This window comes from Pseudomonas sp. SK2, assembly GCF_016772395.1.
Lineage (GTDB): Bacteria > Pseudomonadota > Gammaproteobacteria > Pseudomonadales > Pseudomonadaceae > Aquipseudomonas > Aquipseudomonas taiwanensis.
In genome coordinates this window covers 1,208,006-1,263,428 of record NZ_CP061944.1, presented here as the reverse complement: position 1 = coordinate 1,263,428, position 55,423 = coordinate 1,208,006, and the positions used below count along the sequence as shown (strand labels likewise).

55 protein-coding genes and 1 pseudogene (2 of these 56 cut by a window edge) are annotated in these 55,423 nt (G+C 62.0%); 35 read left to right on the top strand and 21 right to left on the bottom strand.

Annotated features, from left to right (window positions below; translation table 11 throughout):
* A protein-coding gene (locus IF103_RS05610; protein ID WP_023379077.1) for a COG3650 family protein crosses the window boundary here: on the top strand, positions 1-283 show its 3' portion. 392 nt of this gene lie to the left of the window's left edge; the window shows 283 of its 675 coding nt (coding positions 393-675); its start codon lies off the left edge, out of view; its stop codon occupies positions 281-283.
* A 102-nt stretch (positions 284-385) separates the two neighbouring features.
* Positions 386-1,993 carry an NAD(P)/FAD-dependent oxidoreductase gene (locus tag IF103_RS05605; RefSeq protein WP_202675925.1) on the top strand — a complete coding sequence of 536 codons (1,608 nt, stop codon included), beginning with the start codon at positions 386-388 and terminating at the stop codon, positions 1,991-1,993.
* Positions 1,994-2,085: 92 nt separating this feature from the next.
* Here the strand turns inward: IF103_RS05605 and IF103_RS05600 are convergent, their stop codons facing one another.
* Positions 2,086-2,550: an outer membrane lipoprotein gene (locus IF103_RS05600; protein ID WP_023379073.1), complete on the bottom strand. Its 465-nt coding sequence runs from the start codon at positions 2,548-2,550 to the stop codon at positions 2,086-2,088.
* A gap of 148 nt (positions 2,551-2,698) precedes the next feature.
* Between IF103_RS05600 and IF103_RS05595 the strand changes: the two genes are divergently transcribed.
* On the top strand, positions 2,699-2,935 hold the full coding sequence (locus IF103_RS05595; protein ID WP_023379072.1) for a hypothetical protein: 237 nt from the start codon (positions 2,699-2,701) through the stop codon (positions 2,933-2,935).
* A gap of 99 nt (positions 2,936-3,034) precedes the next feature.
* Here IF103_RS05595 and pdxH read toward each other — a convergent pair whose 3' ends face one another.
* The 5 genes from pdxH to dinG all read right to left on the bottom strand — a co-directional run bounded on the left by pdxH (position 3,035) and on the right by dinG (position 10,487).
* Positions 3,035-3,682, bottom strand: coding sequence for a pyridoxamine 5'-phosphate oxidase (pdxH, locus tag IF103_RS05590; RefSeq protein WP_023379070.1), 648 nt, complete (start codon positions 3,680-3,682; stop codon positions 3,035-3,037).
* Between the two features lie 19 nt (positions 3,683-3,701).
* A complete protein-coding gene (locus IF103_RS05585; protein WP_202675924.1) occupies positions 3,702-4,691 on the bottom strand; it encodes an OmpA family protein in 990 nt (329 codons plus the stop codon).
* A 99-nt stretch (positions 4,692-4,790) separates the two neighbouring features.
* Complete coding sequence (locus IF103_RS05580) at positions 4,791-5,936, bottom strand: EstA family serine hydrolase (protein WP_023379067.1); 1,146 nt, start codon at positions 5,934-5,936, stop codon at positions 4,791-4,793.
* 72 nt (positions 5,937-6,008) lie between these two features.
* A complete protein-coding gene (locus tag IF103_RS05575) occupies positions 6,009-8,261 on the bottom strand; it encodes a beta-galactosidase (RefSeq protein WP_027907485.1) in 2,253 nt (750 codons plus the stop codon).
* A gap of 81 nt (positions 8,262-8,342) precedes the next feature.
* Positions 8,343-10,487 (bottom strand): ATP-dependent DNA helicase DinG, encoded by a 2,145-nt coding sequence (gene dinG, locus IF103_RS05570; protein WP_023379064.1) that lies wholly within the window; start codon positions 10,485-10,487, stop codon positions 8,343-8,345.
* Positions 10,488-10,585: 98 nt separating this feature from the next.
* Here dinG and IF103_RS05565 point away from each other — a divergent pair, with 98 nt between their 5' ends.
* Positions 10,586-11,050, top strand: a complete 465-nt coding sequence (locus IF103_RS05565) for a CopD family protein (protein ID WP_023379063.1) — start codon at positions 10,586-10,588, stop codon at positions 11,048-11,050.
* 59 nt (positions 11,051-11,109) lie between these two features.
* Here the strand turns inward: IF103_RS05565 and IF103_RS05560 are convergent, their stop codons facing one another.
* From IF103_RS05560 to IF103_RS05545, 4 genes are all read right to left on the bottom strand, one after another.
* Complete coding sequence (locus IF103_RS05560) at positions 11,110-11,868, bottom strand: hypothetical protein (RefSeq protein ID WP_023379062.1); 759 nt, start codon at positions 11,866-11,868, stop codon at positions 11,110-11,112.
* Complete coding sequence (locus IF103_RS05555; RefSeq protein ID WP_023379061.1) at positions 11,861-12,136, bottom strand: DUF1145 domain-containing protein; 276 nt, start codon at positions 12,134-12,136, stop codon at positions 11,861-11,863. The genes IF103_RS05560 and IF103_RS05555 overlap by 8 nt, the downstream gene beginning before the upstream one ends.
* 97 nt (positions 12,137-12,233) lie before the next feature.
* On the bottom strand, positions 12,234-12,953 hold the full coding sequence (locus IF103_RS05550) for a PA1041 family peptidoglycan-binding anchor lipoprotein (RefSeq protein ID WP_041925440.1): 720 nt from the start codon (positions 12,951-12,953) through the stop codon (positions 12,234-12,236).
* Positions 12,954-13,041: 88 nt separating this feature from the next.
* Positions 13,042-13,734, bottom strand: coding sequence for a PA1041 family peptidoglycan-binding anchor lipoprotein (locus tag IF103_RS05545; protein WP_023379059.1), 693 nt, complete (start codon positions 13,732-13,734; stop codon positions 13,042-13,044).
* Positions 13,735-13,893: 159 nt separating this feature from the next.
* On the opposite strand from IF103_RS05545, the gene IF103_RS05540 reads away from it, so the two are divergent.
* The 6 genes from IF103_RS05540 to IF103_RS05515 all read left to right on the top strand — a co-directional run bounded on the left by IF103_RS05540 (position 13,894) and on the right by IF103_RS05515 (position 19,450).
* Positions 13,894-14,388 (top strand): DUF6231 family protein, encoded by a 495-nt coding sequence (locus IF103_RS05540; RefSeq protein WP_027907482.1) that lies wholly within the window; start codon positions 13,894-13,896, stop codon positions 14,386-14,388.
* Between the two features lie 2 nt (positions 14,389-14,390).
* On the top strand, positions 14,391-14,867 hold the full coding sequence (locus IF103_RS05535; RefSeq protein ID WP_027907481.1) for a YchJ family protein: 477 nt from the start codon (positions 14,391-14,393) through the stop codon (positions 14,865-14,867).
* A 2-nt stretch (positions 14,868-14,869) separates the two neighbouring features.
* Complete coding sequence (locus tag IF103_RS05530) at positions 14,870-15,346, top strand: LEA/WHy family protein (protein ID WP_023379047.1); 477 nt, start codon at positions 14,870-14,872, stop codon at positions 15,344-15,346.
* Between the two features lie 7 nt (positions 15,347-15,353).
* A complete protein-coding gene (locus IF103_RS05525) occupies positions 15,354-15,554 on the top strand; it encodes an SEC-C metal-binding domain-containing protein (RefSeq protein ID WP_023379046.1) in 201 nt (66 codons plus the stop codon).
* Between the two features lie 231 nt (positions 15,555-15,785).
* Positions 15,786-18,227, top strand: a complete 2,442-nt coding sequence (locus IF103_RS05520; RefSeq protein WP_202675923.1) for a penicillin acylase family protein — start codon at positions 15,786-15,788, stop codon at positions 18,225-18,227.
* Between the two features lie 107 nt (positions 18,228-18,334).
* A complete protein-coding gene (locus IF103_RS05515) occupies positions 18,335-19,450 on the top strand; it encodes a succinylglutamate desuccinylase/aspartoacylase family protein (RefSeq protein ID WP_202675922.1) in 1,116 nt (371 codons plus the stop codon).
* Positions 19,451-19,471: 21 nt separating this feature from the next.
* On the opposite strand, the gene IF103_RS05510 is transcribed toward IF103_RS05515, so the two are convergent.
* Positions 19,472-19,699, bottom strand: coding sequence for a hypothetical protein (locus IF103_RS05510; protein ID WP_023379042.1), 228 nt, complete (start codon positions 19,697-19,699; stop codon positions 19,472-19,474).
* A gap of 97 nt (positions 19,700-19,796) precedes the next feature.
* Positions 19,797-20,363, bottom strand: coding sequence for a dCTP deaminase (gene dcd / locus IF103_RS05505; protein ID WP_008096785.1), 567 nt, complete (start codon positions 20,361-20,363; stop codon positions 19,797-19,799).
* 329 nt (positions 20,364-20,692) lie between these two features.
* Between dcd and IF103_RS05500 the strand changes: the two genes are divergently transcribed.
* Positions 20,693-20,902, top strand: a complete 210-nt coding sequence (locus IF103_RS05500; protein ID WP_003254922.1) for a cold-shock protein — start codon at positions 20,693-20,695, stop codon at positions 20,900-20,902.
* A 189-nt stretch (positions 20,903-21,091) separates the two neighbouring features.
* On the opposite strand, the gene apbC is transcribed toward IF103_RS05500, so the two are convergent.
* On the bottom strand, positions 21,092-22,186 hold the full coding sequence (gene apbC / locus IF103_RS05495) for an iron-sulfur cluster carrier protein ApbC (RefSeq protein ID WP_023379041.1): 1,095 nt from the start codon (positions 22,184-22,186) through the stop codon (positions 21,092-21,094).
* A gap of 155 nt (positions 22,187-22,341) precedes the next feature.
* On the opposite strand from apbC, the gene metG reads away from it, so the two are divergent.
* From metG to IF103_RS05455, 8 genes and pseudogenes are all read left to right on the top strand, one after another.
* Positions 22,342-24,381 (top strand): methionine--tRNA ligase, encoded by a 2,040-nt coding sequence (gene metG / locus IF103_RS05490; protein WP_027907478.1) that lies wholly within the window; start codon positions 22,342-22,344, stop codon positions 24,379-24,381.
* Between the two features lie 70 nt (positions 24,382-24,451).
* Positions 24,452-25,000, top strand: coding sequence for an Rnf-Nqr domain containing protein (locus IF103_RS05485; RefSeq protein WP_027907477.1), 549 nt, complete (start codon positions 24,452-24,454; stop codon positions 24,998-25,000).
* Positions 24,997-25,818: pseudogene (gene rsxB / locus IF103_RS05480) on the top strand (electron transport complex subunit RsxB); the annotation flags it as partial. The gene IF103_RS05485 and the pseudogene rsxB, both read left to right, overlap by 4 nt.
* A 10-nt stretch (positions 25,819-25,828) precedes the next feature.
* Positions 25,829-26,797 carry an RnfABCDGE type electron transport complex subunit D gene (locus tag IF103_RS05475; RefSeq protein ID WP_202675921.1) on the top strand — a complete coding sequence of 323 codons (969 nt, stop codon included), beginning with the start codon at positions 25,829-25,831 and terminating at the stop codon, positions 26,795-26,797.
* Positions 26,794-27,396, top strand: coding sequence for an RnfABCDGE type electron transport complex subunit G (locus IF103_RS05470; RefSeq protein WP_027907475.1), 603 nt, complete (start codon positions 26,794-26,796; stop codon positions 27,394-27,396). Before IF103_RS05475 ends, IF103_RS05470 begins: the two co-directional genes overlap by 4 nt.
* Entirely contained in the window at positions 27,389-27,916 is a 528-nt protein-coding gene (locus IF103_RS05465; protein WP_023379035.1) for an Rnf-Nqr domain containing protein, read from the top strand. The genes IF103_RS05470 and IF103_RS05465 overlap by 8 nt, the downstream gene beginning before the upstream one ends.
* On the top strand, positions 27,913-28,551 hold the full coding sequence (gene nth, locus IF103_RS05460) for an endonuclease III (protein ID WP_023379034.1): 639 nt from the start codon (positions 27,913-27,915) through the stop codon (positions 28,549-28,551). Before IF103_RS05465 ends, nth begins: the two co-directional genes overlap by 4 nt.
* A gap of 105 nt (positions 28,552-28,656) precedes the next feature.
* The gene (locus IF103_RS05455) at positions 28,657-28,836 is read left to right on the top strand and encodes a PA3496 family putative envelope integrity protein (RefSeq protein ID WP_023379033.1); all 180 of its coding nucleotides are present in this window, start codon (positions 28,657-28,659) and stop codon (positions 28,834-28,836) included.
* A 45-nt stretch (positions 28,837-28,881) separates the two neighbouring features.
* Here the strand turns inward: IF103_RS05455 and IF103_RS05450 are convergent, their stop codons facing one another.
* A complete protein-coding gene (locus tag IF103_RS05450; protein ID WP_023379032.1) occupies positions 28,882-29,508 on the bottom strand; it encodes a response regulator transcription factor in 627 nt (208 codons plus the stop codon).
* A 355-nt stretch (positions 29,509-29,863) separates the two neighbouring features.
* Between IF103_RS05450 and IF103_RS05445 the strand changes: the two genes are divergently transcribed.
* Positions 29,864-30,322 carry a hypothetical protein gene (locus tag IF103_RS05445; protein ID WP_023379031.1) on the top strand — a complete coding sequence of 153 codons (459 nt, stop codon included), beginning with the start codon at positions 29,864-29,866 and terminating at the stop codon, positions 30,320-30,322.
* Positions 30,323-30,394: 72 nt separating this feature from the next.
* Here IF103_RS05445 and IF103_RS05440 read toward each other — a convergent pair whose 3' ends face one another.
* Positions 30,395-31,612: an argininosuccinate synthase gene (locus IF103_RS05440; RefSeq protein ID WP_023379030.1), complete on the bottom strand. Its 1,218-nt coding sequence runs from the start codon at positions 31,610-31,612 to the stop codon at positions 30,395-30,397.
* A 132-nt stretch (positions 31,613-31,744) separates the two neighbouring features.
* Positions 31,745-32,710, bottom strand: coding sequence for a flagellar protein MotY (locus IF103_RS05435; RefSeq protein WP_027907473.1), 966 nt, complete (start codon positions 32,708-32,710; stop codon positions 31,745-31,747).
* A gap of 130 nt (positions 32,711-32,840) precedes the next feature.
* Here IF103_RS05435 and pyrC point away from each other — a divergent pair, with 130 nt between their 5' ends.
* Positions 32,841-33,887, top strand: coding sequence for a dihydroorotase (gene pyrC, locus IF103_RS05430; RefSeq protein WP_027907472.1), 1,047 nt, complete (start codon positions 32,841-32,843; stop codon positions 33,885-33,887).
* A gap of 59 nt (positions 33,888-33,946) precedes the next feature.
* Complete coding sequence (gene rnt / locus IF103_RS05425) at positions 33,947-34,558, top strand: ribonuclease T (protein WP_238346502.1); 612 nt, start codon at positions 33,947-33,949, stop codon at positions 34,556-34,558.
* A gap of 126 nt (positions 34,559-34,684) precedes the next feature.
* Here rnt and IF103_RS05420 read toward each other — a convergent pair whose 3' ends face one another.
* Entirely contained in the window at positions 34,685-35,287 is a 603-nt protein-coding gene (locus tag IF103_RS05420; RefSeq protein WP_023379026.1) for a peroxiredoxin, read from the bottom strand.
* Between the two features lie 214 nt (positions 35,288-35,501).
* On the opposite strand from IF103_RS05420, the gene IF103_RS05415 reads away from it, so the two are divergent.
* Together IF103_RS05415 and bfr are read left to right on the top strand one after the other, a co-directional pair.
* Entirely contained in the window at positions 35,502-35,723 is a 222-nt protein-coding gene (locus IF103_RS05415; protein WP_023379025.1) for a bacterioferritin-associated ferredoxin, read from the top strand.
* Positions 35,724-35,924: 201 nt separating this feature from the next.
* Positions 35,925-36,398 carry a bacterioferritin gene (gene bfr, locus IF103_RS05410; RefSeq protein WP_023379024.1) on the top strand — a complete coding sequence of 158 codons (474 nt, stop codon included), beginning with the start codon at positions 35,925-35,927 and terminating at the stop codon, positions 36,396-36,398.
* Between the two features lie 57 nt (positions 36,399-36,455).
* On the opposite strand, the gene grxD is transcribed toward bfr, so the two are convergent.
* A complete protein-coding gene (grxD, locus tag IF103_RS05405; protein ID WP_010952251.1) occupies positions 36,456-36,791 on the bottom strand; it encodes a Grx4 family monothiol glutaredoxin in 336 nt (111 codons plus the stop codon).
* A gap of 91 nt (positions 36,792-36,882) precedes the next feature.
* Positions 36,883-38,991, bottom strand: a complete 2,109-nt coding sequence (locus IF103_RS05400; RefSeq protein WP_202675920.1) for a molybdopterin oxidoreductase family protein — start codon at positions 38,989-38,991, stop codon at positions 36,883-36,885.
* Positions 38,992-39,353: 362 nt separating this feature from the next.
* Between IF103_RS05400 and argF the strand changes: the two genes are divergently transcribed.
* Together argF and IF103_RS05390 are read left to right on the top strand one after the other, a co-directional pair.
* On the top strand, positions 39,354-40,274 hold the full coding sequence (gene argF, locus IF103_RS05395; protein WP_023379022.1) for an ornithine carbamoyltransferase: 921 nt from the start codon (positions 39,354-39,356) through the stop codon (positions 40,272-40,274).
* Positions 40,271-41,380: an ABC transporter ATP-binding protein gene (locus IF103_RS05390; protein ID WP_104882106.1), complete on the top strand. Its 1,110-nt coding sequence runs from the start codon at positions 40,271-40,273 to the stop codon at positions 41,378-41,380. Before argF ends, IF103_RS05390 begins: the two co-directional genes overlap by 4 nt.
* Positions 41,381-41,476: 96 nt before the next feature.
* On the opposite strand, the gene ybaK is transcribed toward IF103_RS05390, so the two are convergent.
* Positions 41,477-41,947, bottom strand: a complete 471-nt coding sequence (gene ybaK, locus IF103_RS05385) for a Cys-tRNA(Pro) deacylase (protein WP_023379020.1) — start codon at positions 41,945-41,947, stop codon at positions 41,477-41,479.
* A gap of 303 nt (positions 41,948-42,250) precedes the next feature.
* Between ybaK and IF103_RS05380 the strand changes: the two genes are divergently transcribed.
* The 4 genes from IF103_RS05380 (at position 42,251) to glpD (ending at position 47,307) form a co-directional block, all read left to right on the top strand.
* On the top strand, positions 42,251-43,102 hold the full coding sequence (locus IF103_RS05380; protein WP_023379019.1) for an MIP/aquaporin family protein: 852 nt from the start codon (positions 42,251-42,253) through the stop codon (positions 43,100-43,102).
* A gap of 64 nt (positions 43,103-43,166) precedes the next feature.
* Positions 43,167-44,666, top strand: a complete 1,500-nt coding sequence (glpK, locus tag IF103_RS05375; RefSeq protein WP_023379018.1) for a glycerol kinase GlpK — start codon at positions 43,167-43,169, stop codon at positions 44,664-44,666.
* Between the two features lie 177 nt (positions 44,667-44,843).
* Positions 44,844-45,599 (top strand): DNA-binding transcriptional repressor GlpR, encoded by a 756-nt coding sequence (glpR, locus tag IF103_RS05370; RefSeq protein ID WP_023379017.1) that lies wholly within the window; start codon positions 44,844-44,846, stop codon positions 45,597-45,599.
* Positions 45,600-45,771: 172 nt separating this feature from the next.
* Positions 45,772-47,307 carry a glycerol-3-phosphate dehydrogenase gene (gene glpD / locus IF103_RS05365; RefSeq protein WP_023379015.1) on the top strand — a complete coding sequence of 512 codons (1,536 nt, stop codon included), beginning with the start codon at positions 45,772-45,774 and terminating at the stop codon, positions 47,305-47,307.
* Positions 47,308-47,361: 54 nt separating this feature from the next.
* Here the strand turns inward: glpD and IF103_RS05360 are convergent, their stop codons facing one another.
* On the bottom strand, positions 47,362-51,753 hold the full coding sequence (locus IF103_RS05360) for an NEL-type E3 ubiquitin ligase domain-containing protein (protein ID WP_202675919.1): 4,392 nt from the start codon (positions 51,751-51,753) through the stop codon (positions 47,362-47,364).
* Positions 51,754-52,088: 335 nt separating this feature from the next.
* Here IF103_RS05360 and IF103_RS05355 point away from each other — a divergent pair, with 335 nt between their 5' ends.
* The 5 genes from IF103_RS05355 to aauS all read left to right on the top strand — a co-directional run.
* A complete protein-coding gene (locus IF103_RS05355; RefSeq protein WP_023379012.1) occupies positions 52,089-53,006 on the top strand; it encodes a glutamate/aspartate ABC transporter substrate-binding protein in 918 nt (305 codons plus the stop codon).
* Between the two features lie 132 nt (positions 53,007-53,138).
* A complete protein-coding gene (locus IF103_RS05350) occupies positions 53,139-53,885 on the top strand; it encodes an amino acid ABC transporter permease (RefSeq protein ID WP_023379010.1) in 747 nt (248 codons plus the stop codon).
* Positions 53,886-54,557, top strand: a complete 672-nt coding sequence (locus IF103_RS05345) for an amino acid ABC transporter permease (protein WP_023379008.1) — start codon at positions 53,886-53,888, stop codon at positions 54,555-54,557.
* On the top strand, positions 54,554-55,288 hold the full coding sequence (locus IF103_RS05340; protein WP_023379007.1) for an amino acid ABC transporter ATP-binding protein: 735 nt from the start codon (positions 54,554-54,556) through the stop codon (positions 55,286-55,288). Before IF103_RS05345 ends, IF103_RS05340 begins: the two co-directional genes overlap by 4 nt.
* A gap of 72 nt (positions 55,289-55,360) precedes the next feature.
* On the top strand, positions 55,361-55,423 hold the start of the coding sequence (gene aauS / locus IF103_RS05335; protein WP_023379006.1) for a two-component sensor histidine kinase AauS. 1,842 nt of this gene lie beyond the right edge of the window; the window shows 63 of its 1,905 coding nt (coding positions 1-63); its start codon is at positions 55,361-55,363; its stop codon lies off the right edge, out of view.

Here is a 55,423-nt window from a genome sequence, read left to right as displayed (position 1 = left end):
CGGCCACGAGCCGGGCTGGGACATCAAAGCCAGCGGCAAGGGCATGGTGCTCAACCGTGTCGGCCAGGACCCACTGCCACTGCCTTTCCTTGAAGAGGAAGTGCCCGGCGGCGGCCTGACCCTGACCAGCGAAGCCAACGGCAAGCACGTCGAGTTGTGGGTTGCCCCACAGCGCTGCGTCGATACGGCCACCGGCGCCGTGCAGCACTTGCGCGCCGAATTGCACATCGACGGCCAGACCCTCAAAGGCTGCGGCTACTATGGCGGTGCACGGGACAACTGATCGCCGGGCACTTTTATCCTGCCAGTCAGGGCGGCTAACAGCTTATACTTGGCGGTTTGTGTAAAGCCGCCGGCCGCCATGGCCGGGATACTGGACCCTGCCATGCTACGAATCACCGAACTTAAGCTGCCCCTGGACCACCCCGACGAAGCCCTGCGCGAGGCCATCGTCCAGCGCCTGGGCATCGAGGACGAGCAACTGCTCGGTTTCACCCTGTTCAAACGCAGCTACGATGCGCGCAAGAAGAACAGCGAAATGCTGTTCATCTACACCATCGACCTGGAAACCAGCAACGAAGCCGAACTGCTCAGCAAGTTCGCCGACGACCACAACATCGGCGTAGCCCCCGACGTTACCTACAAGTTCGTCGGCCAGGCCCCGACCGGCCTCCAGGAGCGCCCCATCGTGGTCGGTTTCGGCCCGTGCGGTATCTTTGCCGGCCTGCTGCTGGCGCAGATGGGCTTCAAGCCGATCATCCTCGAACGCGGCAAGGAAGTACGTCAGCGTACCAAGGACACCTGGGGCCTGTGGCGCAAAAGCGTGCTCAACCCAGAGTCCAATGTGCAGTTCGGCGAAGGCGGCGCCGGCACCTTCTCCGACGGCAAGCTGTACAGCCAGATCAAGGACCCGAACCACCACGGCCGCAAGGTGCTGGAAGAGTTCGTCAAGGCTGGCGCACCGGAAGAGATCCTCTACATCAACAAGCCACACATCGGTACCTTCCGCCTGACCGGCATGGTCGAGCAGATGCGCCAGGACATGATCGCCCTGGGTGCCGAGGTGCGTTTCCAGCAGAAAGTCACCGACCTGCTGATCGAGGATGGCCAACTGACAGGTGTGGTGCTGGAAAACGGCGAACAGCTGCACTCACGGCATGTGGTGCTGGCACTGGGACACAGTGCCCGCGACACCTTCCGGATGCTGCACGCCAAGGGCGTGTACATGGAGGCCAAGCCATTCTCCATTGGTTTCCGCATCGAGCACCCGCAGACGCTGATCGACAAAGCGCGGCTGGGCAAGTACGCCGGCCACCCGAAACTGGGCGCAGCCGACTACAAGCTGGTGCACCACGCCAAGAACGGTCGCTCGGTCTACAGCTTCTGCATGTGCCCGGGCGGCACCGTGGTTGCCGCGACCAGCGAACCGGGACGTGTGGTCACCAACGGCATGAGCCAGTACTCGCGTAACGAGCGCAACGCCAACTCCGGCATTGTCGTCGGCATTGACCCGGAGCGCGACTATCCGGGCGGCCCGCTGGCGGGTATCGAGTTGCAAGAACGCCTGGAAGCCCATGCCTACGTGATGGGCGGCAGCAATTACCAGGCCCCGGCACAGCTGGTGGGCGACTTCGTTGCAGGGCGTCCTTCCACTGCGCTGGGCAGCGTCGAGCCATCCTACAAGCCGGGTGTCACCCTCGGCGATCTGGCCCCTAGCCTGCCAGAATTCGCCATCGAGGCCATCCGCGAAGCCCTGCCCGCGTTCGACCGCCAGATCAAGGGGTACAACCTGCACGATGCAGTGCTGACCGGTATCGAGACCCGCACCTCGTCGCCATTGCGCATCACGCGTGGCGCGGATTACCAGAGCCTGAACCTAAAGGGGCTGTTCCCGGCAGGCGAAGGTGCCGGCTACGCGGGGGGCATCCTGTCGGCGGGTGTCGATGGCATTCGCATCGCCGAGGCAGTGGCCCGGGACATGCTCGGCCTGTAAGAGCCGGCTTGCCGGCGATAGCGCTAGCGCCGCCCAACAAAAAACCCCGAACCGGCCATGCCCGTTCGGGGTTTTTCGTGTCGCGTCTACGATCAGTGGGTGACGCGGCTGGTACCGTCGACGGTCATGATGCGCACGCGATCACCGACGCGGAAGATTTCGTTCTGTTGCACGGCCTGGACATAAGCACGCATGCTGCCGTCGTCCTCGCGTACGGTGATTTCCACACCTTGGGTACGGGTGAGGCCTTCTTCAGCGGCCGAACCTGCCAAACCACCAGCGACCGCACCGATGACGGCAGCGACGATGCTGCCACGGCCACCACCAACGGCACTACCGGCGACACCACCGACGATGGCGCCAGCGCCGCCGCCGATCGGGGTCTTGGTGCCTTCGATTTTCACCGGACGCAGGGATTCGATGGTACCCATGCGCACGGTCTGCACGCGACGGGCTTCATCACGGGAATAGCTGTCGCCTGTCAGGCTCGAGGCACAGCCACCGAGCAACAGCGACATGGTGGTGAAGGTCGCCACCAGCAAAACAGATTTACGCATGGGTACAGTCTCCATAAGTCAGGTGTCCATTAGACGCTGTGCCTTGACGGCTGTCACGATACATAGGTAACAAAATTGCTTTTATTCAGCTCTGGTACAGCCACAACCGGCTGTTTTGCAGGCTTTTGAAGTCAGACCAAGGATAGCCATGGATTACTTCATCGTCGTTGTAACCACGCTCGCGGGGCTGTACTTCCACGGCTGGCTGTATGTACGCATGCACCGCTGGATGGACCGGGACCTGGCGTTGGCACTGGCGGGAACGGACCCAAAAAAGCGTGAATTCATGCTGCGGAGCCTCGAACGGGCCCAGGCGCAGAAGCTCAAGGGCAAGGCGTTGGCGGCCTGGTTGGCGCGCGAGGCGCAAGAATATCGAGGGAACTGACTGGCATCGTCGCCGGCAAGCCAGCCCCCACACGATCTGCAGGGTACATGCAGGAGCAGCCTCGTGACGCGAAAGGGCCGTGCAGCGGCCCCTACGCTATCAGGGAGCCAGGCGCTCGCGCAGCCACTGGCCATCGACCAGACGGTAGTTCAGGCGATCGTGCAACCGGCTCGCACGGCCCTGCCAGAATTCAATGCGCTCCGGCAACAGGCGATACCCCCCCCAGTGCTCCGGGCAATGTGGCTGGGTGTCGGAGAACCGTGCCTCGGTCGCCTTGACCAGGCCCTCCAACTCTTCACGCCCGGCAATCACCCGACTCTGCGGGGAAGCCCACGCTCCCAGGCGGCTGCCCAGCGGACGCACTTGGAAGTAGTCGTCCGACTCCTTGGCCGTGACCTTCTCGACCCGACCTTCGATGCGCACCTGACGCTCCAGCGCCGGCCAGAAGAACGTCATGGCGGCGAAGGGATTGGCCAGCAGTTGCTGGCCCTTGGCGCTGTCGTAGTTGGTGAAGAAGGTGAAACCGCGCTCATCGAGGCCCTTGAGCAGCAAAACGCGGCAATGAGGCCGCCCCTCGCCATCGACGGTGGCCAGAGTCAGGGCATTGGCCTCCACTGGCGGTTGCTCGGTCTTCACCGCGTCGGCAAACCACTGGTGGAACAGGGCGAACGGCTCAGCCGGTGCCTGGGCTTCGGCCAGGCCATCACGGGTGTAGTCGCGACGCATATCGGCCAGGGATTGGGTCATGGCTGCGTTTCCTTGACGATCAGTTGGTCTTCGCAGGGCTGTTGGCGGCGACTTTCTTGTCGACCGTGGTTTTCTTGGCGACGGGCTTGGCCGGCGCGACTTTCTTCTTGGCAGTAGCCTTGGCGGGTGCCTTTGCAGGTGCCTTGGCCTTGGCCGCCGGCTTTTTCGCCGCGGTCTTGGCAGCAGGTTTGGTGTCAGTGGCCTTGGCAGCGGCTGGCTTGGCGTCCTGCACAGCGACCAGGGACGCCGGGCTCTGTGCCGGGGCGGCTTGCTGGTACTTGGCCAACAGCGCAACCATGGTGTTCTGTGGCGTCAGCAGCATTTCCACACGGCGGTTGAGGGCGCGGCCTTCGGCACTGTCGTTGGCGGCGCGCGGCATGACCGACCCCATGCCCTTGAGGGTCAGGCGGTCACGCTGCAGGCCGCTGAGGCGGAAGATCGCCGACACCGAGGCAGCGCGCTCCAGGCTGAGCTTCTGGTTGGCAGCGGCTGCACCACTGTTGTCGGCATGACCCAGTACCAGCACGGCCGACTTGGTATCGCCCTCGACCGTCTTGGCCACCCGGGTGATAGGGCCCAAGGTGATTGGCAGCAACATGTTAGGTCGGTCAGGGTTGTAGGAACCATCCACCGGAATGGTCACAGCCAGCACATCCTCACGGCGCTCCAGTTCCAGCTTGCTACCCTTGATCGCTTCACGCACCTTCGGCTCGTACTCGTCCAGCCAGGCCTGGGTAGCCTTCTGATCGATCTTCGGTACGGCGGACGCCTTGGCTTGCTTGTCGTCACCACCGAATGGCCACCACCAGCGGCTGGCACTTTCGGACTTGGCGTCGGCCTTGGCCACTTTATCGGTGACGGCTGCCTTCACTTCCTGCTCGGCCACCTTGTCTGAACCGAAGGGCCACCAGCTATGGCCACTGTCCTTCGAGGCGTCCTGGGAATGGCTGGCACAGCCCGTGACAGCGGTCAGGCACAGGGCGAGTGCTAAGGTTTTATGTGAAGACATCAGCGATACACCATGAAATTAAAAGAAATTTTGCTCACGCGTTTCAGGCGTTGGCATTCAGGATAGTCAAAGGGACCGTGCAATACCCGCACAACCCGATCAAAGGCAACTGCCGAGCACCCTGACCAACTTCTGCGCACGGGGGTCCATCAGCACGTATGGACCCAGGGTATTGACCACGAAACCGAACGCAACGTCATGTTCCGGGTCGGCAAATCCGACGGAACCGCCGGCTCCCGGGTGCCCAAAAGCACGCGCCCCGAGCCCGAAGGTGGCATTGGCAACGTCGGGCTGGTCGAGCATGCAGCCAAGGCCGAACCGCGTCTGGGTCAACAGGGTGCGATCCTGGCCGAAACTGTGTTCGCGGGTCAGCTCATCGAGCAGTTCGGATTCGAGCAGGCTGCCGTCCAGCAGGCCGGCATAGAAACCCGCCAGGCTCCGTGCATTGCCATGGCCATTGGCCGCAGGCTGCTGCATGCGCCGCCATTCGGGCTTGTTGGTGCTGGTGAGGATCGCAGGCGGGTTGGTGAATGCGCGGGTGCTCAGCGCTTCTGGTTCACGCAGGGTGACCTGCAGCAAGCGTTGGGCGGCGGCGTCACCGGCGTTGCCTTTGCCACGGGCAATATGCGCCACGCGATGAAACTCTTCGTCGGCCAGGCCGACATGGAAATCAAGCCCCAGCGGCCGGGCGGTGCGGGCAACGATCGACTCGCCTGGACCACGGCCGTCGGCCCGACGAATGAGCTCGCCGATCAGCCAACCAAAGGTAATGGCGGCGTAACCATGCTCGGTGCCCGGTGTCCACCAGGGTGCCTCTGCTGCCAGGGCATCCACCATGGTTTGCCAGTCGTACAGGGCCTCGGCAGGCAGCAGCTCGCGGATGGCCGGCAAACCAGCACGGTGGCTGAGCAACTGACGCAGGGTGACGGATTCCTTGCCCGCCTGGGCGAATTCAGGCCAATAACGGCAAACCGGAGCATCCAGGGCAAGCTTGCCCTCCCCCACCAACTGCAATGCGGTGACCGCGGTGAAGGTCTTGGTGCAGGAGAACAGGTTGGCAATGGTGTCGCTATGCCAGGCCTGCTGGCCGTCCTTGTCGGCGCTGCCCGCCCACAGGTCGACCACGGTTTCCCCGCCCACCTGGATGCACAGCGCAGCGCCGCGCTCCTGGGGATCATCGAACAACGCGGCGAATGCTTCCCGCACTGCCTCGAACTTCAGCTCATAGTGACCCTGGATCTGCACCCGCCTGTTCTCCGTACGACCTTGCTGTCAAAGGCGTGCATTGTTTCAGTAGTTGGAGGTTTTGCAAACTGGCTATGGCCCGGTGGTCGCCGATACAGGCTTCTCCAGCCCGCTGCGAAACTGCCCAAGAACCTGCCAATTGCTCTGGCGCACCGACTCGACGAACGACAAATAAGGCACGTCGGTGATCGCGACCAGCCCCAGATGCCCGTTCTCGCCATCGAGCAGTCGACCACTGGCCGGCTGGTCGAGGTACTGGAACCAATGCGCACCGACGATCATCGGTTGTGCCATCGCCGCCTTGAGGAAGGTGCCATAGGCCGGTCCACGGTCCTCTTCACGCGCCACTTCCACCGGCCCCGGCCAGAAGGGGCCGCGGTCGCGGGAGCCGAACTGGAACTCAGATACCAGCACAGGCTTGTCCAATTCGGCCAGGCGGGCGAAGTCATAGCCATCTTCAGGCTTGAGGGTATAGAAGTTGAAGCTCAGCACATCGCAGAACTCGACGCATGCCTTGACTGCCTCTGGCGTGCTCACGGCATAGCGCCCGCCCAGCAGCAGGTGATTGGGCGCGTGCCATTTCAAGGCATCGGAAATGGTCTTGAAGTAGGTATCGGCGAATACCTGCTGGAAGTGCTGGTAATCGCGCTCGATTTCAGGGTACTCAGGGCTGGGCAATGGCGCCTCGAAACCTGGGTCTTCCATCAGCTCCCAGGCTTGCAAGTCAATGCCCCAGGCCTTTGACAGCCCTTCCTGGTTGCGGTACTTGTCCCGCAATTGCTTGAGGAAAGCACGCTTGGCCGGCACGTCGGTGGTCAGCCGCAGGGTACCGTAGGCCAGACCGTAACGGGCTTTGGGATCGTCTCCCGGGGCAGCCCAGGCGAGCTCGTTATCGGCGAAATAGCCAATCAGCCAAGGGTCGTCACGATGGTCTCGGGCGGCAATGGCCACGGCGCGCTCGGTGGCCATGGCAAAGCGCGGGTCGAAGGGGTCGGGCATGCGCCCCCACCAGTCCATGCCGGTACTGATGCTGGCGTAGTCGCCGATGATCGACAGCGGCAGGGTGTAAGGCATGCGCTTGACCTGGGCCAGCGCAGGGTCGCTCCAGTTGCCCAGCGTGTTGAAACCCCAGGCCTGCAACCGGTCCAGCGTATGGGCCTGCCAGCGCGCGGCATCCAGCACTGGCTGCGGGCAGCCCACCGGGGGCTGGTCGGCTGCACCGGCACCGCACGGCTGGCCGTAGGTGCGCTGCAGATTGGCGGCATAGAAGTCGAACCAGCGCCCCTTCTTGAAGCCGCGACCTTGCGACGAGGCATTGCCATCGTCATTGTTCCCTTCGCCATAAAAAGCCGCCAGGGGCTCGCCCTCGGCCGGTAATGCCTTGAACATGGTTTCGCGCCCCGCGACATAGGTGCGCCCGCCATCGGCAGCCACCGTATTGACGCCCAGCGAGAAGAACGGGTGGCCATCGGGAGTCACCAGGTACCAGCGTCCGGCTCGTTTCTCGGTGCGGAAGAACCCCTTGGCTTCGAAGGCCGGACCGGCCAGCAAACCGCCGTAGTTGTCCAATGGCTGCTTCTGGCGCTCGGCCAGCCACCCTTTGAGCTGCTGCCGCTCCCGCTGATCGGCCACCTTGAGCTGTTCGTCATCGACGATTTTCTCCGGCCAGCGAGCCCGGGTGGATTGGCCATACGCATCGATCAGCTCGCGATAAGCGGCCTGGTACGCCTTGTCGTCATCCTGCAGGCCGACTTTCTCGATCAGCAAGTTCTGCGCAACCTTGGGGCCGGGAATGCTCAGGCTGACCGACACCACCTGCTTGAGGTCGACTTCCCCGGCACTGCTGGCCAGCAGCAGACGCTGCCCTTCATGGGTCCAAGGCATTGGCGGGCCGGCACGCATACCCTGGTTCAGGGGCGAGCTCGCCTTCAGCGGCATCATGACGGTCTGCGCCGGCCCGGCAGGCAGGTCGATACGGCTGGTCAACGTGCGGCCATCAGCGCCCTGTACGGTGACATCCACGGTCAGCGCCCAGTCCATTGCGCTTTGCAGGCGCAGGGTCAGGAACCGACCGGCGGACCAGTCCCAGACACCGCTTTGTGGGCTCAGGCGCAGCGTCGGGCGCGCCACCGGGTTGAACACCACCCGCCGCAAGACTTCGCCTTCGGCCGTTTGCTCCGCGTTGTACTGGGGCATGCTGGCATCGTCGGTCACCACGTTGACCACCGAGGCCGGGCGCACGAAGCTGAAAAGCGTCTGTTGTCCGGCCAGCAGCGGCGTGCTGAACAACAGGGTGAGAATGGCGGGCAGGGTGTGGCGGATCATAGGGCTGGGGCTCTCCTTCAGGGCCCTCATGAGCCCACGTCCGGGTAATGGACAACGAGCCGGTGCATCGTGCTCCGGCCGTTACGAAATCTCCCGCCGGAATGGCGGCAGCGCATTGAGAATAGCCTTGCCGTAGCGCTGGGTGACCAGACGCCGGTCAAGCAAGGTGATGACGCCGCGATCCTGCTCTGTACGCAACAAGCGACCGCAGGCCTGGATGAGGCGCAATGAAGCATCGGGCACGGCGATTTCCATGAAGGGATTACCGCCACGGGCTTCGATCCACTCGGCCAATGCCGCCTCGACCGGATCGTCGGGCACCGCGAAGGGGATCTTGGCGATAACCACATGCTCGCAGTAGGCACCGGGCAGGTCGACGCCCTCGGCGAAACTGGCGAGGCCGAAGAGCACGCTGTGCTGGCCATCGTCGACCCGCGCCTTGTGTTTGTTGAGGGTTTCCTGCTTGGACAAGTTGCCCTGGATCAGCACCAGCTTGCGCCAGTCACGGTCCAGGCCATCGAATACGTCTTGCATCTGCTTGCGCGAGGAGAACAACACCAGGGCGCCGCGGGCATCCTCGACGATGCCCGGCAGTTCGCGGATGATCGCCGCCGTGTGTGCCGTGGCGTCACGCGGGTCGGCGCCCAGGTCCGGCACCCGCAGCAAGCCGGCATCACCGTGCACGAACGGGCTGGGCACGACGCAGGTCACGGCATCGCGGGGCAACCCCGAGCGCATGCGGAAGCGGTCGAACTTGCCAAGGGCCGTGAGGGTTGCGGAGGTCACCAGGGCGCCGTGGGCCACGTTCCAAAGGCTGCGGCGCAGCATCTCGGCGGCCAGGATGGGGCTGGCATTGACCTCGATGTCGAATAGCGCACCACTTTCGGCCAAGGTCAGCCAGCGGGCCATCGGCGGGCTGTCTTCAGGGTCTTCGGCGGTAAAGGCGGTCCACAGCTCCCAGTTGCCTTGGGCGCGGGTCACCAGGCTGCCGAACAAGGGGTACCACTCTTCGGCCTGATGGCTGGCGATACCGATGTTGACCTCGCCGTCCATGCCTTCCTTGAGCAAGTCGGCCAGGCGTGTGAACAGGTCGTTGAGGCGGGCGAACCCTTTTTTCAGCTCGATTCCCGCTTCGCGGATCGCCTCGGGAACCACGCCACCTTCGAACCGATAACGTGGGCGTTCGCGGCCCTCCGTGTCCTCGCTGGGACGGAAGTCGGCGACCTGCTCGCACAGGGTGAACATGAACTGCTGTTGCGTGCGGATTTCCCGCGCCAGCTCTGGCACCTGCTCGATCAGCTTACCCAGATCGCCCGGCAGCGGGTGTTGAGCCAGCAGCTTGGTCAGGTTCTTGGCCGTCTGCTCCAGCCAGTCGGCGGTCGAGCGCAACCGCGAATAATGGGCGAAGTGGCCGATGGCCTTGTCCGGAAGATGGTGGCCTTCATCGAAGACGTAGACGGTGTCGCGAGGGTCGGGCAACACCGCACCGCCGCCCAAAGCCAGGTCAGCCAGGACCATGTCGTGGTTGGTGACGATGACATCGACCTTGCCCATGCCTTCCCGCGCCTTGTAGAACACGCACTGCTGGAAGTTCGGACAATGACGACCGGTGCACTGGCTGTGATCGGTGGTCAGGCGGGCCCAGTCCTGGTCCTCCAGTGCCTCGGGCCAACTGTCGCGATCGCCGTCCCAGCGGTTGCCGGCGAGCTTTTCGATCATGCTGTTGAACAGCTTCTGGCTACGCTCGTCGACCTCGATATGAAAACCCTCCTCCTCGAACAACTGGGCAGTGGCCGATTGCGCATGGCCCTCCTGCAGCAGTACATCGAGCTTGGACAGGCACAGGTAGCGGCCTCGCCCCTTGGCCAGGGCGAAGCTGAAGTTCAGGCCGCTGCTGCGCATCAGGTCGGGCAGGTCCTTGAACACGATCTGCTCCTGCAGTGCAACCGTTGCGGTGGCGATCACCAGGCGTTTGCCGGCCGCCTTGGCTGCCGGAATCGCCGCCAGGCTGTAGGCCACCGTCTTGCCAGTACCGGTACCGGCCTCCACCGCCACCACGGCAGGCTCGCCCGCCCGACGGCCTTCGTCGTCGCAGGCGATATCGCCGAGCACTTTGGCCACTTCGGCAATCATCAGACGCTGGCCATAGCGCGGCTTCAGGCTCTTGGCTTCGAGAAAACGCGAGTAGGCGCCCTGGATGGTGGCTTTGAGTTCGTTGCTGATCATGGTCTGCAAGCGCCCGGAGGGCTGGATATATTTTCAGTGTTTCGCATGGGGCGGCTATCATACCCCGCTATTGCCCTTTGTGCCGCATGGAGATCCGGATGCTAGCCTTTGCCTTGCCCTACACACTGCACGTTCTAGCGGCCCTGGTCTGGGTCGGTGGCATGTTCTTCGCCTGGCTGGTGCTCCGCCCGGCCACGGTTGCGACCCTTGAAGGGCCTGCCCGCCTGCGCTTGTGGGTGGAAGTTTTCCGACGTTTCTTCGGATGGGTCTGGCTGGCCGTAGCCATTTTGGCGATAAGTGGTATCGGCATGTTGCACATGCGCTTCAACGGTTTCGAAACCGCACCGCGCTACGTGCATGTGATGATCGGCGGTGGCATTGCCATGTTCGCCTTGTTCATGCGTATCCAGGCGCTGCTGCTGCCAGAGCTCAGGACTGCCGTGCAGGACGAGGATTGGTCGACAGGCGCTGCGGTACTGGCGCGGATTCGCCGGATGGTGGGGATCAACCTGCTGCTGGGCCTGGCGGTGGTGGCGGTGGCCAGCTCGCGTCTGGTGCTGTAGACGCAGAGCGGCCACGGCCATGCCGTTAGGGCCTGCATGAAACGTCCTGAGAGCCTAGATCACAGCGGCTGCAGAATCAGCTCACCAGTGGCCCCTGCCAGGCCAGGTTGCCCTGGCTGCCCTGGACGACCATTGGCCCCGGCATCGGTGCGGTAGACCAGGCAGCCCTTGCTCGCCCCGCCTTTGCCGGCCTTGCCGGCAGCCCCGGGTTTACCGGGTGCGCCGCCATCGAGGCGGACCACGATGCGCTCCTGCGGGAAGCTCTGCGGGACGCTCAGGCGGATTCGCCCTCCCGGTGCGCCGTCATGGCCATTGCCGCCGTCATCGCCATTGCCCCCCCGGGTGGCCTGCCCCCAGGTGCAGCCACCAGCCTGACCATTGGCGCCATCCAAGCCGACGTACCCCGGCGCACCGGCACCGCCTCGGGCGTCGATGGCCAGACGTTCAGCCGTGATCGCATCGAGTCTCAAATCCAGGTTGCGACCGGCGCGGGCGGCCCGTTCATAGGTGCCGGCCGCCCCTGTAGCGCTGAATTCGCTGCCTTCCTCCAATCGAGCGGCGCGCGCCTGAATCAGCAGTGGGCTTTCCGATGGGGCGATGGCGATCCGGGCATCGCGCCCCAGTTCCAATTGATCGATGTTCAATGCTTTCAGCGACGCGGGCAGCATCAAGGTGGCCGAGTTGGCCAGTTGCAGGCGCTCCAGGTGCACGGTTGCCGACTTGTTCGGCAGACGCAACATGGAGTTGGCAGCGACTTGCAGGCTTTCGGCCTGGGCCAGGGGAGCGACCAATGCGGCCAGCAACATCAATTTATGCATGGCGCGGAGCCTCCTGCGGACGCGGAATGGACATGACATGGAAGATACCCGTCAGCAGAATCTGCAGACGGTCGAACCAGCGATGGCTACGCCCGCGCAGGCTGCCATTGAAGAACAGCATTTCAAGGAAATGCAGGGTCAGCAACGTGATGCCGACTGCGTTGATCAGCAAATTGAGTGGCAGCGGTTGCGGCTTCAACAGATTGAACAACACCACCCACCAGAAAAGGACCGTCAGGGCCTTGCCAAGGCCCAGGATGAATTTCATACCCGCCCCTACTTATTTATTGTTATGCCGTCGCATCCCGTTCGAGCGGGGTGCGCAGCTAACAGTAGCGTCAATGCCAAGGTTTGCGCCAGCGGCATCAATTGAGGTGCAGTTCCACCCGTCTGTTGAGCGCGCGTCCCTCCTCGGTGTCGTTCTCAGTCACCGGTTCACTTTCTCCACTGCCCTGGCTGGTGACCTTGGCGGGTGCAACACCCTGGCCAATCAGGTATTCGGCCACGCTGCTGGCGCGGCGCTCGGACAATGCCTGGTTGTAGCTGTCCGCACCCACGCTGTCGGTATGGCCAACCACCTTGATGCGGTTCACCGCCGGTTCGTTGAGCCGGGGCACCAGGCTTTGCAGGCGCTGTTGGGCGGCGCTGGTGAGCTCGGCGGAGTCGAAAGCGAACATGACCTGCCCCTGATCATCCAGGGTGATCACCTCGGGCGTGGGCGCAGCTTCGCTGGCCGGAGCGGACGCTGGATACTGCGGTAATGGGCAACCCATGTGGTTGACGGGCGTGTTTGCCGGGGTATCGGGGCAGCGGTCGCGGCGATCGAACACGCCGTCTTCATCCTCGTCGCCATCCTGGGCATAGCAGATCAGGCCTCCGGCGATTGCGCCCAGGGCTCCACCTCCCGCGGCCCAGCCAGAGCTCTCGATCGCCCCCAGACCACCGCCTGCCAAGCCACCCAGCAGGCTGCAGACAGGCCAAGTCCTTTGATTGAGCGGCGCACTGCCATCACTGTGCGTAGCGCAGCCTGCGAGCAGGCTCGATGCCAGCAACAGCGGCAGTGCCGCCTTCGACATAACACTCATGGTGAATGCTCCTGTGTCATTGGCCGCAACCGGCTACACAGGAGTAAAGACGCGCCCGCGCCACTTCTCAAGACGCGGGCGCTGGCTGTCAACGCTGGATCTTGATCTCAGTGCGACGGTTCATGGCGCGGCCATCGGCCGTGGCATTATCGGCCACCGGCTGGGTCTCGCCGGCACCAACCACAGAGACGAAGCTGCTGCGCGGTACGCCTTGCTCGACCAGGTAATCCGTCACCGAGTGAGCACGACGCTCGGACAATTTCTGGTTGTAGCTGTCCGAGCCTACGCTGTCGGTGTGGCCAGTGACACTCAGCCGAGCGCTCGGCGCTTCCTGCTTCAGCCGCGCGGCGATGGTATTGAGTCGCTCTTTGTCCGCTGTCGTCAGGCGAGCGGAGTCGAACTCGAAGCGTACATCGCGAATGACGATGACTTCTTCTTTCTGGACCACGGCCTCCTGCACCACCGGAGCCGGTTCAGGTGGGCAACCATTGGCATCGACCTGCACGCCGCGCGGCGTGCCTGGACATTTGTCGCGGCTATCCGGCACACCATCGCCGTCTTCGTCACCATCGCCATGAACCCAGCAATAGCCGGCCGCCATGGTACCGCCCACCAACGCGCCCCAGCCAGCCCAGCTGGAGCTTTCTATAGCGCCCAAAGCGGCGCCGCCCACGCCCCCGACGGCAGCACACTTCGGCCAGTCGGTTTTCTGCAAACCTGCACAACCAGTCAACACACTGGTGAGCAGTACCAGGGGTATCGCTGTGCGTACTATGCTCATTTTGTTGCGTCTCCTAGGGGGAATCGGCATATGGCCGATCCTTGGGAGTAAAGACCGCGCAATCCATCCCTGCCAGCGATAAGCCACGACGCGGCCACATGCCTCTTTGCCCACAGCCGACAGCCCGCTAGTCTTGGACGACCAGAATGAGGATTGGCAATGACCGACGGTTTTTCCCAACGCACCCCGCAACAAGCCCTGGCGGCCCTGCTAGAGCGCTTCACCCCGCAACGTCTGCTGCTGGTCGGCACGCGTTTCCCGGCCTTGGAGGCCTTTGCCCAGGCGCATCCCCAGGTACGGATAGAAACCGCTGCCGCCGGCCCGCTACCTGCCGAACTTGCGGCCCAACGTTTCGACCTGGCTGTGCTGGTGGACTGCCTGGAGCACCTGCCCAAGCGTGTCGGTCTGGAGTTGCTGGGCGGTATTCGCAACCTCAATGCCAGTCGAGTGGCAGTGCTGGCCGACCTGTCGGTATGTGGCTGGCAAGACACCGACTTCTTTGCCTTGGCGCTGTCGGCAAGCGAGAAATTCCGCCGCGATGAACAGGTATTGAGCCTGTTCACCTATGATCTACATGACTACAAGCAGGTCCCCGACTGGCTCAACGCCAAGTTCTGGGCCAACCCTGAAAACTTTGGCAAGTACTGGTGGTGATGATGAGTGTCTCGGTTTGCCCTTGCGGCAGCGGCAACCTGCTCGATGCCTGCTGCGGGCATTACCATGCCGGCACCCCGGCGCCGGATGCACAGACGCTGATGCGTTCGCGCTACAGCGCCTATGTGCTGGGCCTGATCGACTACCTGGTGGCCACCACCCTGCCTGCCCAGCAGGCGGGCCTGGACCGCACGGCCATGGCTGCCTGGAGCGCCCAGAGCACCTGGCTGGGTCTGGAGGTGGAAAGTGCCGAGGTATTGGGTGGCCAGCCCGAGCACGGCTTCGTCACCTTCACGGCGCGCTGGCATGACCAGGAGGGTGACCACCAGCATCGCGAGCGTTCGGCGTTCGTACAGCATGACGGACGGTGGTACTTCATCGACCCGACCGTCGGGCTCAAGGCCGGACGCAACGACCCCTGCCCCTGCGCCAGCGGGCAGAAATTCAAGAAATGCTGCGCCAGTTACGTGGGTAGCTGAACATGCTCGCCCTGGCCCGCCTGTCCGTACTCAGTGCGTTGCTGATGTTGCTGGCGGGCTGTGCCGGCTGGTGGCGCAGCGATTGGCGCGATCCTCAAGTGCATCTGGTCAAGGTCGAGACCGTGAAGGCCAGGTTGCTTCAACAGGAGTTCGTGCTGCATGTGCGCATCGACAACCCGAATGACAGCCGCCTGTTCATCCGCAACCTCGATTACTCGGTGCGGCTCAACAACTTGCTACTGGTAGAAGATGAGGCCAGTTTGTGGCGCAGCGTCGGCGGCCATGCCCGGCGGACCTTCAAGATCACGGCTCGCACCAACCTGTGGGAACACCTCAAACCCTTGTCCAAGCTGCTCAAGAGTGGTGAGCCGCTGCATTACACCCTGCAGGGCGAGCTCAATACCGGGCTGCTCATCTTCCGAAGCCTGCACTTGTCGCGCAGTGGTGAGATAATGCCCGGCGATCTCAAACCGGAGTAACCCTGCAATGACTCAACAACCCCATGTTCATGGCCCGGACTGCAACCACGGTCACGATCATCATGACCACGATCACGGCCATGTACACGGTCCGCACTGCAACCATGGCCACCAGGAGCCGGTGCGCAATGCGCTCAAGGACGTCGGTCGCAACGACCCATGCCCATGCGGTAGCCAGAAGAAGTTCAAGAAGTGCCACGGTGCGTGAAGTACCGAGCAGGTCTTGGGTTTTCTAGCGCCGCCTAGAACGGCGGCATCGCGAGCGAGGCGCGCACTACAGTCATTCGACCGTGAACGAGGTGCGAAGGGATTGTAGGAGCGCGCCTTGCTCGCGATGCGTCGCGCCGGCACCTTTCGATCTCGAACCCGCTGAAAAATCTACCGGCATGCTACCTTAAGCGCCTTCCAACCCCCCGCCATACCTAGCAGGAGCCTTGTCATGGCCGCCCCCGCCTTTCCACCCTTCCGCCCGCGGCTCACGATGGCTGCCACGCTGCTCGGCATGCTCGGACTCGCCGGTTGCCAGATGGGCGGCTACCAAGACAGTGTCCCACCGACCACTGGCGTCCAGCCGCTCAAAGGCTTGGCACAGAATGTCACGGTTCGACGCAACGCCATGGGCGCGCCACTGATCGAAAGCAGCAACTTCCACGACGCACTGTTCAGCCTGGGCTACCTTCACGCTGGCGATCGCATCGAACAGATGCTGGCCATGCGCCTGCTCGCCCAAGGCCGCCTTGCCGAACTGGCCGGCAGCGATGCGCTGGACATCGACCGCCTGATGCGGGCCGCCAACCTCAAGCAAAGCTCGGCCCAACTGTATGCAGACGCCTCACCACGTCTGAAACGCTTCTTCGAAGTCTATGCACGCGGGGTCAATGCCTATCTTTTCCGCTACCGCGACAAACTTCCTGCCAACCTGGCCAACAGCGGCTACCGGCCGGAGTACTGGAAACCCGAAGACTCAGCCCTGATCTTCAGCCTGTACGCCTTCAGCCAGTCCGTGAACCTGCAGGAAGAACTGAGCGCCCTGACCCTGGCGCAGAAGGTCGGCAACGACAAGCTGCACTGGCTGTTGCCTGGCGCTGCGGACGAACCATTGGCCGAGGCCGAACTCGACAAGCTCAAAGGCCTGAACATTTCCAGTCAGCTACCGGGCCTGGCGCCCCTGACCGCGGCCAGTCAAAAGCTTGCCGACCTTGACTTGCTCGGCAGCCCAGGCTCGGCCAACCTGGCCCTGGGGCCGCAACGCAGCCGCAGTGGCAAGAGCCTGCTGGCCAGCGATAGCCGCGCAGCCTGGGCATTGACCCCAGTGCAGATCCACACTGGCAAGTATCAAGTCGCCGGCCTGTCGCTGCCCGGCCTGCCCATCGTGCTGGCAGGCTACAACGGCAAACTGGCCTGGAGCAGCAGCGCGGTCATGGCCGACAACCAGGACCTGTACATAGAGCAGCTGCGCCGCCAGGGCAACCAACTGAACTACCTGGCCGATGGCAAGTGGCAAGCTGCCCGCGCGCGCAGCGAAACCTTCTTCGTCCATGGCCAACGCCCGCTGCGCGAAATCATGTATGACACCCGCCACGGTACCCTGCTCGCCCAACCTGGCAACGCCACGCTGGGCTTGGCATTGAATCTGCCACAGCTCAAGGGCGACCGCAGTCTCGACGCGCTGTTCGACCTGACCCGCGCGCCTTCGGTGGAACGCGCCTTCGACAACACCCGCGAGGTCACAGCCGTCGCTCTGAACTTCGTCTTCGCCGAAGCGGAGCACATCGGCTGGCAGGTCAGCGGTCGATACCCGAACCGCCGCGAAGGTCAGGGCCTGCTGCCATCGCCCGGCTGGGACGGACGCTACGACTGGGACGGCTTCGCCGATCCGATGCTGCACCCCTACGACCAGGACCCACCCGCCGGCTGGCTTGGCCACGCCAACCAGCGCAGTCAGCCACGCGGTTATGGCATGCAACTGTCCAACACCTGGTATTACCCAGAGCGCGCCGAACGCCTCGCTCAGCTGGCCGGCAATGGTCGCCATGACAGCCGCAGCCTGATGGCGCTGCAAAACGACCAGGTCACGCTGCTGGCCGACAAGCTCAAGCAGATGTTCGACGCGCCAGGCATGGCCCAACCACTCAAGCAGGCCATCGACGCCCTGCCCGCTGGTCAGCGCGAGAAAGCCCGCGATGCCCTGGCGCGGCTCAAGGCATTCGATGGCCGCCTGAGCCCGGTATCGGCCGATGCGGCGCTGTATGAACTGTTCCTTCAGGAAGCTGCCCGGCAGACCTTCCTCGACGACCTCGGCCCGGAATCCAGCGCCGTCTGGCACGCCTTCGTCGGCAATGCGCGGTTGTCTTACTCGGCCCAGGCCGATCACCTCTTGGGACGCGAAGACAGCCCGTTCTGGGACGATCGCAACACCCCGCAAAAAGAAGACAAACCGGCCATTCTCGCGCGCAGCCTGGCGGCGGCGGTGGATGCCGGTATAGCGCAACTGGGTGCGGACCGTCGCGCCTGGCAGTGGGGCAAACTGCACCAGTATCGCTGGCCAGGCACGGCCTACCATGGCCTGGGCGATGCTCTCAGCCGCCCGCCGCTGGCCGCCGGAGGCGACTTCAGCACCTTGGCGCTGACGCCTTACGCCTGGGGTAACGACTTCGATACCCGGCTTCCGGCGTCTGCCCGCCTGATCGTCGACTTTGGCCAGGCCGAACCGCTGCAGGTGCTGACCAGCAATGGGCAATCCGGCAACCCGGCCAGCAGGCATTACAGTGACGGCCTGGACGCTTGGTTCAAAGGTCGATTCACCAGCCTGCCAATGCAACCGCAGAACTTCGCCCGGGTGTACGGCAACCAACGTCTGACGCTGGTCCCTGGCAAGTAGATGGATCACGCGGTGGCGTCCAGGACAGGCGCAACCGCGCAGTTTATGCTTCTATTTTTGTGCCGACCCGTGTCGCAGACCGTTTTCGCCACGTAGCCAGGACCACCATGCACCACTCGACCCATGACCTGCTTTCCCCGGTGCCGGGGATCACTCGCCAGTTGCACAGTTTCCACTTCGGCCCCCGCGGTAGCACCAAGGTGTATATCCAGGCCTCGCTGCATGCCGACGAGCTGCCGGGCATGTTGGTGGCCTGGCACCTCAAGCGTCGGCTGGCCGAACTGGAACAGCAAGGCCGCCTGCGCAGCGAGATCATTCTGGTGCCGGTGGCCAACCCGGTCGGCCTGGAACAGGTGCTGCTGGACGCCCCGCTGGGGCGCTTCGAGCTGCAAAGTGGCGAGAATTTCAACCGCAAGTTCGTCGACCTGTCGGACAGCATCGGCGACCAGGTCGAACAACACCTGAGCCAGGATCCTGCGCACAATGTCGCGCTGATCCGCGAATACCTGCGCCGGGGTTTGGACGCACATCCGGCGCAAACGCCCCTGCAGTCATTGCGACTGACCCTGCAGCGCCTGGCCTGCGATGCCGATCTGGTGCTGGACCTGCATTGCGACTTCGAAGCGGTCGAACATCTGTACACCACCCCGGAAGCCTGGCCGCAGGTCGAGCCTCTGGCCCGTTACCTGGGAGCGCAGGCCAGCCTGCTGGCAACCGACTCCGGGGGCCAGTCATTCGATGAATGCTTCAGCCTGGTCTGGTGGCAATTGCAACAACGCTTCGGCAAGCGCTATCCGATTCCACTGGGCAATTGCTCGGTCACCGTCGAATTGCGCGGGCAAGCCGACGTCAGCCATGAACTGGCCAGCAAGGATTGCCAGGCCATTCTCGACTACCTGACCTACAAAGGGGTTGTCGAAGGTGCCTGCGCGCCGCTGCCGGCCTTGCCCCGCCCGGCCACTCCCCTGGCGGCCGTTGAACCGGTACACACCCCGCTGGGCGGGCTACTGGTGTACCACGCCAAACCGGGAGAGCATGTGCAAGCGGGCCAATTGATCGCAGAAGTCATCGACCCGCTCAATGACCGGGTCACGCCGATCCGCAACAGTCAGCCGGGGCTGCTGTACGCCCGCAGTGTGCGGCGTATGACAACCGCCGGCATGGTTATCGCCCATGTCGCGGGGGAACAGGTGGTGCGCAGCGGCTACCTGCTGGCCAACTGAGCACGCTCAGGCAGCCGGGTGTCAGGCCACGGGGGAAGGCGGTGGCTCGTCGGGCAAGGTTGGCTCGCCGGGCTCCATGGGTTGGCCTTCACCAGGGTCGGGCGGCTGCGGAGTATCAGGGTCGGGCTGATGCGGCACACCGCCCGCCTGCATCGGCAGCGGGTGCGCCAGCAATGACCACGCCAGCAGGCCGATCTGATTAGGCTCAAGCACAGCCAGCTTCGCACTGATCGCGGGATGGAGTTTCATTGACAGCTCCTGAGCAGAGCCGATGCGCCTCACGCGCATCGGCACGGTTACCTCGTTGGAGTGCCAAAGGCGCAAGGAATTCCCCGCGCTCGTCGACTCAGGTACGCGGCAGGGTGACGCCGCGCTGACCTTGGTATTTGCCGCCGCGGTCCTTGTAGGACACTTCACATTCTTCGTCGGACTCGAGGAACAGCATCTGCGCCACACCCTCGTTGGCATAGATTTTCGCCGGCAGGGTAGTGGTGTTGGAGAATTCCAGGGTCACGTGCCCTTCCCACTCAGGCTCGAGCGGGGTGACGTTGACGATGATGCCGCAACGGGCGTAGGTGCTTTTGCCCAGGCAGATGGTCAGTACGTTGCGTGGAATACGGAAATACTCGACCGTGCGCGCCAGGGCAAAGGAGTTTGGCGGGATGATGCAGACATCGCTCTTGACGTCGACGAAGCTACCGGCATCGAAGTTCTTCGGGTCGACCGTGGCCGAGTTGATGTTGGTGAACACCTTGAATTCGTCGGCACAGCGCACGTCGTAGCCGTAGCTGGAGACGCCGAAGGAAATCACCCGGCTGTCCTGCTCGCCGCGCACCTGGCGCTCGACGAACGGTTCGATCATGCCGTGTTCCTGCGCCATGCGGCGAATCCACTTGTCCGATTTGATGCTCATGGCGGGGGTGTCCTGAAGGGTTGCGAGGTGAAAATCGAGATGCGCATCTTACCGGTCCACGCGCTCAGGTTAAAGTTCCATGCCGCACCCCGCGCCAGACGGGGCCTACGGTGGCCGTCGATCTGAATTTCGACAAAGGCCATCTTGGTGATTGGCAGGTCGTGGAAAGTGGGTTAAGGTGACGCCACTGTGCTGCACGTGACACCGAGAATCTCTAGTTTGATGCACGATTCCTATCGACCCATCGCTGAATTTTCTGCTCTCTTTGCGCTCAGTCCCGGCCAGGGTTTTTCCTGACCGTAATCAACTTTGTCCAAGGAGACAGAAACATGTCCAACCGTCAATCCGGTGTTGTTAAGTGGTTCAACGATGAGAAGGGCTACGGCTTCATCACCCCTCAGTCGGGCGACGACCTGTTCGTGCACTTCAAAGCCATCCAAGCTGACGGCTTCAAAACCCTGAAAGAAGGCCAGGCTGTTACTTTCGTCGCTACCCGCGGCCAGAAAGGCATGCAGGCTGAAGAAGTTCAGATCGCCTAAGTCGATCTCGCTTCCTCGCTTTCAAAAAAACCCGCCATCTGGCGGGTTTTTTTATGCCTGGATCACACTGCTACTGCAGTGATCGGAAAATCGTCGCGGTGCTTTCAGGCGCTGGCGCGCTGCTTGGTGGTGGCCGCGTCGGTGATCGCCGGCAAACCGGCGCCTGCCGCGCAGCCTCCTGAGCGAACCTCAGTCTTCGCTGATGGTGATGCTCGGCATCGCCGGTGCAGCCGCTTCCTGCAGCACGATCCGCGCGCCCACCTGGCGAGCCAGCTCTTGATAAACCATGGCGATCTGGCTTTCCGGCTCGGCGATGGCCGTCGGCTTGCCGTTGTCTGCCTGTTCGCGAATCAGCATCGACAACGGCAACGAGGCCAGCAGGTCGACACCGTACTGCGCAGCCAGTTTCTCACCGCCGCCCTCACCGAACAGGTGCTCGGCGTGGCCGCAGTTCGAGCAAATGTGCACGGCCATGTTTTCCACCACACCCAATACCGGGATGTTCACCTTGCGGAACATTTCCACGCCTTTCCTGGCGTCCAGCAACGCCAGGTCCTGAGGTGTGGTGACGATCACTGAACCGGCCACCGGCACCTTCTGAGCCAGGGTCAGCTGGATGTCGCCCGTGCCGGGCGGCATGTCGATCACCAGGTAGTCAAGGTCGTCCCAGGCGGTCTGGGTCACCAGTTGCAACAGCGCGCCGGAGACCATCGGGCCACGCCAGACCATCGGTGTGTTGTCGTCGGTCAGGAACGCCATGGACATGACTTCCACACCATGGGCCTTGATCGGTACGAACCACTTCTGCTCGCGGATCTGCGGGCGCGTACCTTCGGCGATACCGAACATCACACCTTGGCTCGGGCCATAGATGTCGGCATCCAGAATGCCCACTCGGGCGCCTTCACGGGCCAGTGCCAGGGCCAGGTTGGCCGCGGTGGTCGACTTGCCTACCCCGCCCTTGCCGGACGCCACGGCGATGATGTTCTTGACATTGGCCATGGCCGGCACCTGGGCCTGGGCTTTGTGCGCAGCCACCACGCAGTCGATCGACACTTGGGCCGAGGTGACGCCGTCGAGGTTCTCAATCGCTGTCTGCAGCACCTGGGCCCAGCCATTCTTGAACAGGCCAGCGGCATACCCCAACTGCAACTGCACGCTGACCTGGCCGCCCTGGATGTCGATGGCCCGCACGCAGCCGGCGCTCACGGGGTCCAGGTTCAGATACGGGTCGGTGTACTGGCGAAGCACGCCTTCGACGGCGGCACGGGTGACGGCACTCATGGAGGCTCCCATTGGCAAACGAAAGTGAAACAGGCGCTTATCCTAACCCGTCAATCGTCAGTAGATGCGTCCTTAGGGTGAAATATATTTCCCAGCCCTTTATAGTTGCCGATCACCCTTGTTTTTACCCGAGCCAGATAAGTAGCCGAGCCAACATGTCCGAGCCACGCCAGATTCTCGTCACCAGCGCCCTGCCCTATGCCAATGGATCCATCCACCTTGGCCATATGCTCGAGTACATCCAGACGGACATGTGGGTTCGCTTCCAGAAACTGCGTGGCAACCAGTGCATCTATGTCTGCGCCGACGACGCCCACGGCTCGGCCATCATGTTGCGCGCCGAGAAGGAAGGCATCACGCCTGAGCAACTGATCGCCAACGTCCAGGCCGAACACAGCAGCGACTTCGCCGATTTCCTGGTGGACTTCGATAACTTCCACTCCACCCACTGCGAAGAAAACCGCGAGCTGTCCAGCATGATCTACACGCGCCTGCGTGATGCCGGACACATTGCCACCCGTTCGGTCACCCAGTACTTCGACCCAGAGAAGGGCATGTTCCTGGCTGACCGCTTCATCAAGGGCACCTGCCCCAAGTGCGCGGCCGAAGATCAGTACGGTGACAACTGCGAGAAGTGCGGTGCCACCTACGCGCCGACCGAGTTGAAGAACCCCAAGTCGGCCATCTCGGGGGCGACCCCGGTCTTGCGCGACTCGCAGCACTTCTTCTTCAAGCTCCCCGACTTCCAGGCCATGCTGCAGCAGTGGACCCGCAGCGGCACCTTGCAGGACGCAGTGGCCAACAAGCTCGCCGAATGGCTGGACGCCGGCCTGCAGGAGTGGGACATCTCCCGTGATGCGCCGTACTTCGGCTTCGAGATCCCAGGCGAGCCGGGCAAGTACTTCTATGTCTGGCTGGACGCGCCGATCGGCTACATGGCCAGCTTCAAGAACCTCTGCGCACGCCGTCCGGAGCTTGACTTCGACGCATTCTGGAAAGAAGACTCCAAGGCCGAGCTGTACCACTTCATCGGCAAGGACATCGTCAACTTCCACGCCCTGTTCTGGCCAGCGATGCTCGAAGGTTCGGGGTTCCGCAAGCCAACCGGCATCAACGTGCACGGCTACCTGACCGTCAACGGCGCGAAAATGTCCAAGTCGCGCGGCACCTTCATCAAAGCGCGCACCTATCTGGACCACCTGCAGCCCGAATACCTGCGCTACTACTATGCCTCCAAGCTGGGACGTGGCGTCGACGACCTGGACCTGAACCTCGAAGACTTCGTGCAGAAGGTCAACTCCGACCTGGTCGGCAAGGTGGTCAACATCGCCAGCCGTTGCGCAGGCTTCATTCACAAGGGCAATGACGGCGTGATGGTTGCCGGCGACGCCGCACCCGAGCTGACCGAAGCGTTCCTGGCGGCGGCGCCATCGATCGCCGAAGCCTACGAAGGTCGCGACTTTGGTCGGGCCATGCGCGAAATCATGGCACTGGCCGACCGCGCCAACGCCTGGATCGCCGACAAGGCGCCGTGGTCGCTGGCCAAGCAGGAAGGCAAGCAGGATGAAGTCCAGGCTATCTGCGCCCAGGGCATCAACCTGTTCCGTCAGTTGGTGATCTTCCTCAAACCGGTACTGCCGGTACTGGCCGCCGATGCCGAGGCGTTCCTCAACGTCGCCCCGCTGTCCTGGAATGACCACCTGTTGCGCCTGGAAAATCACAAGCTCAACCCATTCAAGGCGCTGATGAGCCGCATCGAACCTGCCAAGGTCGAAGCCATGGTCGCCGCCAGCAAGGAAGACCTGCTGGCCGCCGAAGCCAAGGCCCCTGCTGGCAACGGCGAACTGGCCAAGGACCCACTGTCGGCCGAAATCGAGTTCGACACCTTCGCCGCCGTCGACCTGCGCGTGGCGCTGATCGTCAAGGCCGAATCGGTTGAAGGCGCAGACAAGCTGCTGCGCCTGACACTGGACATCGGTGACGAACAACGCAACGTGTTCTCGGGCATCAAGTCGGCCTACCCTGACCCATCGAAGCTGGAAGGCCGCCTGACCATGATGGTTGCCAACCTCAAGCCGCGCAAAATGCGCTTCGGCGTTTCCGAAGGCATGGTCATGGCGGCAGGCCCTGGTGGTGAAGAAATCTACCTGCTCAGCCCCGACAGTGGTGCCAAGCCAGGCCAACGCATCAAGTAACGCCCCAGCCCCGGCTCAACCGCCGGGGCATTTGCATCCACGGCCGACATTTCCCGGCTATCGTCATCCCATGAACGACTACATGCTGGTTCTGGTCAGCGCTGCACTGATCAGCTTCCTGACCCTTCAACGCCAGCCCGCTTCGCGGCTGCACGTGCATGTGCTTGGCATGGCGTGCGCATTGGCGATCTTACTGGGAGTGACTGGCGGGCAATTGCTGGTGCGCGTACTGCTGGTGCCCTGGCAACTGCAGGATCTGCAACTGTTGCTGCTACTTCCATGGCTCGCGCTGGTGAGTTGGGCGGTGCAATGGGTACTGGCAAAGTTACGGCCAGACTGGCCTGTTACCGCGCTAACGGCGCTCATGCCAGCCGGGGCTCCACTGCTAGGCTTGTCGGTACAAGCGACGGCCGAAGGCCAGGGCGCACTGGTGGTCACCACCAGCGCGCTACTGACTGGCCTTGGCTTCTGGCTGGCACTGGCGCTGTTCAACGACCTGCGCCAGCGCACCGAACAGGCCGACATCCCGGTCAGCCTGCGGGGCTTGCCCATCGACTTGCTCGGCGCCGGGATCATGGCGATGGCGTTCTCCGGCCTGAACGGATTATTCACACAATGAGTCTGATACAACGCATCGACGCCCTGCTACCGCAAACCCAATGCGGTAAATGCGGCCACCCAGGCTGTCGGCCCTATGCCGAAGGTCTTGCCGCGGGCGAAGCGATCAATAAATGTCCGCCAGGCGGCAGCGAAACCATCCAGGCCCTGGCCTCCTTGCTGGACCTCCCGGTGATCGCGCCTGACCCACAGCGTGGCAGCGCGCCACCGCAGGTGGCGTTCATACGCGAAGCGGAGTGCATCGGCTGCACCAAGTGCATCCAGGCCTGTCCAGTCGATGCCATAGTCGGGGCGGCCAAGCTGATGCACACCGTGATCGCCGCCGAGTGCACCGGCTGCGACCTGTGCCTGGCCCCGTGCCCGGTCGACTGCATCGACATGCTCCCCGTACCGCCCGATGTCGTACCGGTAGTCGGTGGCTTGGCCCATACCCCCAGGCAGTTGCAGGACCGCCAGCGGCGTCGCGATCAGGCGCGTCATCGCCATGAACAGCGCGCGATCCGCCTGCTGCGCGATGAAGCCCGCCGCGAAGCCCAGCGTGCGGCACGCCATACAGCCAAAGCCGCGAGCGCACCTGACAGCACACTAAGGGCGTCCGACCCGATCAAGGCGGCCATGGAACGGGTACAAGCCCAGCAAGCCTCCAACAATGATGCGGCACTCAAACAGGCCAAGATTGCCGCAGCCATGAGCCGGGCGCAGCTGAGCAAGGCCCGAACCGCGCTTGGCGCAACGCCCAGCGACGACCAGCTCGCCCAACTGCAAACGTTGCAAGCTGCCGCTGACCAGGCCCAGCAACACCTCGATGCGCTTCAGGCAGGTCCTGGAAATGGCAGCGCCTGAGCCGCGAATGCGCAACGCCATGGGGCTGGTGCTGCTGGCCTGCGTGCCTGGCCTGTTGGCACTGTTCTGGCTGCACGGCTGGGGCCTATTGTTGAGCTTGCTGTTGTGCTGCGGCGCAGCCCTGGCCTGTGAAGCATCGCTGCTGGCATTGCGCGACCAGCCCGTCGCCGAGACGCTGGCCGATGGCAGTGCACTGGTGACCGCAGTGCTGCTGACTGCCGCCCTGCCGACCCACGCGCCCTGGTGGATTCCGGTGATCGCCGCCAGCGCCGCCATTGGTATTGGCAAGCAAGCCTTTGGGGGTGTGGGCCGCAATCTGTTCAACCCGGCCATGGTCGGCTACGCCTTGGTACTGCTGTGCTTCCCGCTGCACATGAACCATTGGCCGGGGCAGTCGCCCGGCCTTCTGGACAGCCTGCAACAGGTGTTGGCCAACGAGCCCATCGATGCCTGGGCACAACCGACCATCCTCGACGGCCTGCGCCACAACCGCAGCCTGACCATCGACGAACTGTTCGCCCAACATCCAGGTTTCGGCACCCTTGGCGGGCGCGGCATCGAGTGGGTCAACCTGACGTTCCTGCTCACAGGCCTCGTGCTCATGCAGCGCAAGGTGTTCGGCTGGCAGACGCCGACGGGGTTGCTCGCGGGGCTTGCGCTGTTCAGCTTGCTGGGCTGGAACGGCTCGGGCTCGGACTCCCATGGCTCACCCTTGCTTCACCTGTTCTCCGGGTCGACCATGCTGGCGGCTTTCTTCATTGCCACCGAACCTGTCTCCGGCCCCAAGAGCGACTTGGCCAAGTTGCTGTTCGGGTTCGGTGCGGGCCTGTTGATCTACCTTATCCGCACGTGGGGCAGTTACCCTGATGGCACCGCCTTTGCCATCCTGCTGATGAACCTTACCGTCCCCTGCCTTGAGCGTCTTGCCTTGCGACGCACGCAGGCCTCGCCGTGAACCGCCTCAACGCCTCGACAGCCTGGCTGATCGCCATTGGGGGACTGGCCGTGTCAGCCACACTGGCCTGGCACCACTGGACTCAACCCGCGATCACCCAAGCCGAGCAAGCATTGAAGGAACGTCAACTGCTCGTCATCCTGCCCGCAGGCAGCTATGACAACCGTCCGCTGGCCGCCGCGTTGCAGGTACCCGAAGCCGAGCAGCCGCACAGCCGTATCATCGCGGCCTACCGGGCGACGCTCGGCACGAGGTTGACGGCTATCATCTTGCTCAGCGAGACCCAAGGCTATTCCGGCGTCATCCAGCTGAGCATCGCCATCGCCCCCGACGGGCGCTTGATTGGCAGCCAGGTACTCGAACAACAGGAAAGCCCTGGACTGGGCGCGCGAATCATCGACCCGCAAGTGGATTGGCTGGCACAGTTTGCCAACCGGCAGTTGAAGGACCGCTGGGCGCTCAAGCGCGACCACGGAGATTTCGACCAGTTGGCGGGCGCCACGGTCACCTCGCGGGCAGTGATCGCAGCGTTGCAGGACGCCTTAAGTTACTTCGACAAGCATCGGCAAACGCTGCTCGAGGACGCTGTTCATGAATAACTATTTCTGGCTGGCTGCCAGCCTGCTCCCCGTGCTCGGGGCTACCCGCACGTTGACCCAAGGCGCCTGCATCGCGCTGTGTATGCTGGGCTTGACGCTCGCTCACCAGGCATTGCTGGCGCCTCTGCGCTGCCGGCTCAGCGCAGCGGCGTACCAGCTGGCAAGCCTGCTACTGATCGCTGCCCTTACCAGTTGCCTGCAGCTTGGCCTGCGTGCCTGGGCCTTGCCGATTGCCCAGTCGCTGGGCTTCTACCCGGTGCTGTTGTGCCTTGCGTGCATCGCGTGGGACAACTTGTTGCCAATGGAGGGGCGTTGGCGACAGTGGGTATGGCAACTGAGCGGTATGGTTATGATCTGCACACTCTTGGGCGCCACCCGCCAATGGCTGAGTGAAGGCCTGAACCTGCATCTGGCCAGCCTTGCCCCAGGCGCCCTGCTGATACTCGGCATGCTGTTGGCCTTGTACAATCGCCTTCGCCCAACCCTGCCCTTAACGCCGAAGGAAAGCGTCGCCCCATGAATGCCGCAAAACGCCTGGAAATCTTCCGCAGGCTGCACGAAGACAATCCGGACCCGAAGACCGAGCTGGCCTACACCACACCGTTCGAACTGCTGGTAGCCGTGACCCTCTCGGCTCAAGCCACCGACGTTGGCGTCAACAAGGCCACGGCGCGGCTATTTCCCGTGGCCAACACGCCAGAAGCCATCTATGCCCTGGGCGTTGAGGGGCTGAGCGAATACATCAAGACCATCGGGCTCTACAACAGCAAGGCCAAGAACGTCATCGAAGCCTGCCGCCTGTTGATCGAGCGCCACGGCAGCCAGGTCCCGGAAACGCGCGAGGCCCTGGAAGCCCTGCCGGGTGTGGGCCGCAAGACAGCCAACGTGGTCCTCAATACTGCCTTCCGGCAACCCACCATGGCGGTCGATACGCATATTTTCCGGGTCAGCAACCGCACCGGCATCGCGCCCGGCAAGACAGTGCTGGAAGTGGAAAAGAAACTGATCAAGTTCGTGCCCAAGGATTACCTGCTCGATGCCCACCACTGGCTCATTCTGCATGGGCGCTATGTGTGTCAGGCGCGCAAGCCGCGTTGCGGAAGCTGTCGGATCGAAGACCTTTGCGAGTACAAGCACAAGACTTCGGACGATTGAGTCGATAGCAAAAAACGGGGGCTGACGATTGAAAAAATCTTTTTTACCGGGCTCAGCTTTCTCGTTATAAGGACCGCCAATGGCCCTTTGGCTTGGAGCGACTCAATGAGCACCGATAAAGACGACGACCTGTCCATCGAAGATGAATTTGCTACCGCCGACGACGAAGCGGAACCTCAGGTAGAAACCGCGAAGACCAACCTGAGCAAACGCCGCACCATTGACAACCTGCTGGAAGAGCGACGCCTGCAAAAGCAGTTGGCCGATTTCGACTACGACCTGTAGTCCCCCGGAAGGCCTCCCTGGTGGAGGCCTTCCGCTTCATGGCACTCAGGTCAAGCCATGCCGTTGGGCAAGCTCGATCAGGTCAACCAACGACCGGGCATTGAGCTTGAGCAACAATCGAGTCTTGTAGGTACTGACCGTCTTGTTGCTGAGGAACATGCTTTCGGCAATCTCCTTGTTTGACTTGCCGCGTGTCAGTTGCTGCAGCACCATCATTTCCCGGGCGGATAAACGCTCGACCATTTCGCTCTCGGTCGCGCCGCCTCCCCTTCCTCGCGACGGGTGCAACGCTTGGTTCGGGAAATAACTGTAACCCGACAGCACGGCCTTGATCGCACTGAGCAACTCGGTGAGCTCCTGCTGTTTGCACACGTACCCCGAAGCCCCCGCCTGCATGCAACGCATCGAGAAGTGGCCTGGTGCCTGTGAGGTCAGCACCAGAACTCGGCTTCCCGGACTGGCCGAGGCCATGCGGGCGATCACCTCGAGCCCATCGAGTTTCGGGATACCGATATCCAGCACCACGATGTCCGGTAGGTGTTCTCGCGTCAGTTGCAAGGCGGCCACGCCGTTATCGGTTTCGGCGACCACATCGTAGCCGTGCCGCTCCATCAGCATGCGTACGGCCAAACGTATGACCGGATGGTCATCCACGATAAGCACTTTATTCATGCGAAATCCATTCATTATTTTCGTTGACGCGCCAAGATAACCGAGCAGAACAACTCTTGCGTTACGATTTTCCGCTCGAATACGCGAATAGATGGAACTTACAGCAATTGGAGAAATTTCCTACAAGTTGGTTGTACTTTCACTCAACTTCTTCGTATCACAAATTACCTGCGCTGCTTCGGAATTGAACAGTTGAAACTATCCGCACGACTTGAGTGAAACTTCGCTGCGCGGATGCAAGCGAAACTTATCGTCGTCAGGTTGAACGGCAGGTGGCTTCAAGCGTGGAAAGTCCCACTCTTTAGTTGATTGACTTAGTGCGGTATTGAGAAGAAAACAGCAGGAGACCACCCTCATGCCCAACGCTCAACCTGTCGCGCCGCTGACCATAATCGCTGTCTTCGCGGGCATCATCGAAGCCTCCGCGCTGGCCACCCTGCCCTTCCTCAGCGAGGACAGTCAAACCCTGTACACCTGGTTCCTCGTCGCCTTTCCGTTCTTCCTCACCGCGTTGTTCTTTCTCACGTTGAACTTCAACTACAAGTCCTTCTACGTGCCCGACACCGCCCTTGGCGAAACAGCCACTCATGCGATGAGCCCACTGAGCCCGAGCCAGGTTTTCACGCCCACTCCAGTAACAGTGATGTTCCATGGACCCCATGCGCAGTCGACGCTACGCCAGCAAGTGCTCGAAGCGCTGGAGTATCCCAACGACACCGAGCGCAGCTGGTTGTTTCTGGACCTGGAAAAACATCAGTCCATCAACCTGACTCTAGGACCACTTCCTAAGCACACGGCGGCACTTGCGCCTTGAAGTGCTGCGGCGCGATTAACGCAAAAAAAACCCCGGCCGAAGCCGAGGTTTTGGTGCAGCTCAAGGCAGCAGTTAAAGCATCGAACGGCCTTTGTTGGCAGCAATGCGCATGCGCAGCGCATTGAGCTTGATGAAGCCCGCAGCATCGGCCTGGTTGTAGGCGCCGCCATCTTCCTCGAAGGTCGCGATGTTGGCATCGAACAGCGAGTCATCCGACTTGCGGCCGACAACGATGACGTTGCCCTTGTACAGTTTCAGGCGTACGACGCCGTTCACGTTGACCTGGGAAGCGTCGATCATCTGCTGCAGCATCAGACGCTCCGGGCTCCACCAGTAGCCGGTGTAGATCAGGCTGGCATACTTCGGCATCAGCTCGTCTTTGAGGTGGGCAACTTCGCGGTCTAGGGTGATCGACTCGATGGCGCGGTGAGCCTTGAGCATGATGGTGCCGCCCGGGGTCTCGTAGCAGCCACGGGACTTCATGCCGACGTAACGGTTCTCGACGATGTCCAGACGGCCGATACCGTTGGCGCCGCCGATGCGGTTCAGGTCTGCCAGGACGGTGGCCGGGGACTTCTCGACGCCGTCGATGGCGACGATATCACCGTTGCGGTAGGTCAGCTCGATGTAGGTCGGGGTGTCGGGGGCTTTCTCCGGAGAGACGCTCCAACGCCACATGTCTTCTTCGTGCTCGGTCCAGGTATCTTCCAGTACGCCGCCTTCATAGGAGATGTGCAGCAGGTTGGCATCCATCGAGTACGGCGATTTCTTCTTGCCGTGACGCTCGATCGGAATACCGTGCTTCTCGGCGTAGTCCATCAGTTTTTCGCGGGACAGCAGGTCCCATTCGCGCCACGGGGCGATGACCTTGACGCCCGGCTTGAGTGCGTAAGCACCCAGCTCGAAACGAACCTGGTCGTTACCCTTGCCGGTCGCGCCATGGGAAATGGCATCGGCGCCAGTTTCGTTGGCGATTTCGATCAAACGCTTGGCGATCAGCGGACGGGCGATGGAAGTACCCAGCAGGTACTCGCCTTCATAGACGGTGTTGGCGCGGAACATCGGGAAGACGAAATCACGCACGAACTCTTCGCGCAGATCGTCGATGTAGATCTCTTTAACGCCCATTGCCTGGGCCTTGGCACGAGCCGGCTCGACCTCTTCGCCCTGACCGAGGTCAGCGGTGAAGGTCACCACTTCGCAGTTGTAGGTGTCCTGCAGCCACTTGAGAATCACCGAAGTATCAAGGCCGCCGGAATACGCCAGTACGACCTTTTTTACGTCCGCCATGCCATCACTCCACGGGGTTGTACGGAAAGCCACCGATTCTAACGGTGTTGTGGCCAAATTTACAGTGGGGCGACAGCTTGTGATGACAAAGCGACAGGAACTGTCGATAGCGCGACTCCCTGTCGCGGGGAATCAGGATTTTGCCGCGGGTGCCCGGGCGGCCGGGGCCGGTGCTGTGGCGGCCGGTGCCGCGGCAGGTTGCGCGGCCGGCTGCTCGACGGGCGCCTCCACAGGCTTCTCGACTGCCGCGACGCGGTCCAGTTCGATATTGACCCGGCGGTTGCGCGCACGGTTGGCAGGGGTGTTGTTTTTCACCAGCGGGTAGCGTTCGCCGTGGAAGCGCACGACGATCTGCTCCTCCGGTATACCGTTGGCCTTGAGGTAGTCGGCCACGGCCAGCGCCCGGCGGCGCGAGCTGTCACGATTGGTCAGGCGGTTGCCGCTGTTGTCGGAGTGGCCGTTGAGCTCGATATGGTTGACCGTCGGATCGGCCTTCAGATACTCGAGAATCACATCCAGACGTGCCTTGGCCGAGGCATCCAGCTCGATGCCACCCCCTGGGAAACCCACCTGGGTCTGGCGGACCTGATCGAAGTTCATTGCCAACAGCTTGCCCGCACACGCCTGGTAGTCGCCGTAGGCTTTGGCAAAGCTCACCGGCAGCACACGCACCTCCATGGCTCGCCCGCCCTCGCCCGTGTATGCGCGCACCACCGTGCTACGTCCGTCGAGCAGACCGTTGATCAAGCGGCTGGCTTGGCCCTGGGAAGAACTGAACAGCACGCCGGTGCGCGCCATACGGACCGCCCCCAGGTTGATGTCGGCCCGTCCAGGCTGCCATGGCGCCGCCGCTGCCAGCAGCGTCGCGGAACCTGCGCCCAGGGCATTGGTGTCCGAACGCAACCTGAAGACCGGTTGCTCGCCAGCCCGGCGCACGAACTCACCGCTGCCAAAACCGTCGATCGGCTGGACAAGACGGCATTCGAACTGATCACCCTCGACTTTCCAGGCGATGTTCTCCATGCGGGTCTGGAAGGTCAGCGCACCAGCCGGCAGGCTGGCGAACAGGGTCAACAGGGCTAGGTAACGCTGGCGCACGGGCGGCTCCACTATTTCTGACGGCTTACCTTGAGGCTATCGGGCGCCGACCGGAAAACTTGATAGCCGTGCTCGTCCCTGGGTTTTCCGGTAGCATTGGGGCTTGAGTTCGACCCGCCTGGAATCCCCAATGTCCGATCGCCTGACCCTCCTGCGCCCCGACGACTGGCACATCCATCTGCGCGATGGTGCCGTCCTGCCCCATACCGTTGGCGACGTGGCGCGCACTTTCGCCCGCGCTATCATCATGCCCAACCTGGTTCCGCCGGTACGCAACGCCGTCGAGGCGGGCGCCTACCGTGAGCGCATCCTGGCCGCACGTCCGGCCGGCAGCCGCTTCGAGCCACTGATGGTGCTGTACCTCACCGACCGCACCAGCCCCGAGGACATCCGCGCGGCCAAGGCCAGCGGCTTCGTTTACGCCGCCAAGCTATACCCCGCTGGCGCGACCACCAACTCCGATTCCGGCGTGACCAGCATCGACAACATCTTCCCCGCCATCGAGGCGCTGGCTGAAGTTGGCATGCCTCTGCTGGTACACGGTGAGGTGACCCGTAGCGAGATCGATGTATTCGACCGCGAGAAGCGCTTCATCGACGAGCACATGCGCCGCGTCGTCGAACGTTTCCCGACCCTGAAGGTGGTATTCGAACACATCACCACCAGCGATGCCGCGCAGTTCGTCACCGAGGCTCCGGCCAACGTCGGCGCCACCATCACCGCGCAGCACCTGCTGTACAACCGTAACCACATGCTGGTCGGCGGTATTCGCCCGCACTTCTACTGCCTGCCGATCCTCAAGCGCAACACCCACCAGGTCGCCTTGCTGGACGCCGCCACCAGCGGCAATCCGAAGTTCTTCCTCGGCACCGACTCGGCACCTCATGCCAAGCATGCCAAGGAAGCTGCCTGCGGTTGCGCCGGTTGCTACACCGCCTATGCGGCCATCGAGATGTACGCCGAGGCTTTCGAGCAGCGTAACGCGCTCGACAAGCTGGAAGGCTTCGCCAGCCTGCATGGCCCGGCCTTCTATGGGCTGCCAGCGAATACCGACACCATTACCCTGGTCCGTGAGGAATGGACCGCCCCGGACAGCCTGCCTTTTGGCGAGCAGACCGTGGTTCCGCTGCGCGCCGGTGAAAAGCTGCGCTGGCGCCTGCTGGAGGACAACGCGTGAGCGAAGACCTCTACGAAGACGACCAGGACGGTCAGGTCAGCGGCGGCCCACGTCATCCGATGGCCGAACGCTTCCGTGGCTACCTGCCCGTGGTGGTGGATGTCGAGACCGGTGGCTTCAACAGCGCCACCGACGCGTTGCTGGAAATCGCCGCTGTCACCATCGGCATGGACGAGAAAGGCTTCCTCTTCCCCGAGCACACCTATTTTCACCGCGTGGAGCCCTTTGAAGGCGCCAACATCGAGCCGGCGGCCCTGGAGTTCACTGGCATCAAGCTGGACCACCCGCTGCGCATGGCGGTCAGCGAGGACAGCGCGCTGACGGACATTTTCCGAGGCGTGCGCAAGGCGCTCAAGGCTAACGGCTGCAAACGGGCGATCCTGGTCGGGCACAACAGCAGCTTCGACCTGGGCTTCCTCAACGCTGCCGTGGCGCGCAACGACATCAAGCGCAATCCATTCCACCCGTTCTCCAGCTTCGACACGGCCACCCTGGCGGGCCTGGCCTATGGTCAGACCGTGCTGGCACGTGCCTGCCAGAGCGCTGACATCGACTTCGACGGCCGTGAAGCGCACTCGGCGCGTTACGACACCGAGAAGACGGCCGAGCTGTTCTGCGGCATCGTCAACCGCTGGAAGGAAATGGGCGGCTGGCGGGATTTCAACGATTGAGTCGAATGCCAGGGTCGTTTCCACACCCAGTGTGGGAGCGACCTTGTGTCGCGAGCGCACGGCACTCCCGAAAAGTGCAGCAAAAAAAACCGGCCACTTAGGCCGGTTTTTTCATGCACGCGGCAATTACAGCTTGCCAGCGTTCTCGCTCAGGTAGGCAGCAACGCCTTCCGGCGAAGCGGTCATGCCCTGGTCGCCTTTTTTCCAGTTGGCAGGGCAGACTTCGCCGTGCTCTTCGTGGAATTGCAGAGCGTCGACCAGACGCAGCAGTTCGTCCATGTTGCGGCCCAGTGGCAGGTCGTTGACGATCTGCGAACGAACCACACCGTTGGTGTCGATCAGGAAGGCGCCACGGAAGGCCACGCCGCCTTCGGACTCGACGTCGTAGGCTTTGCAGATTTCGTGAGTGATGTCAGCGGCCAGGGTGTACTTGACTTGACCGATACCGCCGCTGTTCACCGGGGTGTTACGCCAGGCGTTGTGGGTGAAGTGCGAGTCGATCGACACGCCGATCACTTCAACGTTACGTGCCTGGAAGTCAGGAATGCGGTTGTCCAGGGCGATCAGCTCGGACGGGCAGACGAAGGTGAAGTCCAGCGGGTAGAAGAACACCAGGCCGTACTTGCCCTTGATGGCCGAAGCCAGGTTGAAGCTGTCGACGATCTCGCCGTTGCCCAGTACGGCGGGGACGGTGAAGTCGGGGGCTTTTTTACCAACGAGTACGCTCATTGCTATCTCCTGATGAGGGTGAAGAATCGTTTGCCGGTGCAAGGCTGGCTTGCCCGACATCCAACAAAGGCCGTCCATCATACACGGCTTGCGGTGACAGTCCGAATCCAACCGCCGGTCGCTCAAGCGCGCACCTTTCCGAAAGTCCTTTGACAAGCATTCTCATTAACATTAAGCTCCCTCCCATCGACCCAACCAGCGATGGTCAGCCTCTATGTATGTGTGTCTTTGTGTCGGCGTTACCGACGGACAGATCCGCGATGCGATCTATGAAGGATGCTGCAGCTACAAGGAAGTGCGAACCGCGACCAACGTCGCCAGCCAATGTGGCAAATGCGCTTGCCTAGCCAAACAGGTCGTCCGTGAGACCCTGACCGAAATCCAGGCAAGCCAACACGCCGCCCTGCCCTACCCCGTTGAATTTACCGCTGCCTGATTTGCCCGAATTCGAAGAACCGGACCTTGCGTCCGGTTTTTTTATGCCCGCAATTCAATAAGTTAGCGCTCTAACGCGGTTCACAAACATTCTTATTCCTATTAATTTTTATTTATTATTCAATAACTTAGGTTTGACAGCCCCCGGCATCAGGCTCAAACTTCGCGGTATTGGCACACTTCTACAGGGCAGGAACCCGACATGAAAGGCGACGTAAGCGTCATCCAGCATCTCAACAAGATCCTCGGAAACGAGCTGGTCGCAATCAACCAGTACTTCCTGCACGCGCGCATGTACGAAGATTGGGGTCTGAACAAGCTCGGCAAGCACGAGTACAAAGAATCCATCGACGAGATGAAGCATGCAGACAAGCTGATCAAGCGGATTCTCTTCCTCGAAGGCATCCCCAACGTCCAGGACCTCGGCAAGCTGCTGATCGGCGAACACACCAAGGAAATGCTCGAGTGCGACCTGAAGATCGAGCAGAAAGGTCTTATCGACCTGAAGGCAGCCATCGCTCATTGCGAAACGGCCGGCGACTTCGGTTCGCGCGATCTGCTTGAAGACATCCTCGAAGCCGAGGAAGAACACATCGACTGGCTGGAAACTCAGCTGGGCCTGATCGACAAGATCGGCATCGAGAACTACCTGCAATCGCAGATGGGCGAAGAATAAATTTCTACCCCCATAAAAAAACCCGCATCAAGCGGGTTTTTTTATGCCTGGGAGCAATCAGGCTTCGGAAGCCTTGGCCTTGGCAGCCGCGTCCTTGATCAGGGTCTGCAGCTCACCCTTTTCGAACATTTCCAGCATGATGTCGCTACCGCCGACCAGCTCGCCGGCCACCCACAGTTGCGGGAAGGTTGGCCAGTTGGCGTATTTAGGCAGGTTGGCGCGGATTTCCGGGTTCTGCAGGATGTCGACGTAGGCGAACTTCTCGCCGCAACCCATCACAGCCTGCGAGGCACGCGCGGAGAAGCCACACTGCGGGGCATTCGGCGAGCCTTTCATGTAAAGCAGAATGGTGTTGTTGGCAATCTGCTCTTTGATCGTTTCGATGATATCCATGTAGCACCTCGGCTGAACTTTCCGACACGGTCGTCGGCACGGTGACGCATTGTAACGGAAAGCCGAGCGGCGTGCTCGGCCTTACCATTGCTCAAGCGGCCTCCACTTGTACCGGCACGCCATTGAGAGCTGCGTTACCCGAAACCTGATCGCGCAAATGCTCGTCGGTCAGGTCGTTGGCGCTGACCCCGGGTTGTCCATGGGCGATCTGCAGTTGCACGCCCTGGCGGCCATGGCCATAGCCATGGGGCAGGCTGACGACGCCTGGCATCATGTCCTCGCAGGCCAGTACTTCGACTTCGAGCGTGCCGGTGCGCGATCGGATACGCACACGCTGCCCACTCTCCAACTGCCGCTGCTGCAGGTCCTCTGGGTGCATCAGCAAATGATGGCGTGGCTTGCCTTTGACCAGGCGCTGGTAATTGTGCATCCACGAGTTGTTGCTGCGGACATGGCGCCGCCCGATCAGCAGCAGCTCCCCCGCCGGTGGCGGCGCTTGCAAGGCAAGCCGGTGCAAATCGTCCAGCAACACCTGGGGCGCCGCCTCGACGACCTGGCTCTCGGTGCGCAGGCGCGTCCCAAGGTTGGCCCGCAGCGGCCCCAGGTCCAGGCCATGGGGGTACTCCAAAAGCGCGTCCAAAGAAAGCCCCCAGGACGACGCCTCGCCATAGCGCCCTTTGCGCAGCGCCATGTCGATCATCTGCGCCGGGGCAAGGGTCGGCTTGAGCTCCAGGCCTGCGCGTTCGGCGAAGGCGCGAGCCAGGCCGACAAAAATCTCCCAGTCATGCAGCGCCCCCTCTGGCTTGGGCAGGATCGCCCGGTTGAAGCGGGTGACGTTGCGCACTGCCAGTAGGTTGAAGGTGGTGTCGTAGTGATCATTTTCCAGCGCCGAGGTCGATGGCAGGATCAGATCGGCATGGCGGGTGGTCTCGTTGATGTAAAGGTCGATGCTAAGCATGAACTCGAGCCTGTCCAGCGCCGAATCCAGCTGTCGGCCATTGGGCGTGGACAGCACCGGGTTGCCAGCCACGGTTATCAACGCCCGGATCTGTCCCTCCCCAGGCGTGAGCATTTCCTCGGCCAACGCCGCCACCGGCAACTCTCCGCCATACTCAGGCAGGCCCGATACGCGACTCTGCCATGCATTGAAGTGACCGCCCGAGGTGCTGGCCACCAGATCGACCGCAGGCTCGGTACACAACGCCCCTCCGACACGGTCGAGGTTGCCGGTGACCAGGTTGATCAATTGCACCAGCCAATGGCAGAGACTGCCGAAGGCCTGGGTCGATACGCCCATGCGGCCATAGCACACGGCCGTGTCCGCAGCGGCGAAATCACGCGCCAGTTGGCGGATGTCAGTGGCAGGGATGCCACAGACGGCGCTCATCTTCTCGGCGGTGAAGGGTGAGATCGCTTCAATGACCTGTTCCAAACCATTGACCGGCAGATGCGAGCCCCGGGCCAACCCTTCATCGAACAAAGTGTTGAGCAAGCCGCACAACAACGCGGCGTCGCCACCGGGGCGCACGAACAGATGACGATCCGCCATGGCGGCCGTCTCGCTACGCCGAGGGTCGACCACCACCAGCCTTCCCCCCCTGGCGCGCAGCGTCTTCAGACGTTTTTCCACATCCGGCACGGTCATGATGCTGCCGTTCGATGCCAACGGGTTGCCACCCAGGATCAGCATGAAGTCTGTGTGGTCGATGTCCGGGATCGGCAGGAGCAAGCCGTGGCCGTACATCAAGTGGCTGGTGAGGTGCTGTGGAAGCTGGTCCACCGAGGTGGCGGAATAGCGGTTGCGGGTCTTGAGCAAGCCCAGGAAGTAGTTGCTGTGGGTCATCAACCCATAGTTGTGCACGCTGGGGTTGCCTTGGTAGACCGCCACGGCGTTACGACCATGGGCCTGCTGCACCGACCAGAGCTTGTCCGCGGCAAGGGCGAAGGCCTCCTGCCAACTGATCGGCTGCCAACGGTCGCCGATGCGCCGATGAGGCACGCGCAACCGGTCGGGGTCGTCCTGGATGTCCTGCAGCGCCACCGCCTTGGGGCAGATATGACCCCGGCTGAATGGGTCTTGGGCGTCGCCCTTGATCGAACTGATTCGCGCCCGCCCGTCGGCCTCATCGCTAATTTCGATGCTCAGGCCGCAAATGGCCTCGCACAGGTGACAGGCACGGTGATGCAGGGTCTTGGTCATGGCCGCCTCTGCCTTGTAGTTGTCCAGGCACGACTATGCGCCCAGCCCGAGCCGGCGGCCAGCGCGCTTCGTCCCATGAATCCCCCGACATCAAGCGCACGATTCGCGACATCCATTTGCCAAATTGCCAGCAAGCCGTGTACAACCTGTGTAGCAAATAAAAAACAGCACAGGCTCAGCGGGTTACGACACCCTTTGCAACAGAGCTGCTGTTCTCCCTCTTGGTTTCAGGCGACATTTAATTATAGTATTGCGCCTTTCCCTATTTCGTCCGCCCCGTGCGGCTTACGCCGCAGGTCACTCCCGTTGTCAAAAAAACCATACGGTCGACCTGCATACCGTTGCAGATAAGGTAGTCAATCATGAGCGCTAGGCACTTTCTCTCCCTGATGGATTTCACAGCTGACGAATTGCTCGGCGTGATCCGTCGAGGCATCGAGCTGAAGGACCTGCGTAACCGAGGCGTGCTGTTCGAACCGCTGAAAAACCGCGTGCTGGGGATGATCTTCGAGAAGTCCTCGACCCGTACCCGCCTGTCGTTCGAAGCCGGCATGATCCAGCTTGGCGGCCAGGCCATCTTCCTGTCGCCGCGTGATACCCAGCTGGGCCGTGGCGAACCGATCGCCGACAGCGCCATCGTCATGTCGCGCATGCTCGATGCGGTGATGATCCGTACCCATGCCCACAGCACCCTCACCGAGTTCGCCGCCAACTCCCGTGTTCCGGTGATCAACGGTCTGTCAGATGAATCGCACCCGTGCCAGCTGCTGGCCGACATGCAAACTTTCCTTGAGCACCGTGGCGCGATCCAGGGTAAGACCGTGGCCTGGGTCGGCGATGGTTTCAACATGTGCAACTCCTACATCGAGGCTGCAGTGCAGTTCGATTTCCAACTGCGTATCGCCTGCCCGGAAGGCTACGAGCCCGAGCAGCGTTTCCTCGACCTGGGCGGCGACCGCATACAGATCGTCCGCGATCCGAAGGAAGCGGTGCGTGGCGCGCACCTGGTGACCACCGATGTCTGGACTTCCATGGGGCAGGAGGAGGAAACTGCACGGCGCCTGGCGCATTTCGCGCCTTACCAGGTCACCCGCGAACTGCTCGACCTGGCGGCACCCGATGTCCTCTTCATGCACTGCCTGCCTGCCCACCGTGGCGAGGAAATCAGCCAGGACCTGCTCGACGACCCTCGTTCGGTCGCCTGGGACGAAGCTGAAAACCGGCTGCATGCACAGAAGGCGCTTCTCGAATTCCTTGTAGAACCGGCTTACCACCACGCATGAGTCAACCCCTACTGCTCAACCTGCGCGACCTCGCCTGCGGCTATGGCGAGCAGCGCATCGTTCAAAACCTCAACCTGCACCTGAACGCAGGCGACATCGGTTGCCTGCTGGGTTCATCCGGTTGCGGCAAGACCACCACCTTGCGCGCCATCGCCGGCTTCGAGCCGGTCCATGAAGGCGAGATCCAGTTGGCTGGCGAGGTCATATCCCGTGCTGGGTTCACCCTGGCACCCGAGAAACGCCGCATTGGCATGGTGTTCCAGGACTACGCCCTGTTCCCACACCTGACCGTGGCGCAGAACATCGCTTTCGGCATTGCCAAGCACCCGCGCCAGGGCGACGTGATCGAGGAGATGCTCGATCTGGTCAAGCTGGGCGGCCTGGGCGGTCGTTACCCCCATGAGCTGTCCGGTGGCCAGCAACAGCGTGTAGCCTTGGCGCGCGCCCTGGCACCCGAGCCTCAGCTATTGCTGCTCGACGAACCTTTCTCCAACCTCGACGTGGAATTGCGTCGCCGGTTGAGCCACGAGGTCCGTGACATTCTCAAGAGCCGTGGTACCAGCGCCATTCTGGTCACCCACGACCAGGAAGAAGCCTTTGCCGTCAGTGACCACGTAGGCGTGTTCAAGGAAGGCCGCCTGGAGCAGTGGGATACACCGTACAACCTTTACCACGAACCGCAGACCCCGTTCGTGGCCAGCTTCATTGGCCAGGGCTATTTCATCCGTGGCCAGATGAGTAGCCATGAGTCGGTCAACACCGAATTGGGCGAGCTGCGTGGCAATCGGGCCTACACCATGGCCGTAGGCAGCTCGGTAGACGTGCTGCTGCGTCCTGACGATATCGTGCCGGACCCGGACAGCGAGCTGCGCGCCAATATCGTCGGCAAGAGTTTCCTGGGCGCTTCGACCCTGTACCGTCTGCAACTGCCCACGGGCAGCCAGCTCGAGGCGATCTTCCCCAGCCATATCGATCATCAGGTCGGCCAGGATGTCGGCATTGCCGTGAAGGCAGACCACCTGGTGCTCTTCGCGGTACCTGGTAGCGTGGCGGCGCAGCTGCTGCGTCAGGAAAACGGGGTTCGCCGGTACAGTTCCGCAACCTGATTTCACAGCCTGGAAGGGCCGCCTTGCGGCCCATCACCTGCGATCCTCCGGCACGCCCGAGCGGACCACGCCGCCCGCCAGGGAACCAGCCCAGCTTCAGCCTCGACCAATCCCAGCGAACTTGCCCTGGGTATGCTCGGCCAACACTGCCGCCGCCAACTCCACCTCGAGCCCCCGCCGCCCGGCGCTGACATGAATGCTTGGGAACTGCTGCGCGGATTCGTCGATGAATGTGCGCAACCGCTTCTTCTGCCCGAGAGGGCTGATACCGCCGACCAGGTAGCCGGTAGCGCGCTGGGCCACCGCCGGGTCGGCCATCTCGCACTTCTTCACCCCCGCCGCTTGGGCCAGGGCCTTCAAGTCCAGGGTACCGACCACCGGCACCACGGCCACCAGCAATTCCCCCTTCTCACTGCTGGCCAATAGGGTCTTGAACACCTGCTGCGGGTCGAGCCCCAGCTTCTCGGCGGCTTCAAGCCCGTAAGAGGCTGATTTGGGGTCATGTTCATAACTGTGCACACGATGTTCGGCACGCACTTTTTTAAGCAAGTCGAGGGCGGGGGTCATGCAGCACTCCGGTCTGGGACAGGTCGGCGGCTACTTTAGGATAAATCCCACAAGCCAGCCAGCGCAGAGCGGACGCGCCTCTCTAGCATGCGGAGTCACGCCTGTAATAGTCGGCCAATTCGTGACTGACCGTTCACTTTCGACCTTTGACATCAGCGTTTCTTGTCTATATTTTTTCGTTTGTGAATAAATGGTGCACTTATAAGGTGCATTTTCCTGTACCCGCCCGTCGTCAATGGGGATAGACGCCGGGCTTTGCTGTCGAGCGCCAAGCGCCTCACAACAAAAAAAACGAGGTCATACATGACGACTGCTCTTCGCGAACCCACACTGTCCAGCCAATGCCTGGCCGAATTCCTCGGAACGGCGCTACTCATCTTCTTCGGCACTGGCTGCGTTGCAGCCCTGAAAGTCGCGGGCGCCAGCTTCGGGCTCTGGGAAATCAGCATCATCTGGGGCGTCGGCGTGAGCATGGCGATCTACCTCACCGCCGGTATTTCCGGTGCGCACCTGAACCCGGCCGTGAGCATCGCCCTCACCCTGTTCGCCGCCTTCGACAAACGCAAGTTGCCGTTCTACATGCTCGCCCAGGTGTGCGGCGCGTTCTGTGGTGCGGCGCTGGTGTATACCCTCTACAGCAACCTGTTCTTCGATTTCGAACAGGCTCACGCAATGTTGCGTGGCAGCCAGGCCAGTCTTGAACTGGCGTCGGTGTTCTCGACCTACCCGCATCCTTCGCTGTCCATCGGCCAGGCCTTTCTGGTCGAAGTGGTGATCACCGCCATCCTGATGGCCGTGATCATGGCCCTGACCGACGACAACAACGGCCTGCCCCGTGGCGCCATGGCCCCACTGCTGATCGGCCTGCTGATTGCCGTGATCGGCAGTGCCATGGGCCCACTGACCGGTTTCGCGATGAACCCAGCCCGTGATTTCGGGCCCAAGCTGATGACCTTCCTGGCCGGCTGGGGCGAAATCGCCTTCACTGGCGGACGTGACATCCCTTATTTCCTGGTTCCGGTATTCGCCCCGATCTTCGGTGCTTGCCTGGGCGCTGCGCTGTACCGTGGCCTGATCGCCCGCAACCTGCCAGCGGCGCAAACCGTGACCTCGGAGACAAACGACAATCCCCAGGGCGATACTCAAGTCAACTGATACCGGCGCCGCGCGATTTCGCCCGCCCGAGCCCTGACCTAACCCATTTGCAAGGCCTACGACCATGACAGACACCCAGGATAAGAACTACATCATCGCCCTGGACCAGGGCACTACCAGTTCGCGGGCTATCATTTTCGACCGCGACGCCAACGTGGTCGGCACCTCACAGCGAGAGTTCGCCCAACACTACCCGCAAGCCGGGTGGGTCGAGCACGACCCCATGGAAATCTTCGCCACCCAGAGCGCGACCATGGTCGAGGCACTGGCACAGGCTGGAATCAGCCATGCCCAGGTCGCCGCACTGGGCATCACCAACCAGCGTGAAACCACGGTGGTCTGGGACAAGGAAACCGGTCGCCCGGTTTACAACGCCATCGTCTGGCAGTGCCGCCGCAGCACTGAAATCTGTGCCCAGCTCAAGCGTGATGGCCATGAAACGTACATTCGCGACACCACAGGCCTGGTGACCGACCCGTACTTCTCCGGCACTAAACTGAAGTGGATTCTGGACAATGTCGAAGGCGTCCGCGAACGGGCCGAGCGTGGCGAACTGTTGTTCGGTACCGTCGACACCTGGCTGATCTGGAAATTCTCCGGTGGCAAGGTGCACGTCACCGACTACACCAACGCCTCGCGCACCCTGATGTTCAACATCCACACGCTGCAGTGGGACGACAAACTGCTGGATATTCTCGGCATCCCGCGCCAAATGCTGCCTGAGGTACGTCCTTCTTCGGAGGTCTACGGCCAGACCAAGAGCGGTATCGCCATCGCCGGTATCGCCGGTGACCAGCAATCGGCGCTGTTCGGCCAGATGTGCGTGGAGCCGGGCCAAGCGAAGAATACCTACGGCACCGGTTGCTTCCTGCTGATGAACACTGGCAGCCAGGCCGTCAAGTCGTCCCATGGCCTGCTGACCACCATCGCCTGTGGGCCGAAAGGTGAAGTGGCCTACGCGCTGGAGGGCGCCGTGTTCAATGGCGGCTCCACCGTGCAGTGGCTGCGTGACGAGTTGAAGATCGTCAACGATGCGCTGGATACCGAGTACTTCGCCAGCAAGGTCAAGGACAGCAACGGCGTTTACCTGGTACCCGCATTCACAGGCCTGGGCGCCCCGTACTGGGACCCTTACGCCCGCGGCGCGCTGTTCGGTCTGACCCGTGGCGTGAAAGTCGACCACATCATTCGTGCCGCACTCGAGTCGATCGCGTACCAGACCCGCGATGTGCTCGACGCCATGCAGCAGGATTGCGGCCAGCGCCTTTCCGAGCTGCGCGTGGACGGCGGTGCAGTGGCCAACAACTTCCTGATGCAGTTCCAGGCAGACATCCTCGGCACCTGCGTCGAACGTCCGAAAATGCGCGAAACCACCGCGCTCGGCGCTGCCTACCTGGCAGGGCTGGCATGTGGTTTCTGGAGTGGCCTGGACGAGTTGCGCGACAAGGCCATCATCGAGCGCGAGTTCAGCCCTCAGCTTGACGAGACGCAGAAAGAGACGCTGTACGCAGGGTGGAAAAAAGCGGTCGAGCGCACCCGTGACTGGGAAGACCACGACGCCTGATCGCAGCAGAGAACGCTGCAGGGCAGCCATCGCCGGCAAGCCGACGCCTACAGAAAACGCACGCACGCCTGTAGACGTCGGCTTACCGTCGATGAGCCGTAACGTGCAGCCACTGGCCGTCATCCCCTTCCTACGGCATCATTGCAGAATTTGTCCGGCAGCCCATAAGGACCGCCCATGAATCTGCCCCCTCGCCAACAACAAATTCTCGAACTGGTACGCGAACGTGGCTATGTCAGCATCGAGGAAATGGCGCAGTTGTACGTCGTGACCCCGCAAACCATCCGTCGCGACATCAACCAGCTCGCCGAGCTCAACCTGCTGCGCCGCTATCACGGTGGAGCGGCCTACGATTCGAGCGTCGAGAACACCGCCTACGCCATGCGCGCCGACCAGATGCGCGACGAGAAGCAACGCATCGCCGAAGCTGTGGCGCGGCAGATTCCCGACCATGCGTCCTTGTTCATCAACATCGGCACCACGACCGAATCCATCGCCCGGGCACTGCTGAACCACAATCACCTGAAGGTGATCACCAACAACCTGCATGTGGCGGCAATCCTGGCTGCCAAGGACGATTTCGAGGTGCTGGTCGCCGGCGGTACGGTGCGTCGCGATGGCGGCGTGGTGGGCCAGGCCAGCGTCGATTTCATCAACCAGTTCAAGGTCGACTTTGCTCTGGTCGGTATCAGCGGCATCGATGAAGACGGCAGCCTGCTGGACTTCGACTACCAGGAAGTACGCGTCTCGCAGGCGATAATCGCCAACGCCCGCCAAGTCATCCTCGCCGCCGACTCCAGCAAGTTCGGGCGCAATGCCATGGTTCGCCTGGGCTCGATAAGCCTGGTCGATTGCCTGGTGACCGACCAGGCACCCTCCCCCGCGCTGACCCAACTGCTCAACCAATACAAGATTCGCCTAGACGTGGTCTGAGCCGTGCAGGGTCGCCCAGCGGCCCTGCATTTTCGAAATTGTTCACTTACTGTCATCTGATCAGTTTTTTCTATAAAGACTGACTGGCGACCGGCTTTGTGTTGCGCTAGTATTTTCGGAAACGAACATTAATGTTCATATTCGATGTGAGCAGCTTCAGGAGGCCTTGCCCGTGTCCCAACCCGTTCCGTCCCAGCCCGCACTCGCCGACTGCTATGACCTCGCCGTGATCGGCGGCGGCATCAATGGCGTAGGCATTGCTGCCGACGCCGCCGGGCGCGGCCTCAAGGTGTTCCTTTGCGAGAAGGACGACTTGGCCCAACACACCTCCTCAGCTAGCAGCAAGCTGATCCACGGCGGCCTGCGCTACCTGGAACACTACGAGTTCCGACTGGTGCGTGAGGCACTGGCCGAACGCGAGGTCCTGCTGGCCAAGGCCCCACACATCGTCAAACCAATGCGCTTCGTGCTGCCCCACCGTCCGCACCTGCGCCCGGCCTGGATGATCCGCGCCGGCCTGTTCCTGTATGACCACCTGGGCAAACGCAAGCGCCTGGGCGCCTCGCGCAGCCTGCGCTTCGGACCTGGCTACCCGCTCAAACCCTCCATCACCCGTGGTTTCGAATACGCCGATTGCGCCGTGGACGACGCTCGCCTGGTGGTGCTCAACGCCATGGCTGCGCGCGAGAACGGCGCACACATCCGCACCCGCACCCGCTGCCTGCGCGCCGAGCGTATCGACGGCGTGTGGGAAGTCGAGCTGCAACACGCCGACGGCAGCCAGCAGACCCTCCGCGCTCGCGCCCTGGTCAACGCCGCCGGGCCGTGGGTAGCCAGTTTCATCAAGAATGACCTCAAGCTGGATGCCCCGTACGGCATCCGCCTGATCCAGGGCAGCCATCTGATCGTGCCGCGGCTGTACGAAGGTGAACATGCCTACATCCTGCAGAACGAAGATCAGCGCATCGTGTTCTGCATCCCTTATCTCGACCGCTTTACCCTGATCGGCACCACCGACCGCGAGTACAGCGGCGACCCGGCCAAGGTTGCCATTACCGAGCAGGAAACCGACTACCTGCTCAATGTGGTCAACCAGCACTTCAATCATCAGCTTAGCCGCGCCGACATCCTGCATACCTACTCGGGCGTGCGCCCGCTGTGCAACGATGAATCGGACAATCCGTCGGCGGTCACCCGCGACTACACCCTGGCATTGTCCTGCGCCGAAGGCCAGGCGCCACTGCTGTCGGTGTTCGGCGGCAAGCTGACCACTTACCGCAAGCTGGCCGAGTCGGCCATGGCCGAACTCAAGCCATTCTTCAGCCAGATGCGCGGCAGCTGGACCGCCAGCGGGCCGTTGCCTGGTGGCGAGCAGATGACCAGCGTGCAAGCACTGGTCGATGCCCTACTCGCCCGCCATGGCTGGTTGCCAGTGGATATCGCCAAACGCTGGGCAGTGACCTATGGCAGCCGCACCTGGCAATTGCTGGAAGGGGTAACAGGGCCGGATGACCTGGGCCAGGCGATCGGCGGCGGGTTGTTCGGTCGAGAAGTCGATTACCTGCGCAGCCAGGAATGGGCTGTGGACGCCGAGGACATTCTGTGGCGTCGAACCAAACTTGGCCTGTTCACCACGCAGGCCGAGCAACACGCGCTCGCCGACTACCTACGCAAGACTGAACGTCCAGACGCTACCCAAGCGGCATGAACCCCAGCGCCCCCTTGTCAGCGCCGAGCGCTGCAAGGGGGCTTCACAGGCACATCAAACTGGCCAACGTGCAATGGCCTGCTCTGTCAGGCGTTGGACCAGCACCCGCTCTTGCACTTGCAGGTCGACCTTGAGCTCTTCGCAGCGTTCCAGGTAAGTTTGCTCGTCGATCGCACCGCTTTCCACCTGCGTCTCCAATAGCTCTAGCGCCGCCCGCCTGGCATCCACCTGCTCCCTGAAACTGCGGTAATAGGTGGCGCGCAGGAATGCTTGCCAAAACGACTGATCGGCCAAGGCGCGCGACAGCGTCTCGTTGTTTTCCAGCGAAAGCACTTCAGCCCTGGCCACGTTGATGTCCTCGGCGGTCACTAATGATTCGGACTCATAGTGCATACGGACAGGCTGTCCCGGTAGCTGGAGCGGGCCTGCCAAGCGAGTTCGGTACGCAAGATAGGTTTCGATATCGTCGATGCGTTCCAGGACGTCCGGTTCGTTTGCGTACGTAAGGCGCAGTCGCTCGAGCTTACGGGCGGCAATTCTGTTGACTTCCTGCAGCCTGAACAGTGAACGCCCCAGTTTGATCAGGGCCGACTCACTCTGAATCTGCGACAGTCCCGCCGTCTGCCGATGCACCAGGACGCGTACTTCCATTTCACTGAACAGCCACAGCAAGCGATCTTCGCAGGTCGCCACGCCACCGGCCTGCTCAAACAACACTTCCCGCAGCTCGCTGTCCTGCTCGCAGGCCTCGATAATGTTCCAAGCCCGCGCCCGATAATACGCGGGGTGCTTGAGGTAGTCCGGCGAACGCGAGAAATCGCCCAGGAAGTTGAAGAAATCATCCGCCCCCGGCTCGTTGCGAAGGTTGCTCCACAGCACCTCGCGCTCGGTTCGTTGCGCACCGGCCGAACCAACCAACCATTCGGACAACTCGGCCTGACGAACCAGATGGTGCCGGTAATAAGGATTGTGCGCGACGACTTGTTCTGGAGAGGCAGGGGTGCGCAACTCATTCAGGTAACGTTCGCTGGGGGCATCAAGCGGGTTGTCGTGCAGCGCCATTTGCTGCACACGCATGCGCATTCCATGCACCTCCTGACGCACCTGGCGGATCTGGTTCTCCCGCAGGTCGACAATCCCCTGCCAAGGCAGTTGCTGAATCTGCGCCGGCACATCGGCTATCTGGGCAGCACGCAGCCCTACTTGGCGAACATTCAGCAACCGCCGGACCTCAGGCACGCTGCCCAGCGGATTGAAACCGATTTCCAACCGCTCCAGGTTGAGCAAGGCGTTCAGGCGCTGACTGTCTGCCGGCGTCAGGACGATATGATTATGGTCCAGGCGCAACAGGCGGAGCTCGATCAACCGCTCGATACCTGCCGGAACCGCGAGCAAGCGATTGTGGCGCAGGTCGAGCTCCCTGAGATTGGGGAAGTGACCGAGGAAGTCAGCGCCGACTTCCGTCAGCTCCATGTTTCGCAGCGCCAGGCGTGAAACATGCTCGAACATGATCCCAAGGGGCAATTCAGGCAACTCGCTCAACCGCTCGCCCCGGACTTCCAATGCATAAGTACCATCGCCTCGCCGCCCCAGTTTACGACGCCAGCAGCGCCGAATCGTGTTGGCCACCCTGCTGCGTCGCAACAAGTCGAGCATCGAACCATACTCGGCTCGCCAATTGACCAGCGCCTGGCGCAGAGCCGTCCACTGGCCGTGCAACGATTGATAGTGGGTCCAGGGGTCGACGCCATCGGAAATCAGACCCAGCAGGTATTGCTGCAACTCCACGTCGTCGATGGTCGGAAATATCTGCCTAATGCCGCGCCTGCTGGCCTGGCCGCGACTCTCACCGCGACCGCTGAGCGGGTAGCCGAGGCGACCGTCGGCGAAGCGAACGGGCGGCCTGACTCCGGCACTGATATCCGCCAGCCCGATGAGCTTGGCAGCCAGGTCGCGGCGCTCCCGGGCGCAGCCTGCCAGAATGTCGACCAGTTGCTGTTCGTTGAGCGAGGCATCGCCCAACACGCTTTTCTGGCTTTCATCCATGCTCAGCAACAATGCGTGCATGAAGCTGTCGGTGCTTGATCCGGCAACGTGCGGATGGAGGGACCGATCCTGCACGCTGTAACCGTTTTCGTCGCTGATGATGCTGATGACGTCCTCTGCCGTATCGGCACCCACGTGGCTCAGCAGTGGTCCTTCGGAAAAGAATGCCCGCAACTCGACACGGAGCGACGCAGGCCATGGCGCCAGTTCATGGACCAAGCCAAGCGCCAGTTTTTCGCTGTCGGCGTTGAGGGCCTGGGGTTGTCGGAGCCCGGCACAGGCTCGATCAAGGCGGCTGTCGCGGATGAACCAGCGTACCCTTTCCGCCACGGCCAAAGGCACACGCCCGGTCGATGCAAGCTGCTCCAGATCCTGTCCATCGGCTTGCCGGCGAATTTCCTTCGCGCCTCGCACCGACAACCCGGGAAAGTCTCGACGCAATACCCGGTCCTCCACCTCCTCTGCGTCCTGGGTCTGGGCAATCAGTAACTCGAACACTTCGTCCGCCACCTTCGGATACAAGGTGTGCAACCGGTGGCGTTCCAGCGCATCCTGAAGCCGCGCAGGTGCAGGCGCGTTTTCCACATGCAAGCGGCGCAGCTGCGCCTCATCGAAGCCGGTGCAGTCGATCAGCGCCCTTGCTTGTTCGTCGCTCAAGTCGATGAAGTTGGCGGCCAACCTTCGCAACAGGTGCACTTCACCGGCCCATTCCTGAGGCTGCTCCAGGGAATGGCGCCAGCCCCCACTGCCATTGCGTTCGATCTGCGGCCGATAGGCGCTGGCACGCGTCGGATGCTTGATCACCAGGCCCTGTTTATCCTCGGCATGCGCAAGTTCAAAGGCGTGCTCTGGCCAGGGCAACGGCTCCGGTGGCTGACCGGCGAGGTGCGCTTGCTTTGCCTCGACCCGGTAGGGCTGCATGTCGCCCGAGCAGAGTTTCAGGCGCTTGGCACCCGACCAGACCGGCACCAATTCATCGACGAAAGCCACGCGTTTGACCACCTGAGCCGCTGCCGAGACGCCAACACCAATCGCTGCGCCGACCACCAGGTTTTCCGCCACTGCGAACAGATGCCCCATGGCCGCTTCACGGTCACCCAACTTCCAGTCCTGGTAGCCTTCGTACACTTCATCGGCCATCTGTACAGCCGCAACGCCCAGCATGACCTCTCCCAGCACCGGTACGAACAGGCCAGCCAGACCCAGAAGGGTCAGGCCGGTACTCTCGTAGGCGGCCAGCCGAGCGCTTCGCGTCGCGGCGTCTTCATCGCCGGTGGGAACCGCGAGGACTCTGGCATCGTCTAGAATCTTTTCGATGCGCTGGGCGCGTAGATAGGCAAAGATGGGCTGGTCGATTGGCAGGTTCCGGCCATCCAACTGCAGCGCGACACCTTTTGCGGTATCGGCATGCAGACGGCGTAGGCTCGCCGAGAACACCATGCGATCGCGTTCCGTGATGAATCGCATGAAAAACTGCGCATAGCTCGACTCGCGCAAGCGCAGTCCAAAAAGCTGGTATACCGCTTCCCAGTTTCGGCATGACTGCACAGCCCTGACAGGATCGCCCGGTACCCAGACGATGAGGTTTCTCAGGGCGCCGCCGTCGCTATCCCGCGCTTCGACGACGACCACACCTCGTACCCGTTTGCCTAGCAACAGCAGCTGACGCATCACGAGCACGCGGGTATCGGCCGGTACGATTGCCTTGGGCGAAAACACCCTGAGCATCTGCAGATAGCTGCGCTCGTCGAGCTGCCCCTGGAGGGTGGCAAGCCGCACGGCTGCTTCCATGGCTGTCCGCTGGGCCTCTTCCAGCACACGCTCAACCGCCTGTCGAGCTTGCCCCGAAGCATCACCTTCAGCATCCGCGGGCAACAGCAGCTCACGCAGGGCAGCTTGATAGCGACCGCCCAGATCCAGCTCACGGCACAGCCTGGCGAACTGCACGAACGAAATAGGCAACGCAGCGCCAGTGTGAGTTTCCAGCCTTCGTCGAATGCGAGACCGGTGCTGCAATTCGTCCTCGGCAAAATTATGCAGCGCCGCAGCCAGTAAAGGCAGCGAGCCCATCCTTACGACCCTTTCCACCGGAACGTGGGGAAATACGAAAGCCACCGTCTTGCGTACGACCGTGGACAGTTTCGCGGTTCTGGCGTTAACCCGCACGCCATGCTTCCTGAGAATGGCCTTCTCCAGCAGGGGCGCGCAGAAATCCGCCAGGTCAGGAACACGGCCCAACAACAGCCTGACCTGTTCGGCGCTATGCTGCTCACTGATCAAGGCCGCTCGCAGGGATCGCAGCGCCTCGACGGAGGCATTCTTCGCCCAGGCCGGCAACTGCGCGGCAATCAGGGTATCGATGGAGTGGGACGCTCCTTCATCTTCTATCAAGGGGGTCATGTCTGCTTCCTCGGTTAAAAGGAAACAAGAAACCCCCGTCCGTCATACCCAAGGTGTTAATTAGTTAGTTCTAGTCACCTGAGGCTAAACGCACGTTCGGATTACCGAACACTAATTCGCCGCGCGTTCGGAAGTCCGTACATTGGCGTTCCTGCAACAGGCCCCGAAACGTGCAATGGCTTGAATTTTCGGGGCTTGTACACAAGAACAACAGCTTGGCACGAGTCATGCTCTACACTTGGTAGCCGAATGCACACCAACTTGATGATGTATTCGTTGAACGAAGAGTCCGCCAACGGCTCCATAAAAAAAACAAACACGTCGAGGAAAATTTGATGCGTATCGTTCGTCAATTGCTGGGCGCCGCCATCGCGGCTGCAGTCATCGCTTCGCCTGTCATGGCCGAGGAGCTGACCGGCACCCTGAAGAAGATCAAGGACTCGGGCACCATCACCCTGGGTCACCGCGACTCGTCGATTCCGTTTTCCTACCTGGCTGGCAAGCCGGAACCCGTGGGTTACTCCCACGACATCCAACTGGCTGTCGTCGAGGCCCTGAAAAAACAGCTGGGCACCGACATCAAGGTCCGCTACAACCTCGTCACTTCCCAAACCCGTATCCCGCTGGTGCAGAACGGCACCGTCGACCTGGAGTGCGGTTCCACCACCAACAACGTCGAGCGCCAGCAGCAAGTTGGCTTCTCGGTGGGCATCTTCGAAGTCGGCACTCGCCTTCTGACCAAGGTCAAGGACGGTCAACCGGCATACAAGGACTTCCCTGACCTGGCCGGCAAGAACGTGGTGACCACCGCCGGTACTACCTCCGAACGCCTCCTCAAGGCGATGAACGCCGACAAGCAGATGAAGATGAACGTGATTTCCGCCAAGGACCACGGTGAAGCCTTCAACATGCTCGAAAGCGGCCGCGCCGTGGCCTTCATGATGGACGACGCTCTGCTGGCCGGTGAAATGGCCAAGGCTCGCAAGCCGACCGACTGGGTCATCACCGGCACGCCACAGTCATTCGAAATCTACGGCTGCATGGTGCGCAAGGATGACGCCGCGTTCAAGAAAGCGGTCGACGATGCCATCGTGGCTTACTTCAAGTCGGGCGAAGTCAACAAGAGCTACGACAAGTGGTTCCAGCAGCCGATCCCGCCAAAAGGCCTGAACCTGCAGTTCCCGATGAGCGACGAGCTGAAGAAACTGATCGCCGAGCCGACCGACAAGGCGGCGGACGAGAAGAAGTCCTGATCCCCGGTTAGTGGCCCGCCGCACTTTTGCCGTGCGGGCCACCGTTAAGTGTCTACCCTTTCATCCGAGGGCGTTCAACGCCCTTGGATGCTCGAAGGTGCCCGTGAAACAACCGTCTGAGGGGAAATCCCGATGAATTACAACTGGGACTGGGGCGTATTCTTCAAGTCCACCGGCGTGGGCAGCGAAACCTATCTGGACTGGTACATCACCGGCCTGGGCTGGACCATCGCCATCGCCATCTCCGCCTGGATCATCGCATTGCTGCTGGGCTCGGTGCTCGGCGTCATGCGTACCGTGCCGAACCGCCTGGTATCCGGCATCGCCACCGCCTATGTGGAGCTGTTCCGCAACGTGCCGCTGCTGGTGCAGCTGTTCATCTGGTACTTCCTGGTACCGGACCTGCTGCCTGAAGGCCTGCAGGAATGGTTCAAGCAAGACCTCAACCCGACCACTTCGGCGCTGATCAGCGTGGTCATCTGCCTGGGCCTGTTCACCGCCGCGCGTGTCTGCGAGCAGGTACGTACCGGCATCCAGGCGCTGCCGCGTGGCCAGGAGGCCGCCGCTCGCGCCATGGGCTTCAGCCTGCCGCAGATCTACAACAACGTGCTGCTGCCCCAGGCTTACCGGATCATCATTCCGCCGCTCACCTCCGAGTTCCTCAACGTATTCAAGAACTCGTCGGTGGCATCGCTGATCGGCCTGATGGAGCTGCTGGCGCAGACCAAGCAGACCGCCGAGTTTTCCGCCAACCTGTTCGAGGCGTTCACCCTGGCCACCCTGATCTACTTCACCTTGAACATGGGCTTGATGCTGCTGATGCGCATGGTCGAGAAGAAAGTCGCGGTGCCTGGCCTGATTTCCGTGGGAGGCAAGTAAATGGACATGGATTTCAGCGAAATCATCCCGGCCCTGCCTGCCCTCTGGGAAGGCATGCTGATGACCCTCAAGCTGATGGTCATGGGCGTGGTCGGCGGTATCGTGCTCGGTACCATCCTGGCCTTGATGCGCCTGTCGTCGAACAAGCTGCTCTCGAACCTGGCTGGCGCCTACGTCAACTACTTCCGCTCGATCCCGCTGCTGCTGGTGATCACCTGGTTCTACCTGGCGGTACCGTTCGTGCTGCGCTGGATCACCGGCGAGGACACCCCGGTGGGTGCCTTCACCTCCTGCGTGGTCGCGTTCATGATGTTCGAGGCCGCCTATTTCTGCGAGATCGTGCGGGCCGGCGTGCAGTCGATCTCCAAGGGCCAGATGGGCGCCGCGCAAGCATTGGGCATGACCTATGGCCAGACCATGCGCCTGATCATCCTGCCCCAGGCGTTTCGCAAGATGACCCCGCTGCTGCTGCAACAGAGCATCATCCTGTTCCAGGACACCTCGCTTGTGTACACCGTGGGTCTGGTCGACTTCCTCAACTCGGCACGCTCCAACGGCGACATCATCGGGCGCTCCCATGAGTTCCTGATCTTCGCCGGTGTCGTGTACTTCCTCATCAGCTTCTCCGCTTCGTGGCTGGTCAAGCGCCTGCAAAAAAGGATCACCGTATGATTTCCATCAAGAACGTCAACAAGTGGTACGGGGACTTCCAGGTGCTGACCGACTGCAGCACCGAGGTCAAGAAAGGTGAAGTGGTGGTGGTCTGCGGCCCGTCGGGCTCGGGCAAATCCACCCTGATCAAGTGCGTCAACGCCCTTGAGCCGTTCCAGAAAGGAGACATCGTGGTCGACGGCACCTCCATCGCCGACCCGAAAACCAACCTGCCGAAACTGCGCTCGCGGGTGGGCATGGTGTTCCAGCACTTCGAGCTGTTCCCGCATCTGACCATCACCGAGAACCTGACCATCGCCCAGCGCAAGGTGCTTGGCCGCAGCGAAGCCGAAGCCACCAAGAAAGGCCTGGCGCTGCTCGACCGAGTAGGTCTGGGCGCACACGCCAAGAAGCACCCTGGCCAGTTGTCCGGTGGCCAGCAGCAGCGTGTGGCGATCGCCCGTGCGCTGTCGATGGACCCGATCGTCATGCTGTTCGACGAACCGACCTCGGCACTGGACCCTGAAATGGTCAACGAAGTGCTCGACGTCATGGTCGAACTGGCTCACGAAGGCATGACCATGATGTGCGTCACCCACGAAATGGGCTTCGCTCGCAAGGTAGCCAACCGGGTGATCTTCATGGACAAGGGCAGCATCATCGAGGACTGCCAGAAGGAAGACTTCTTCGGCGACCCAGGCGCCCGCCACGAACGGACTCAGCACTTCCTCAGCAAGATCCTGCAACACTGATCCTGCGCCAAACAAGCCGGCCTGCACCGCTGCCTCCGGGCAGCGGGTGCTGGTCGTGACAAGGCCACTGTGATGAAATGCGATCCTTCGCTTCTTCTCCCTGCCAAGCCTGCCGTGAAATCCCGCCTGATCCGC

What these genes read in the sequence shown, in the direction of transcription:
- IF103_RS05605 (WP_202675925.1), top strand. Translation starts at nt 386, where the DNA reads ATGCTACGAATCACCGAACTTAAGCTGCCCCTGGACCACCCCGACGAA.
- glpR (WP_023379017.1), top strand. Translation starts at nt 44,844, where the DNA reads ATGAATCTGCCCCCTCGCCAACAACAAATTCTCGAACTGGTACGCGAA.
- bfr (WP_023379024.1), top strand. Translation starts at nt 35,925, where the DNA reads ATGAAAGGCGACGTAAGCGTCATCCAGCATCTCAACAAGATCCTCGGA.
- IF103_RS05360 (WP_202675919.1), bottom strand. Translation starts at nt 51,753, where the DNA reads ATGACCCCCTTGATAGAAGATGAAGGAGCGTCCCACTCCATCGATACC.
- IF103_RS05485 (WP_027907477.1), top strand. Translation starts at nt 24,452, where the DNA reads ATGAACGACTACATGCTGGTTCTGGTCAGCGCTGCACTGATCAGCTTC.
- IF103_RS05545 (WP_023379059.1), bottom strand. Translation starts at nt 13,734, where the DNA reads ATGAGCATAGTACGCACAGCGATACCCCTGGTACTGCTCACCAGTGTG.
- IF103_RS05575 (WP_027907485.1), bottom strand. Translation starts at nt 8,261, where the DNA reads ATGATCCGCCACACCCTGCCCGCCATTCTCACCCTGTTGTTCAGCACG.
- IF103_RS05465 (WP_023379035.1), top strand. Translation starts at nt 27,389, where the DNA reads ATGAATAACTATTTCTGGCTGGCTGCCAGCCTGCTCCCCGTGCTCGGG.
- IF103_RS05380 (WP_023379019.1), top strand. Translation starts at nt 42,251, where the DNA reads ATGACGACTGCTCTTCGCGAACCCACACTGTCCAGCCAATGCCTGGCC.
- IF103_RS05595 (WP_023379072.1), top strand. Translation starts at nt 2,699, where the DNA reads ATGGATTACTTCATCGTCGTTGTAACCACGCTCGCGGGGCTGTACTTC.
- IF103_RS05550 (WP_041925440.1), bottom strand. Translation starts at nt 12,953, where the DNA reads ATGAGTGTTATGTCGAAGGCGGCACTGCCGCTGTTGCTGGCATCGAGC.
- nth (WP_023379034.1), top strand. Translation starts at nt 27,913, where the DNA reads ATGAATGCCGCAAAACGCCTGGAAATCTTCCGCAGGCTGCACGAAGAC.
- pyrC (WP_027907472.1), top strand. Translation starts at nt 32,841, where the DNA reads ATGTCCGATCGCCTGACCCTCCTGCGCCCCGACGACTGGCACATCCAT.
- dcd (WP_008096785.1), bottom strand. Translation starts at nt 20,363, where the DNA reads ATGAGCATCAAATCGGACAAGTGGATTCGCCGCATGGCGCAGGAACAC.
- pdxH (WP_023379070.1), bottom strand. Translation starts at nt 3,682, where the DNA reads ATGACCCAATCCCTGGCCGATATGCGTCGCGACTACACCCGTGATGGC.
- IF103_RS05585 (WP_202675924.1), bottom strand. Translation starts at nt 4,691, where the DNA reads ATGTCTTCACATAAAACCTTAGCACTCGCCCTGTGCCTGACCGCTGTC.
- IF103_RS05340 (WP_023379007.1), top strand. Translation starts at nt 54,554, where the DNA reads ATGATTTCCATCAAGAACGTCAACAAGTGGTACGGGGACTTCCAGGTG.
- IF103_RS05515 (WP_202675922.1), top strand. Translation starts at nt 18,335, where the DNA reads ATGCACCACTCGACCCATGACCTGCTTTCCCCGGTGCCGGGGATCACT.
- IF103_RS05525 (WP_023379046.1), top strand. Translation starts at nt 15,354, where the DNA reads ATGACTCAACAACCCCATGTTCATGGCCCGGACTGCAACCACGGTCAC.
- IF103_RS05355 (WP_023379012.1), top strand. Translation starts at nt 52,089, where the DNA reads ATGCGTATCGTTCGTCAATTGCTGGGCGCCGCCATCGCGGCTGCAGTC.
- ybaK (WP_023379020.1), bottom strand. Translation starts at nt 41,947, where the DNA reads ATGACCCCCGCCCTCGACTTGCTTAAAAAAGTGCGTGCCGAACATCGT.
- glpK (WP_023379018.1), top strand. Translation starts at nt 43,167, where the DNA reads ATGACAGACACCCAGGATAAGAACTACATCATCGCCCTGGACCAGGGC.
- IF103_RS05440 (WP_023379030.1), bottom strand. Translation starts at nt 31,612, where the DNA reads ATGGCGGACGTAAAAAAGGTCGTACTGGCGTATTCCGGCGGCCTTGAT.
- grxD (WP_010952251.1), bottom strand. Translation starts at nt 36,791, where the DNA reads ATGGATATCATCGAAACGATCAAAGAGCAGATTGCCAACAACACCATT.
- argF (WP_023379022.1), top strand. Translation starts at nt 39,354, where the DNA reads ATGAGCGCTAGGCACTTTCTCTCCCTGATGGATTTCACAGCTGACGAA.
- IF103_RS05420 (WP_023379026.1), bottom strand. Translation starts at nt 35,287, where the DNA reads ATGAGCGTACTCGTTGGTAAAAAAGCCCCCGACTTCACCGTCCCCGCC.
- IF103_RS05600 (WP_023379073.1), bottom strand. Translation starts at nt 2,550, where the DNA reads ATGCGTAAATCTGTTTTGCTGGTGGCGACCTTCACCACCATGTCGCTG.
- IF103_RS05535 (WP_027907481.1), top strand. Translation starts at nt 14,391, where the DNA reads ATGAGTGTCTCGGTTTGCCCTTGCGGCAGCGGCAACCTGCTCGATGCC.
- IF103_RS05540 (WP_027907482.1), top strand. Translation starts at nt 13,894, where the DNA reads ATGACCGACGGTTTTTCCCAACGCACCCCGCAACAAGCCCTGGCGGCC.
- IF103_RS05520 (WP_202675923.1), top strand. Translation starts at nt 15,786, where the DNA reads ATGGCCGCCCCCGCCTTTCCACCCTTCCGCCCGCGGCTCACGATGGCT.
- IF103_RS05555 (WP_023379061.1), bottom strand. Translation starts at nt 12,136, where the DNA reads ATGAAATTCATCCTGGGCCTTGGCAAGGCCCTGACGGTCCTTTTCTGG.
- dinG (WP_023379064.1), bottom strand. Translation starts at nt 10,487, where the DNA reads ATGATCAGCAACGAACTCAAAGCCACCATCCAGGGCGCCTACTCGCGT.
- IF103_RS05350 (WP_023379010.1), top strand. Translation starts at nt 53,139, where the DNA reads ATGAATTACAACTGGGACTGGGGCGTATTCTTCAAGTCCACCGGCGTG.
- IF103_RS05455 (WP_023379033.1), top strand. Translation starts at nt 28,657, where the DNA reads ATGAGCACCGATAAAGACGACGACCTGTCCATCGAAGATGAATTTGCT.
- apbC (WP_023379041.1), bottom strand. Translation starts at nt 22,186, where the DNA reads ATGAGTGCCGTCACCCGTGCCGCCGTCGAAGGCGTGCTTCGCCAGTAC.
- IF103_RS05445 (WP_023379031.1), top strand. Translation starts at nt 29,864, where the DNA reads ATGCCCAACGCTCAACCTGTCGCGCCGCTGACCATAATCGCTGTCTTC.
- IF103_RS05400 (WP_202675920.1), bottom strand. Translation starts at nt 38,991, where the DNA reads ATGACCAAGACCCTGCATCACCGTGCCTGTCACCTGTGCGAGGCCATT.
- IF103_RS05450 (WP_023379032.1), bottom strand. Translation starts at nt 29,508, where the DNA reads ATGAATAAAGTGCTTATCGTGGATGACCATCCGGTCATACGTTTGGCC.
- IF103_RS05530 (WP_023379047.1), top strand. Translation starts at nt 14,870, where the DNA reads ATGCTCGCCCTGGCCCGCCTGTCCGTACTCAGTGCGTTGCTGATGTTG.
- IF103_RS05560 (WP_023379062.1), bottom strand. Translation starts at nt 11,868, where the DNA reads ATGCATAAATTGATGTTGCTGGCCGCATTGGTCGCTCCCCTGGCCCAG.
- IF103_RS05475 (WP_202675921.1), top strand. Translation starts at nt 25,829, where the DNA reads ATGGCAGCGCCTGAGCCGCGAATGCGCAACGCCATGGGGCTGGTGCTG.
- metG (WP_027907478.1), top strand. Translation starts at nt 22,342, where the DNA reads ATGTCCGAGCCACGCCAGATTCTCGTCACCAGCGCCCTGCCCTATGCC.
- IF103_RS05510 (WP_023379042.1), bottom strand. Translation starts at nt 19,699, where the DNA reads ATGAAACTCCATCCCGCGATCAGTGCGAAGCTGGCTGTGCTTGAGCCT.
- rnt (WP_238346502.1), top strand. Translation starts at nt 33,947, where the DNA reads ATGGCCGAACGCTTCCGTGGCTACCTGCCCGTGGTGGTGGATGTCGAG.
- IF103_RS05500 (WP_003254922.1), top strand. Translation starts at nt 20,693, where the DNA reads ATGTCCAACCGTCAATCCGGTGTTGTTAAGTGGTTCAACGATGAGAAG.
- IF103_RS05565 (WP_023379063.1), top strand. Translation starts at nt 10,586, where the DNA reads ATGCTAGCCTTTGCCTTGCCCTACACACTGCACGTTCTAGCGGCCCTG.
- IF103_RS05345 (WP_023379008.1), top strand. Translation starts at nt 53,886, where the DNA reads ATGGACATGGATTTCAGCGAAATCATCCCGGCCCTGCCTGCCCTCTGG.
- IF103_RS05415 (WP_023379025.1), top strand. Translation starts at nt 35,502, where the DNA reads ATGTATGTGTGTCTTTGTGTCGGCGTTACCGACGGACAGATCCGCGAT.
- IF103_RS05390 (WP_104882106.1), top strand. Translation starts at nt 40,271, where the DNA reads ATGAGTCAACCCCTACTGCTCAACCTGCGCGACCTCGCCTGCGGCTAT.